The organism is Roseateles sp. (genome assembly GCF_036404855.1).
In the GTDB taxonomy this organism is placed as follows: Bacteria; Pseudomonadota; Gammaproteobacteria; order Burkholderiales; family Burkholderiaceae_C; genus Pelomonas.
Genome location: NZ_DASWYS010000261.1, coordinates 1 through 41,195 on the forward strand (window position 1 = coordinate 1; position 41,195 = coordinate 41,195).

At 67.4% G+C, this 41,195-nt stretch carries 36 protein-coding genes; 18 read left to right on the forward strand and 18 right to left on the reverse strand.

From position 1 onward, the window contains the following. The first annotated feature begins 20 nt into the window (after nt 1–20). The 8 genes from VGF12_RS17010 to VGF12_RS17045 are packed head-to-tail and all read left to right on the forward strand — an operon-like array spanning nt 21 to nt 9,214. Complete coding sequence (locus tag VGF12_RS17010) at nt 21–908, forward strand: sugar ABC transporter permease (protein WP_331177234.1); 888 nt, start codon at nt 21–23, stop codon at nt 906–908. Then, entirely contained in the window at nt 905–1,741 is an 837-nt protein-coding gene (locus VGF12_RS17015) for a carbohydrate ABC transporter permease (protein WP_331177235.1), read from the forward strand. The genes VGF12_RS17010 and VGF12_RS17015 overlap by 4 nt, the downstream gene beginning before the upstream one ends. Then, on the forward strand, nt 1,738–3,069 hold the full coding sequence (locus tag VGF12_RS17020; protein ID WP_331177236.1) for an extracellular solute-binding protein: 1,332 nt from the start codon (nt 1,738–1,740) through the stop codon (nt 3,067–3,069). Before VGF12_RS17015 ends, VGF12_RS17020 begins: the two co-directional genes overlap by 4 nt. Further along, a complete protein-coding gene (locus VGF12_RS17025; RefSeq protein ID WP_331177237.1) occupies nt 3,066–4,592 on the forward strand; it encodes an alpha-N-arabinofuranosidase in 1,527 nt (508 codons plus the stop codon). Before VGF12_RS17020 ends, VGF12_RS17025 begins: the two co-directional genes overlap by 4 nt. Further along, nucleotides 4,589–5,530 carry a family 43 glycosylhydrolase gene (locus tag VGF12_RS17030; protein WP_331177238.1) on the forward strand — a complete coding sequence of 314 codons (942 nt, stop codon included), beginning with the start codon at nt 4,589–4,591 and terminating at the stop codon, nt 5,528–5,530. Before VGF12_RS17025 ends, VGF12_RS17030 begins: the two co-directional genes overlap by 4 nt. Nucleotides 5,531–5,537: 7 nt before the next feature. Then, nucleotides 5,538–7,433 (forward strand): glycoside hydrolase family 97 protein, encoded by a 1,896-nt coding sequence (locus VGF12_RS17035; RefSeq protein ID WP_331177239.1) that lies wholly within the window; start codon nt 5,538–5,540, stop codon nt 7,431–7,433. A gap of 29 nt (nt 7,434–7,462) precedes the next feature. After that, nucleotides 7,463–8,215, forward strand: a complete 753-nt coding sequence (locus VGF12_RS17040; protein ID WP_331177240.1) for a FadR/GntR family transcriptional regulator — start codon at nt 7,463–7,465, stop codon at nt 8,213–8,215. 12 nt (nt 8,216–8,227) lie between these two features. After that, nucleotides 8,228–9,214 carry a LysR family transcriptional regulator gene (locus VGF12_RS17045; RefSeq protein WP_331177241.1) on the forward strand — a complete coding sequence of 329 codons (987 nt, stop codon included), beginning with the start codon at nt 8,228–8,230 and terminating at the stop codon, nt 9,212–9,214. Nucleotides 9,215–9,220: 6 nt separating this feature from the next. On the opposite strand, the gene VGF12_RS17050 is transcribed toward VGF12_RS17045, so the two are convergent. Then, nucleotides 9,221–9,385, reverse strand: a complete 165-nt coding sequence (locus tag VGF12_RS17050; protein WP_331177242.1) for a hypothetical protein — start codon at nt 9,383–9,385, stop codon at nt 9,221–9,223. Nucleotides 9,386–9,673: 288 nt separating this feature from the next. On the opposite strand from VGF12_RS17050, the gene VGF12_RS17055 reads away from it, so the two are divergent. Further along, nucleotides 9,674–10,060, forward strand: coding sequence for a c-type cytochrome (locus tag VGF12_RS17055; protein WP_331177243.1), 387 nt, complete (start codon nt 9,674–9,676; stop codon nt 10,058–10,060). Between the two features lie 99 nt (nt 10,061–10,159). Here VGF12_RS17055 and VGF12_RS17060 read toward each other — a convergent pair whose 3' ends face one another. Further along, a complete protein-coding gene (locus VGF12_RS17060; protein ID WP_331177244.1) occupies nt 10,160–10,462 on the reverse strand; it encodes a hypothetical protein in 303 nt (100 codons plus the stop codon). Nucleotides 10,463–10,611: 149 nt separating this feature from the next. Here VGF12_RS17060 and VGF12_RS17065 point away from each other — a divergent pair, with 149 nt between their 5' ends. After that, nucleotides 10,612–10,920, forward strand: a complete 309-nt coding sequence (locus VGF12_RS17065; RefSeq protein WP_331177245.1) for a winged helix-turn-helix domain-containing protein — start codon at nt 10,612–10,614, stop codon at nt 10,918–10,920. 102 nt (nt 10,921–11,022) lie between these two features. On the opposite strand, the gene VGF12_RS17070 is transcribed toward VGF12_RS17065, so the two are convergent. The 12 genes from VGF12_RS17070 to VGF12_RS17125 all read right to left on the reverse strand — a co-directional run bounded on the left by VGF12_RS17070 (nt 11,023) and on the right by VGF12_RS17125 (nt 29,450). After that, nucleotides 11,023–11,982: a glycoside hydrolase family 43 protein gene (locus VGF12_RS17070; RefSeq protein WP_331177246.1), complete on the reverse strand. Its 960-nt coding sequence runs from the start codon at nt 11,980–11,982 to the stop codon at nt 11,023–11,025. Beyond that, nucleotides 11,982–12,968, reverse strand: coding sequence for a galactofuranose ABC transporter, permease protein YjfF (yjfF, locus tag VGF12_RS17075; protein WP_331177247.1), 987 nt, complete (start codon nt 12,966–12,968; stop codon nt 11,982–11,984). The genes VGF12_RS17070 and yjfF overlap by 1 nt, the downstream gene beginning before the upstream one ends. After that, complete coding sequence (locus VGF12_RS17080; protein ID WP_331177268.1) at nt 12,965–13,960, reverse strand: ABC transporter permease; 996 nt, start codon at nt 13,958–13,960, stop codon at nt 12,965–12,967. Before VGF12_RS17080 ends, yjfF begins: the two co-directional genes overlap by 4 nt. 17 nt (nt 13,961–13,977) lie before the next feature. Next, nucleotides 13,978–15,519 (reverse strand): sugar ABC transporter ATP-binding protein, encoded by a 1,542-nt coding sequence (locus VGF12_RS17085; RefSeq protein ID WP_331177248.1) that lies wholly within the window; start codon nt 15,517–15,519, stop codon nt 13,978–13,980. A gap of 87 nt (nt 15,520–15,606) precedes the next feature. Then, nucleotides 15,607–16,563 (reverse strand): ABC transporter substrate-binding protein, encoded by a 957-nt coding sequence (locus VGF12_RS17090; protein WP_331177249.1) that lies wholly within the window; start codon nt 16,561–16,563, stop codon nt 15,607–15,609. A gap of 39 nt (nt 16,564–16,602) precedes the next feature. Further along, a complete protein-coding gene (locus tag VGF12_RS17095) occupies nt 16,603–18,960 on the reverse strand; it encodes a glycoside hydrolase family 127 protein (RefSeq protein WP_331177250.1) in 2,358 nt (785 codons plus the stop codon). 5 nt (nt 18,961–18,965) lie between these two features. Then, nucleotides 18,966–20,483 carry a glycoside hydrolase family 43 protein gene (locus tag VGF12_RS17100; RefSeq protein ID WP_331177251.1) on the reverse strand — a complete coding sequence of 506 codons (1,518 nt, stop codon included), beginning with the start codon at nt 20,481–20,483 and terminating at the stop codon, nt 18,966–18,968. Nucleotides 20,484–20,486: 3 nt separating this feature from the next. Further along, nucleotides 20,487–22,031, reverse strand: coding sequence for an alpha-N-arabinofuranosidase (locus VGF12_RS17105; RefSeq protein ID WP_331177252.1), 1,545 nt, complete (start codon nt 22,029–22,031; stop codon nt 20,487–20,489). Nucleotides 22,032–22,075: 44 nt separating this feature from the next. Further along, a complete protein-coding gene (locus VGF12_RS17110) occupies nt 22,076–23,662 on the reverse strand; it encodes an aldehyde dehydrogenase (NADP(+)) (RefSeq protein ID WP_331177253.1) in 1,587 nt (528 codons plus the stop codon). Nucleotides 23,663–23,669: 7 nt separating this feature from the next. After that, entirely contained in the window at nt 23,670–25,424 is a 1,755-nt protein-coding gene (locus tag VGF12_RS17115) for an IlvD/Edd family dehydratase (RefSeq protein ID WP_331177254.1), read from the reverse strand. Between the two features lie 116 nt (nt 25,425–25,540). Next, nucleotides 25,541–26,494, reverse strand: a complete 954-nt coding sequence (locus VGF12_RS17120) for a glycoside hydrolase family 43 protein (RefSeq protein WP_331177255.1) — start codon at nt 26,492–26,494, stop codon at nt 25,541–25,543. An 82-nt stretch (nt 26,495–26,576) separates the two neighbouring features. Beyond that, a complete protein-coding gene (locus VGF12_RS17125; RefSeq protein ID WP_331177256.1) occupies nt 26,577–29,450 on the reverse strand; it encodes a TonB-dependent receptor in 2,874 nt (957 codons plus the stop codon). A 253-nt stretch (nt 29,451–29,703) separates the two neighbouring features. Here VGF12_RS17125 and VGF12_RS17130 point away from each other — a divergent pair, with 253 nt between their 5' ends. Beyond that, nucleotides 29,704–30,966: a peptide MFS transporter gene (locus tag VGF12_RS17130; RefSeq protein WP_331177257.1), complete on the forward strand. Its 1,263-nt coding sequence runs from the start codon at nt 29,704–29,706 to the stop codon at nt 30,964–30,966. Here the strand turns inward: VGF12_RS17130 and VGF12_RS17135 are convergent. Both VGF12_RS17135 and VGF12_RS17140 read right to left on the reverse strand, forming a co-directional pair. Continuing rightward, on the reverse strand, nt 30,948–32,195 hold the full coding sequence (locus tag VGF12_RS17135; RefSeq protein ID WP_331177258.1) for an AGE family epimerase/isomerase: 1,248 nt from the start codon (nt 32,193–32,195) through the stop codon (nt 30,948–30,950). The two genes, VGF12_RS17130 and VGF12_RS17135, sit on opposite strands and share 19 nt — an antisense overlap. Then, nucleotides 32,185–32,418 carry a DUF2805 domain-containing protein gene (locus VGF12_RS17140; protein WP_293501419.1) on the reverse strand — a complete coding sequence of 78 codons (234 nt, stop codon included), beginning with the start codon at nt 32,416–32,418 and terminating at the stop codon, nt 32,185–32,187. The genes VGF12_RS17135 and VGF12_RS17140 overlap by 11 nt, the downstream gene beginning before the upstream one ends. 128 nt (nt 32,419–32,546) lie before the next feature. Between VGF12_RS17140 and VGF12_RS17145 the strand changes: the two genes are divergently transcribed. Next, nucleotides 32,547–33,326 (forward strand): esterase/lipase family protein, encoded by a 780-nt coding sequence (locus VGF12_RS17145; protein WP_331177259.1) that lies wholly within the window; start codon nt 32,547–32,549, stop codon nt 33,324–33,326. On the opposite strand, the gene VGF12_RS17150 is transcribed toward VGF12_RS17145, so the two are convergent. Continuing rightward, the gene (locus VGF12_RS17150; protein ID WP_331177260.1) at nt 33,310–34,572 is read right to left on the reverse strand and encodes an acyl-CoA dehydrogenase family protein; all 1,263 of its coding nucleotides are present in this window, start codon (nt 34,570–34,572) and stop codon (nt 33,310–33,312) included. The two genes, VGF12_RS17145 and VGF12_RS17150, sit on opposite strands and share 17 nt — an antisense overlap. A gap of 70 nt (nt 34,573–34,642) precedes the next feature. Beyond that, nucleotides 34,643–36,634 (reverse strand): monovalent cation:proton antiporter-2 (CPA2) family protein, encoded by a 1,992-nt coding sequence (locus tag VGF12_RS17155; protein WP_331177261.1) that lies wholly within the window; start codon nt 36,632–36,634, stop codon nt 34,643–34,645. Nucleotides 36,635–36,817: 183 nt separating this feature from the next. On the opposite strand from VGF12_RS17155, the gene VGF12_RS17160 reads away from it, so the two are divergent. The 6 genes from VGF12_RS17160 to VGF12_RS17185 all read left to right on the forward strand — a co-directional run. Next, entirely contained in the window at nt 36,818–38,089 is a 1,272-nt protein-coding gene (locus tag VGF12_RS17160) for a Glu/Leu/Phe/Val dehydrogenase (protein WP_331177262.1), read from the forward strand. Between the two features lie 105 nt (nt 38,090–38,194). Beyond that, complete coding sequence (locus VGF12_RS17165; RefSeq protein ID WP_331177263.1) at nt 38,195–39,235, forward strand: ABC transporter substrate-binding protein; 1,041 nt, start codon at nt 38,195–38,197, stop codon at nt 39,233–39,235. Next, nucleotides 39,232–39,816 carry an SCO family protein gene (locus VGF12_RS17170; RefSeq protein WP_331177264.1) on the forward strand — a complete coding sequence of 195 codons (585 nt, stop codon included), beginning with the start codon at nt 39,232–39,234 and terminating at the stop codon, nt 39,814–39,816. The genes VGF12_RS17165 and VGF12_RS17170 overlap by 4 nt, the downstream gene beginning before the upstream one ends. An 8-nt stretch (nt 39,817–39,824) precedes the next feature. Then, nucleotides 39,825–40,244 carry a hypothetical protein gene (locus VGF12_RS17175; RefSeq protein ID WP_331177265.1) on the forward strand — a complete coding sequence of 140 codons (420 nt, stop codon included), beginning with the start codon at nt 39,825–39,827 and terminating at the stop codon, nt 40,242–40,244. After that, nucleotides 40,241–41,008 carry an ABC transporter permease gene (locus VGF12_RS17180; protein ID WP_331177266.1) on the forward strand — a complete coding sequence of 256 codons (768 nt, stop codon included), beginning with the start codon at nt 40,241–40,243 and terminating at the stop codon, nt 41,006–41,008. Before VGF12_RS17175 ends, VGF12_RS17180 begins: the two co-directional genes overlap by 4 nt. Further along, nucleotides 40,998–41,195: ATP-binding cassette domain-containing protein (locus VGF12_RS17185; protein ID WP_331177267.1), on the forward strand; the 198-nt coding region annotated here is incomplete at its 3' end. The genes VGF12_RS17180 and VGF12_RS17185, both read left to right, overlap by 11 nt.

Sequence of the window (41,195 nt, forward strand, 5' to 3'; positions counted from 1 at the left end):
CATGCACAGGAGTCGCTGGCATGAGCGCCGCCGTCGGGCTGCGCGCCTCGCGCCCGGCCTATGCCCTGTTCGTGCTGCCCTTCGTGGCGCTCTACCTGCTGCTGTTGCTGTTGCCGTTGGCCAAGGGCGTGTGGATCAGCTTCCACGACCATGACCTGTTGTCCGACGACAGCCTGTGGGTCGGCCTCGCCAACTACCAGGAGCTGTGGGGCGACGAGGTCTTTCACCAGGTCGTCTGGAACACCATCCGTTTCGTACTGATCAGCACGCCGATCTTCGTGGTCCTGTCGCTGACGCTGGCCCTGGCGCTCAATCGCCCGGGCAAGCTCGCCACCTTTCTGCGCGCGACTTTCTTCTGCGCCTCCGTCTTCTCGGTGACGTTGATCACCCTCGTCTGGAAGCTCGCGCTGATGCCTGAACGCGGCCTCATCGCCCAGGCGTTCAACGCGATGGGCCTGCCCGAGCTGCCGCTGCTGACCAGCGACAACCTCGCGCTGCTGACCGTGGCGCTGGTGACCGTGTGGTGGATCATCGGGCTGCCGATGATCATGTTCCTGTCGGCGCTGCAGCAGATCCCGTCGGACATCTACGAGGCAGCCGCGCTGGACAACACGCCCCGCTGGCGCGTGCTGACCCACATCACGCTGCCGAGCCTCAAGCGCGCCGTCATCCTCGTCGCGCTGATCGAGGTGATCCGCCAGTTCCAGGTCTTCCCGCAGATCATGCTGATGACCAATGGCGGACCCAACAACACGACACGCTCAGTCGTGCAGTTCATCTACGAGCAGGCCTTCATGCAGCTCTCGCTCGGCTATGCCACCGCCGCTTCGCAAGTGCTGCTGGCCATCATGCTGGTCGGCGTCTCCACCCAGCTCTGGCTTGAGCGCGACAAGGGAGGCAAGCGATGAATCCACTGCTCCGCCGCGGTTGGTTCGACCGCTTCGTCATGGTGGCGCTGACGCTGCTCGCGCTCGTCTGGATGGCACCGCTGCTATGGGTGCTGGCACTGTCGTTCAAGCCCAACGAGTTCCTGCTGACCCGCACCGACGTGTTCCTCGCGCCGCCCTACACGCTGGCCAACTACCTGGACATCCTGCAGACCTCGCAGGTGTTCCGCTGGCTGGGCAACAGCGCCCTCGTTGCGCTGCTGCAAACGGTGGGCGTACTTGTGCTGTCGTCGCTGGCCGGTTATGGCTTCGCGCGCTGCGAGTTTCCGGGTCGAAAGTGGCTGTTTGCCCTCGTCATGTTCGGCCTCGCCGTGCCGGCCCAGTCCGTCTTCATCCCGCTGCACCGGCTCTTCTCGGAGTGGAACCTGCAGAACACGATCGCGGGCCTCGCGCTGCCGGGCCTTGCTGCACCGTTCGGCGTCTACCTGATGACGCAGTACTTCAAGGCCATCCCCGCGGAGCTGGAAGAGGCCGCGCTGCTGGACAACGCGTCGCGCTTCAAGACCTTCGTTCGCGTCATCCTGCCGCTGAGCCTGCCCGCTCAGGCAACCCTCGGCATCTTCACCTTCCTCGCCTGCTGGAACGACTACCTCTGGCCACTGGTCATCGCGACGCAGCCGGACATGTACACGCTGACGCGCGGCCTCGCGTCCACGCAGACCAACTTCGCCCAGTCCGAGGGCCTGGGCTTCCTGATGGCGCAGGCCGTGTTCGCCGGCATGCCCGCGTTGATGCTGTACCTCTTCTTCCAACGCCACCTCGTCACCGCGGTCGCCGGGACGGGCAAGTCATGAAACGCCTGATCCCTGTCCTCAGCGCCATCCTGCTCGCTGCCTGCGGTGCCGGCGGCAACAATGCGGGCAAGACCGAGATCACGCTGATGCGCTTCTTCGGCAGTTGCGAGGCACAGTACGGCCAGGTCGTGAAGACATCCGATGGCGTCGGCGAGTGCGGCATCGTCACCGCACTGGTCAACGAGTTCAACGCGACGAACGGCGACGGCATCGTCGTGAAGACGCAGATCGGCGAGTGGGGGCCGTACTACGACCAGCTCACCGCACGGCTCGTCGCCAAGGACATCCCCACCATCGCCGTCATGCATGAGTCGGCCCTGGGCGACTACGTGCGCCGCAAGCTCGTACTGCCACTGGATGCGGACTTCAAGCGCGTCGGCGTGCCGGTGGACGACTTCACCGAACACGCACATCGAGGCGTCACCTTCAACGGCCAGACCTACGCGCTGCCCTTCGACACCTGGGCCTGGCTCTGGCACATCAATACCGGGCTGATGAAGAAGGCCGGCCTCACCGGCGCTGACGGCCAGCCGACGCTGCCGCGCTCGCCCGAGGAGTTGCTGACACAGGCGCGGCAGTTCAAGCAGCGCACCGGCAAGCCCTACTTCGCCTGGGCCGTGGCCAACGAGACGGCCGCGAACGACCGCACCTTCCTGACCCTGGTCGCGCAGCAGAACGCCCAGCTGTTCTCGGCCGACGGCAAGAGCATCCACATGCACCAGCCCGCCGTCTTCAACGCATTGACGCTGATGCAGACGCTCTACCGCGAGGGCCATGTGCGGCCCAACCTCGACTACGCCGCCGCCAATCAGGCCTTCTTGAACGGCGAGGCGGGCGTCGTGGTCGTCGGCACCTGGACCATCGACCAGTTCCTGCGCGAGTCGCAGAAGCCCGAGTCCCGGCTGGGGGCGGCGTACACGGTGAGGCCCTTTCCCCAGCTCTACGAGAAGGCCGCCGTGTTCGCCGACGGCCACTCCTGGGCGCTGTTCAAGGGGGGCGCCAAGGACGAAAGGGCGCATGAAGCCAGCCTCAAGTTCTTGAAGTTCGTCTGGGAACGCACTGCCGAGTGGTCGCGCACGGGTCACCTCCCCGTCAGCAAGACGGTGGCCGAGAGCGCCGCCTTCCGCGCCCTGCCGATGCGCCAGGCGCTGACCGAGATCACGCAGACCGGCGTCGGCATGCCCGGCAATGTGCCAACGCAGCGTGCCATCGAGTTGCTGATCGGCGAGGACGTGGCCAACGTGATGATTTCCGGCAAGCCGGTGGAAGACGTTCAACAGAGCGTCGAGAAGCGCGTCAACAAAGCCTTGAAGAAAGCCCGCCGATGACGTTCCAAGCTCAGCTCACGGTCGACCGAGATTTCGAACTCGCGCCGCTGGACCGTCGCCTGTTCGGCGTGTTCGTCGAACACCTGGGTCGCTGTGTCTACAACGGCATCCACGAGCCGGGCCACCCGACCGCCGACGAACACGGCTTTCGCGGGGACGTGGCCGAGTTGACGAAGGAACTGGGCGCCACCATCGTGCGCTACCCGGGCGGCAACTTCATGTCGGGCTACAACTGGGAAGACGGCGTCGGCCCGCCAGCGCAGCGCCCGCGGCGGCTGGACCTGGCCTGGTTCTCGACCGAGACCAACCAGGTCGGCACGCACGAGTTCATGCACTGGTGCCGCAAGGTCGGCATTGAGCCGATGTTCGGCGTCAACCTCGGCACGCGCGGCCCGGACGAGGCCCGCCGCTACCTCGAGTACTGCAACCACCCGGGCGGCACCGCGCTGTCGGATTTGCGCCGCAGCCACGGCGCCGAGGCATCGCTGGGCATCAAGTTCTGGTGCCTGGGCAACGAGATGGATGGTCCCTGGCAGATCTGCCAGAAGACGCCCGACGAGTACGGCCGGATTGCCAAGGAGACGGCCAAGCTGATGCGCTGGGTGGACCCGACCATCGAGCTGGCAGCGTGCGGCTCGTCGGCCTACGACATGCCGACCTACGGCGTCTGGGAAGACCGGGTGCTGGAGCATTGCTTCGAGTTCGTCGACTACCTGTCGCTGCACAGCTATTTCGTGAAGCCGCCGGGGGACACCAGCACCGAGAGCTTCTTCGCGCAGATCGAGACGAATGCGCGCTACATCGAGGACACGGTGGCCATCGCGGATGCAGTCGCGACGCGAAAGCGGTCCACCAAGCGGCTCAAGCTGTCCTTCGACGAGTGGAACGTCTGGTACCGCGCCCGCCACGGCGAGCACCTGAAGCAGGCCGGCTGGCCGGAAGCCCCGGGGCTGCTGGAAGAGGTCTACACGGTCGAGGACGCGCTGCTCATCGGCGGCATGCTGACGATGATGATGAACCACGCCGACCGCCTGAAGGTGGCCTGCATGGCGCAGCTCTGCAATGTCATCGCGCCCATCATGACGCAGCCCGGTGGTGCGGCCTGGCGGCAGACCATCTTCCATCCGTTCGCGCAGGCTGCCCGCTGGGCGCATGGCGATGTGCTGCGTGCCGTCGTGAAGTCGCCCGGTTTTGCCAATGCCCGCCACGGCGAGCTGCCCTACCTGTGCGCCAGCGTCGTCGATGACGCGACTACGGGCCATACCGCCGTATTCCTGCTGAACCGCAGCCTCGCCGACGACATGGACCTTTCCATCACGTTGCGCGGCCTGGGTGTCGAGCGCGCACTCGTGTGCGCCGAACAGCTGCATTCGGACGACCTCCTCGCGACCAACACGGCCGATGTGCCCGACCGCGTCGCGCCGCAGCCGCTGGACGGCATCGCCATCGACGGCGAACGGCTGCGCGTGAAGCTCAAGCCCGCATCCTGGAACGTCATCGTCACGAAAGCCATCCGCGCATGAACGCCTGGCAGAACCCCCTCATCGAACGGCGCGCCGACCCGCAGCTGAGCCTGGTCGACGGCCGATACTGGTTCACCGCCTCGTTGCCGAGCTTCGACGCCATCGAGATCCGCAGCGCCGGCAGCATCGCCGGCCTGTCCGCCGCGGCGACCCGGATCATCTGGCGCGCGCACGAGAGCGGCCCGATGAGCTTCCACGTCTGGGCGCCGGAGCTTCACCGCATCGACGGCCGCTGGTATGTGTACTTCGCGGCCAGTGAGCGCGGCGACATCTGGAAGCTGCGCATGTACGTGCTCGAGTGCGAGGGCGACGATCCGCTGCGCGATGCATGGGTGGAGCGCGGGCAGATCGTGACGCCTGAGGAAGGTTTCTCCCTCGACGCAACACCCTTCGAGCATGGCGGGAAGCGCTACCTCTGCTGGGCGCAGAAGAGCCCGCCGACGCAGAGCAACCTCTACATCGCAGCGATGTCCGACCCGTGGACGCTGGCCACCGCGCCCGTGGTCATCACGCGGCCGGAGCTGCCCTGGGAGCGCGTCGGCTTCCACGTCAACGAAGGCCCCGCGGTGCTGAAGCGCAACGGTCGCATCTTCATCGCCTACTCGGCCGCCGCGACCGACGCCAACTATTGCATGGGCCTGTTGTGGGCCGACGAGAATGCCGACTTGCTGGCCGGCATCAGCTGGAACAAGTCACCCACGCCGGTGTTCATGACTGACGAGTCCGTCAGCCAGTTCGGGCCTGGCCACAACAGCTTCACGACGACGCCCGACGGCAGGACCGACCTGCTGGTCTACCACGCGCGCAACTACCGCGACATCGTCGGCGACCCGCTCAACGATCCCAACCGCCATGCGCGCGTGCAGGCCTTCGGCTGGCGCAGCAATGGCTTCCCCGACTTCGGCACACCTGTGGCCGACGGCCCCTACTCGATCTGAGCCCGCAATGAAATTCATCGTCACGATCCTGCTCGCCATCCCCGCCCTTGCTCAGGCGCTGGGCAGCCCTGACGGCCAGCTCCAGGTGGACGTGTCGGTGAACGACGATCAGCAACTCACCTTCGCGGTCCAGCGTGCCGGCCAGCCCGTGTTGCGGGCGTCGCGCCTGGGCCTGGTGCTGGAAGAGGCCGACTTCGCCAACGGCCTGAAGATCGTCGCCACGTCGCCCGTGAAGCTGCACCGCGAACAGTACACGCTGGCCGCCGGCAAGAAGAGCCACGTGGATGTCCGCGCCCAAGAGCAGCGCTTCACCGTCGCCAACGCCAAGGGCGACAAGCTCGTGCTGACGCTGCGCGCGTCCAACGACGGCGTGGCCCTTCGCTACACGGTCGAAGGCGCCGGCCGCAAGCAGTTCAAGGAAGAGCTGACCAGCTTCGCGTTCGCGCCTGAAGCGCGCGCCTGGCTGCAGCCCATGTCCGTCGCCAAGACGGGCTGGAAGCGCACCAACCCGTCGTACGAAGAGCACTACCAGGCCGACATCGCCGTCGGCACTGCCGCACCGTCGCATGCGGGCTGGGTCTTCCCTGCGCTGTTCCGCGCGGGCGCCAACTGGGTCGCGCTGACGGAAGCCGGCATGGACGGCAGCTTCCATGCCTCCCGTCTGGCCAGCGACTCCACCGGTGGCACCTATCGCATCGGCGTGCCGGAAGCCAGCGAAGTCAACACCCATGGCCACCTGCTGGCCCGCACCGACGGCCCGATGACGACGCCCTGGCGCGTGCTCGCCATCGGCTCGCTGAAGACGGTCATGGAGTCCACGCTGGGGACCGACCTTGCCGCCCCGGCGGTCGCCTTCGACAGGGCCAGGCTGCAGCCCGGCCATGCGTCGTGGAGCTGGGCCCTCATGAAGGATGGCGGCACGGTCTATGAGGTGCAGAAGCGCTTCATCAGCTACGCGGCTGACATGGGCTGGAACTACACGCTGGTGGACGCCGACTGGGACCGCAAGATCGGCGACGCCAAGATGAAGGCCCTGGCCGACTACGCAAAGACGAAGAACGTCAGCCTGTTCGCCTGGTACAACTCCTCGGGCGCCTGGAACGACACCGAGTACAGCCCCAAGGACGCGCTGCTGACGAAGGCCGCACGCGCGCAACAGTTCGCGCGGCTCAAGGCCATTGGCGTGAAGGGCCTGAAGGTGGACTTCTTCGGCGGTGACGGCGCCTCCGTGCAGGCCTACTACGTGGACCTCATGAAAGAGGCCGCCGCTGCCGGTTTCCTTTTGAACTTCCATGGCGCCACGCTGCCGCGTGGCTGGAGCCGCACCTATCCCAACCTGATGACGGTGGAAGCGGTGAAAGGCTTCGAATTCGCGACCTTCACGCAAGAGGATCAGGACAAAGTCGTGCGACACGCGGCCATGCTGCCGTTCACGCGCAACCTGTTCGACCCCATGGACTTCACGCCCATGGTGTTCCATGACATTCCCAACATCAAGCGCGCAACGCGCAACGGCTTCGAGCTGGCCGAGAGCGTGCTGTTCTTGTCCGGGATCCAGCACTACGCCGAGACACCCGAAGGCATGGCCACCGCACCGGCCTACGTGAGGGCCTTTCTGCGCGAGCTGCCGCGCCGCTGGGATGAAGTGCGCTTCCTGGATGGCGAACCGGGCAAGTACGTCGTGCTGGCCCGCCGCGCTGGCAAGCAGTGGTACGTTGCCGGCCTGAACGCCGACGACACGCCGCGCGAAATCAAGCTCGACCTCGCCTGGCTCGGGCAGCGCCAGGGCCAGCTCATCACCGACGGCACCGGTGACCGCGAGTTCGCCGAAAGCCCGCTCGCGGCTCCCGCGGCCACCGTCACGCTGGTCCCCCGCGGCGGCTTCGTCGCACGATTTCGATAATGAAGGCTTTTGTGACTAGCCTGCCGCTGATGAGAACCCGCGCGGACCATTCCACCTACAGCGCCCAGACGGAGGGCAAGAGCCAGCACGGCCGCATCGTCAGCGAACTCGGCCTGTCCATCGTCGGCGGCGAGTTGCAGCCGGGCGACAAGCTGCCGCCGGAAGCGCAACTGCTGGAGCGCTACGAGATCAGCCGTCCCGTGCTGCGGGAGGCGGTGCGCGTGCTCGTTGCCAAGGGTCTGGTCGTGTCGCGCCAGCGCGCGGGCGCCATCGTGCGGCCGCGCAACGAGTGGCATCTGCTCGACCCGGACGTGCTGTACTGGCTCATCCAGGCCCAGCCCCAGCGGGACTTCGTACAGACGCTGCTGGAAGTGCGCCAGATCTTCGAACCCGCGGCCGCCGCACTCGCCGCGCGTGCGGCCACCGACGAACAGCTTGCCGGCATCGCCACCGCCTACGAAGGCATGGCTGCCGCCAAGACCACGGCCGAGCTGCTGGAGCCTGACCTGCTGTTCCACCGTCGCATTGCCGAGGCCACGGGCAACGACCTGCTGGCCTACATCGGCAACATGCTGTCGCTGGCGCTGCGCGAATCCATCATCCTGTCCAGCCAGCTGCCCAACACCCACGAACTCTCGCTGCCGCGCCACAAGGCCATCCTCACCGCGCTGCAGGCCCGAGACCCACTGGGTGCCCGCCAGGCCACGCTGGTGCAGCTGGACGAAACCGGGGACGACCTCAGCAACGTGCTGGCCGCGGACGGCCGCGTGAACCTCGCCTGAAGAAGAACACCCATGGCCCGCGACAACGATGACGATGATGACCGCGGCGCGCTGACCGACGCCAGCCCCAACCCCAACTGGTTCCTGCGCGCGCGCCTGAAGACGCGCCAGTTGCTGCTGCTCATCGCCCTCGACGACGAACGCAACATCCACCGCGCAGCCGAAGTGCTTTGCATGACGCAGCCGGCTGCGTCCAAGCAGCTCAAGGACCTCGAGGACATGCTGGACGTGAAGCTCTTCGAGCGCCACCCGCGCGGCATGGAGCCCACGCTCTATGGCGAGACCATGATCCGTCACGCCCGGATGGCGCTGACGAGCCTGTCCGCCGCGCACGACGACATCGTGGCGCTCAAGCATGGCCTCAGCGGGCAGGTCGAGGTGGGCGTGATCATGACGCCGGCCATGGGCCTGCTGCCGCGCGCCATCTCGCGCATCAAGCTCCAGGCACCCAAGCTGCGCATTGGCGTGCACATGGAGAGCAGCAAGGTCCTGCTGGACATGCTGCAGCGAGGCAAGCTGGACTTCATGATCGGCCGCATCGTTGAGGAAGAAGGTGCCACCGGCCTGCACTACGAGGAACTGACCGTCGAGCCCGCCTGTGCTGTCGCCCGCGTGGGCCACCCGCTGCTGAAGGCCGACAACCTCAAGCTCGCCGACCTGGCCGACCAGCCCTGGATCCTGCCACCGCCGGGCAGCGTGCTGCGCCACCGGTGGGAAGTCATGTTCCGCCGCGCCGCCCTGGAGCCGCCGGGCAATGCGGTGGACACGACGGCCCTGCTGCTCATCACTGCGCTGCTGCAGCAGACGGATTCACTGCACGTGATGCCCGTGGAAGTGGCGCGCTATTACGCATCGCTGAACGTGCTGGCCATCCTGCCCATCGAGCTGCCCTGCCACATGGATGCGTTCGGCATCATCACGCGGGAAGGGCATCTGATGTCGCCGGGAGCGAGGCAGCTCCTGCACGAGGTGCGGCTGGCAGCCCGCGATCTGTACTGAAGCCGGCTACAGCCGCCTCGCCATGAGCCGGCCGCGTTCGCGCGACAGGTAGGGCAGATCGACGACGGGCGTGAAGCGCACCGACAGCGGCACGCCGGACCAGCAGGGCCGCCGTGGATGGCGAACGGGTCCGTCACCGTCACGGACGACCAGGGCCCTGGTTGCGTCCATCACCGTCGGATGGATCCGATGGCACCGGGAACTGGCGGTCCGGTGCGGACACACCTCGGCATCGCGGCCAGCGGTCTCACTCTCGCCCCGAGGCTCACGAGCGCTGTCCCGAACCGGGACAACACGGGCCGCCCGCACTGCTCCACACCGGAACGATCGCGTCGCGGCTACGACGCGCGTCTGCTCCACCCTGGCAATTCCGTCGATGAGCTTGACGCTCGTCAAACTCGGATCGGATGGCCTTCCATAGCCTGCGGTCGAACCCGGCTTCGTCCAAGGAGGGACGCCATGACACCACGCACCATCTCACTGATCGCCATCACGGTCGCCACCCTGCCGGCCTGGGGGGCGCCGGCCGCCGATGACACGGCCATGCTCAGGCTGGCCAACGGCAGCGGCTGCATGACCTGCCACCACATCGAGCCCGGCGCCAAGGGACCTGATGGTCTCGCGCCGATCGGACCGGCATGGCGCGACGTGGCCACCCGGTATCGCGGCTCGCCTGGGGCGGCGGACCAGCTGACGCGCACCGTGATGACGGGCTCCAATCCGTACAGCAGCCACTGGAAAGGCAAGGTCAGTGGCCTGGCGATGCCGCCCAACGAAGTGGCCATCAAGGAGGCCGACGCCCACCAACTGGTCGAGTGGATCCTGAAACTCGAAGCGGCAAAGTGAGGCAGGGGCGCCCGCCTCATACGGCCGGCGCCCGAGGCTTATCGCCTCACCGAAGGGCTGGCTCGGCTGCGAAGCAGCCAGCCCGTTCTGGCACAGGCTTCAGTCTTCGTCGTGCTCGCCAAACTTCGCTTGAAACGCCTCGGCAAACTCGGCCGATGCGCTGAACGTCAGCGTCACCGTCACCCAGTCCCCTGCCTCGCGCTGCACCAGCAGTTCGTCATCCCACGCGTTCCCCTCCTCCACCGCCCCGTGCCGCCCGCCGAACTCGGCCTGCGCCCAGGCCAGCACCTGCGCCACCTCCGTCATCACTGCCGCGTGCTCTGCCTCGCGCGTTGAGGCCATGGCTTCCAGTGTGAGGATGCCGTCGGAGCTGTCGGTGAAATCAAAGGTGAGGTAACCCATGGCCGGATTGTCCGGCTGAGAGCCCCTCGGGCAGATTCAACCGGTCGACTCGACATGCCTCGTGCCTGCGCCGCAGGGCTGCGGGACGGCAGGGCAGCGCCCGCTTCTTTTCATCTTCTTGATACCTGGGTTTCCAGTATCTGGCGCGCGTGCGGATACAACTGCGCCGCCGCGCCGGGGAAGGCAATGACGGCGAGCCGGTGCTGAGCTTCGGTGACATCGTGGTCGACCGGACGCTTCGGCAGGTCAGCAGGGAGGGGCGGCGGCTGCGCCTCACCTCCATCGAATACCGGCTGCTTCAGGAGCTGTGCGGGGCGCCCGGACGCGTGTTGACCTATCAGCGCCTGCCAAAGGCGGTCCGGGGACCGGACCACGTGGAAGACCTGCACTATGTCCGGGTCCGCTGGCCAGCTTGCGCAAGAAGATCGAGGCGGATCCGAATCGGCCGCGTTGGTTGATCACAGAAGCGGGCGTGGGCTATCGACTCAACGCCAAGGCATGACACGCCCCAGGCGGCCGCTCGACGGGATGCACGTCGCCACGCCGGCCAGAACCAGGCGTCAGTGCTTGCACCCTGCCGACGGATTCGCCTTCGGCCCGGCCTTCGACTGATGGATGAATGGAATCGTCCCGTCCGCCCGGTAAGAGAACTCCTCGATCGCCACCGAGCGCCGGTGCTCGCCACCGCCCGGCAGCTCGGCGTTGTGATACGCCACGTAGCTCCTGCCGTTGAACTCGAAGAAGGCCTGGTGGATGGTCTTGGTCTTCAGGTTGCGTTCCATGATGACGCCCTGGGGCGTCCACGGGCCGGTGGGTGACGGGCCGGTCATGTAGGCCGTCTCTTCTGGCCAGTGCTGGGAGTAACTGAGGTAGTACGTACCCTTGCGCTTGTGCAGGTAAGGCGCCTCAACAAAGTTGGCCACGGGCAGGACCTGGATCGGACCGTCTAGCTCCGTCATGCTGGCCTTGAGCTTCGCATACTTCAGCACCGTGTTGCCCCAGTACAGCCAGGCTTGCCCGTCGTCGTCGACGAACACGGCGGGATCGATATCGTCCCAGGCGATATCGGTCTGCTTGGTCATGTCGTTGGTGACGAGCGGGGAGCCACGCGCATCGGTGAAGGGACCGGTCGGCGAGTCCGACACGGCCACTCCGACCGCGAAGCCGGGCACGGTGGCATGCTCCACCGTCGCATAGAACCAGTACTTGCCGTGGCGCTTGACGATGTCCGACGCCCAGGCGCGGCCATTGGCCCAGGCGAAGTCCTTGGCTTTGACGGGCACGCCCTCGTCCTTCCAGTTCACCATGTCGCACGTGGAGAACACGCGCCATTCGTGCATGACGTAGTCCTTGCCATCGGGCAGGGCCTCGTCACGCCCGGTAAAGAGGTAGGCGCGGCCGCCGTCCACGAGCACCGCCGGGTCGGCGGTGTAGAACGGCGCGAACAGCGGGTTGGTGGCGGCCTCCGCGACGCCCAGGCTCAGCAGCAGGGCGGTTGCCGCGACGGTTTTCTTCAACATCAGGCTTGGACCTTCTTCAGTGAGAGCAGGCGTTGCACGGCGCAGAACACGAACAGCAGCGCGCCGATGACGATCTTGGTCCACCAGGAGCTGAGCGTGCCGTCAAAGGCGATCAGCGTCTGGATCAGGCCCAGCACCAGCACGCCCGACAGCGCGCCGGCCACGTAGCCATAGCCGCCCGTCAGCACGGTGCCGCCGATGACGACCGCAGCGATGGCGTCCAGCTCCACGCCCTGGGCATGCTGGCCATAGCCGCTGAGCATGTAGAACGCAAACAGCAGTCCGCCAAGCGCTGCGCAGAAGCCGCTCAGGCCGTACACGGCAACCTTGGTGCGTCCGACTGCCAGGCCCATCATCAGCGCGGATGCTTCGTTGCCCCCCAGCGCGTAGACGGTGCGGCCGAAGGCCGTGCAGTGCGCGACCCACAGGCCCGCCGCCAGAGCGGCGAGTGCGATGACCGCGCCGGGTGACAGGAAGGCACCGTCAAACGGACCTGGCAAAGGAATCTGCGTCTGCGACAGCGTGACGAACAGCGGCGCATCGATGGTGATGCTGTCCACGCTGATGAGGAAGCACAGCCCACGCGCCAGGAACATGCCGGCCAGCGTGACGATGAAGGCCTGCAGCTTGAAGACGTGGATGATCAGCCCCTGCAGCGCCCCGAAAGCGCCGCCGCCCAGCAGCACCGTGACGATGACGAGTCCGGCTGGCCAGTGCGCGACCTGCAACAGCCAGGCGGCCACCATGGTGGTCAGCGCCAGCACCGAGCCCACCGACAGGTCGATGCCGCCGGACAGGATGACGAAGCTCATGCCGACCGCGATGACGAGCAAGAAGGCGTTGTCGATGAGCAGGTTCAGCACCACCTGCGTGGAGCCGAAACCGGTGTAGCTGCTGGCACCTACGACAAAGAGGAGCACCATCAGCACAACGCTGACCCAGGTCGTGAACGAGGGGGCGGCCATGGCCGAGCGCAAGGCGTTCATGCGGACCTCCGCGTCGACCAGAACGACGACTGCGAGATGCAGACGGCGAACACGACGACGGCCTTGACGACCATCGTGACCTGCGGCGGTACGCCGAGCGCGTAGATGGCGGACGTCAGGGTCTGGATGATCAGCGCACCGATGAGACTGCCCGCGAGGCTGAACTTGCCTCCGCTGAGCTGCCCACCGCCGAGCGTCACGGCGAGGATGGCGTCCAGCTCCAGCAGCAGGCCGGCGTTGTTCGCGTCGGCGCTCTTGATGTTGGACGAGATCATCAGCCCTGCCAGGCCCGCGCCCAGGCTGCAGTAGACGTAGACGAAGAACACGATGGCGGCCGTGCGCACGCCGGCCAGGCGCGCGGCGACGGGGTTGATGCCCACCGTCTGGATGAACAGGCCCAGCGCCGTGCGCTTCATCAGCAGCGCGGTCAGGCCGCCCACGATCGCGACGACGAACAGCGACACCGGCAGTCCCAGCAGGTAGCCGCCCCCCAGCCAGAAGAAGCTGGCGGGTTCATAGACGGTGAGGATCTGGCCGTCGGTCAGCAACTGCGCGAGGCCTCGGCCGGCGACCATCAGGATCAGCGTCGCGATGATGGGCTGCAGGCCCAGGGCCGACACGAGCAGGCCGTTCCACAGGCCGCACAGCAGTGCCGCGCCGAGCGCTGCCGCGAAGGCGATGGCCACGCCGTGCGAGCCGACGAGCGCGCAGGCGACGGTGCCGGCAATGGCGACGATGGCTCCCACCGACACGTCGATGCCGCGCGTGGCGATGACGAGGGTCATGCCCAGCGCCGCCAGCATCAGGGGCGCAGCGCGGTGCAGGATGTCGACCAGGCTGCCGTAGAGGTGGCCGTCCTTGATTTCCAGGTGCAGGAATCCCGGCACGAAGATCGCTGCGACGGCCAGCAGCAGCGCAAGCGCGGCGAGGGGGCGTGCGAGGGGGTGTTTCCAGGCCCGCGAGACCGCAGACGAGGCGTTGGGCGTTGACATGGCGAGATGCGGGGAATTCATGCGCCGACAGGCTCCGCGGCGATCACTTCGAGCACGCTGCGCTCATCCAGTTCGCCGCGGCGGTAGGCGCCAGCGGCGCGGCGGTCGCGCAGCACGAGGACACGGTCGCTGCAGTGCAGGACCTCGGGCAACTCGGATGAGATGAAGAGGATGGACATGCCCGAGCCGTCCTCCTTGTGCGCCAGCGCGCGCACGGCGTCCATCAGGTCCTCCTTGGCCCGCACGTCGATGCCGCGCGTGGGCTCGTCGAGGATGAGCACGGCGGGCTCGGTGGCCAGCCATCGGGCCAGCAAGGCCTTTTGCTGGTTGCCGCCGGAGAGCTGGCCAATGGGCGTGTCGGCGCTCGCGGTCTTGATGCCCAGGCGCTGGATGTAGTCGTCGGCCAGGGCCTGCTGCTGCTCGCGGCTCATGACCAGCCTCAAGCCGTGGCGGGCCTGCAGTGCGAGCAGGATGTTGTCGCGCACGGACAGGTCCAGGATGGCGCCCTCGTGCTTGCGGTCCTCGGAGCAGAAAGCCACGCCAGCGGCGATGGCCTCGCGCGGCGAATGCCAGCGGCCCCTGCGACCTTCGGTCGCGACGTGGCCGCCATCGGCCGCGTCGGCACCGAACAGCAGCCGCGCGGCCTCGGTGCGGCCGGAGCCCAGCAGGCCGGCCAGGCCCAGCACCTCGCCACGACGGAGTTCGAGGTCCAGCGGATGCAACGCGCCGCGGCGCGTCAGCGCCTCGGCCTTCAGCACCGTAGCGCCCGCGTTGGGGGCGCTGCTTTCCAGGCGGGTGGGCTGCTGGTCGGGTGGCGCACCCACCATCTTGTTGACGAGGGCGAGGCGGGTCAGATCGCTTGCCAGGTACTCGCCCTCGGTCTCGCCGTTGCGCATGACCGTGATGCGGTCGGCCAGCGCGTAGGTCTGGTCCAGGAAGTGGGTGACAAAGAGGATGGCCAGGCCCTGGTCACGCAGGCGGCGCAGCACGGTGAAAAGGCGCTGCACGGCCGCGTCATCGAGGCTGGACGTGGGTTCGTCGAGGATGAGGACCCGCGCCGAGATGCGCAGCGCGCGGGCGATGGCCACCATCTGCTGGATGGACAGCGAGTAGCGCGACAGCGGCGCGGTGACGTCGATGTCGAGGTCCATCTGCGCAAGCACGCGTTTGGCCTCCGCATTCACGGCCGACCAGTCGATGCGCCCCCCACCCAGCAAGGATTTGCGTGGGAAGCGGCCAGCGCAGATGTTCTCCGCGACGCTGAGGTTGGTGCAGAGGTTGACCTCTTGGTAGACGGTACGGATGCCCAGCTCCTGGGCGTCCTCGGTGCGCTTGGGCGCGATGGGCCGGCCGTCGAGCGTGATGGTGCCCGCATCGGGCTGGTACAGACCCGTCAGCACCTTGATCAACGTGGACTTGCCGGCGCCGTTCTGGCCCATCAGCGCGTGGACCTCGCCCGGGAACAGGCGCAAGCGGACATCGCTCAGCGCCTTCACGCCAGGGAAGCCCTTGTGGATGCCGGACAGCGCCAGCACGGGCGCGGATGGATCGACGTTCATAGCTCTCGACTCATGACTCGGCGCCTGCAGGCGCCGAGTGCTTCACCAGGCGTCGGACGGAGCACGGGCCCCGTCCTCGGTCCCGGTTCAGTACTTCCGGTTGGGCAATTCCTTGGCCGCCACTTCGGCCGGGAACACACCCTCGTTGACGGTGATGCGCTTCTCCACCGGCCTCTTGGCGACGACGTCCTTGGCCAGCTGCATCAGTTGCGGGCCCAGCAGCGGATTGCATTCGACGGTGACGTTGAGCTTGCCCGCCTTCATCGCTTCAAAGGCGCCGCGCACACCGTCGATGGAGATGATGACGATGTCCTGGCCCGGCTTCAGGCCGGCTTCCTCGATCGCCTGGATGGCGCCGATGGCCATGTCGTCGTTGTGCGCGTAAAGCACGTCGATCTTCTTGTCCCGCTGCTTCAGGAAGGACTCCATGACCTCCTTGCCCTTGGCTCGCGTGAACTCGCCGGACTGCGAACGGATGATCTGCAGCTTGGGGTTGGACTTGATGACTTCCTCGAAGCCCTTCTTGCGGTCGATGGCCGGCGCCGAGCCCACGGTGCCCTGCAGCTCGACGATGTTGAGCGCGGCGTTGGGAGTCTTGGCGGCGCGCTCCATCAGCCAGCGCGCGGCCTTGCGGCCTTCCTCCACGAAGTCGGAGCCGATGAAAGTGACATAGAGCGAGGGGTCGCTCACCTTGACGGCACGGTCGGTCAGGATGACCGGGATGCCGGCCTTCTGGGCCTCCTTCAGCACCGTGTCCCAGCCGCTTTCCACGACAGGCGAGAAGGCGATGACGTCGACCTTCTGCGCGATGTAGCTGCGGATAGCCTTCACCTGGTTCTCCTGCTTCTGCTGCGCGTCGGCGAACTTCAGCGTGATGCCGGCCTCCTTGGCCGCGGCCTTGATGGACGCGGAGTTGGCGGTACGCCACTCGCTCTCGGCACCGACCTGGGAGAAGCCCATGGTCAGCGGTGCGGCCAGCGCGCCGACGGCGGGCAGGGCCAGGGCTGCGGCGAGCAGCGTGCGGCGGGCGATGAGCTTGATCATGCGGGTGTCTCCGTGGGTGGGTCTGATGGGGTGAGCGGTCTAGCGCAGCAGTCGCAGGCCGTAAAGCCCGCCCGCGATGCTGCCCGGCCTGGCAACAAACTTCAGATTGAGCCTGCCGCCGGCAGTGCGCACCAGTTCCGCCGGCAGCGGGAACTCGCGCGTGTAGATCTCCTCTGGCGTGTCGGGCTGGCCCAGCTCGATGTCCGCGATGCGCTGGCCGTTGACGACAAGGTCAAAGCGTCGGCCGGCGTCGCCCTTGGCGAAGCTGAGAAGCAGCGTGCGGGCCTCGGACTTGGGGTCGCTCAGGTCATAGCTGAACCACTGCTTGGCATGGCGCCAGCGGCCGGCCGGCGCAATGCCGTTCTCCGCGCCCTCCCCCTTGAAGCCGTGGTCGGACTCGGGCTGCTGCTCGCCGGGGGCGACCTGGTCGATGGTCTGGGCATCCAGCGCCAGGCGGGCCTCCTCGGCCTTGGCCAGCTCCACGCGCAGCAGGCTTTGCTGGGCCGGCGTGCTGCGCGCCCAATAGATCATGTAGCGCGAATCGTGCAGGCGGAAGAATGGGATCAGCAGCAGGCGGTCCGCGCCCTTGGGCCCGTGGATGAGGCCGGGCGCGGTGAAGGTCAGCGGCCGGCCGGGCACGGGCTTGAAGCGGCGGACGAAGTCCGCCTGGTCGCTGACGAACACCGGCGCGGCATCCTGCGGACAGACGGCGCCATGCGCGATGTGGCCCATGCGCGAGCCGTCGGCCGTGAAACTCAGCGCCTCGCCGGCCTGCGGCGTTTTGGCGGCCAGCACGATGGGGCCGTGCAGCACGGCGACATAGTTCTTCAGGCCCGGCATGGGCTCCAGCGTCGTGCGCATGGGCAGCTCGACATCGACCCGATCGCCCGCCGTCCAGGCCCGGCGCAGTTCGACATGGCCCCCGGGCCTGGCCGTCACCCTGACCAGCTTGCCGTTGAGCCTGACCTTCAGTGCGCCGGGCGCCACCCAGCCGGGGTAGCGGATCTTCAGCGCGAACTCGCCCGCGTCATGCACGGTGAGCCGCGTTCGCGACTCGTCGGGAAAGCGGGTGCTCTGCGTGAGGTGGATGCCACGCTCGCGCCAGTCCAGTTCGGAGGCGATGAAGAGATTGACGTAGAGGGCGTCACCGTCGCGCGCGTAGATGAACTCGCCATGGCGGGCGTGGCTCTCGATGCCTGAGCCCACGCAGCACCACATGCCCTCGTCAACCTTGGAGTAGACACGGTAATGCTGTGGCCGCATCGGCGTGAAGTAGACGAAGCCGCCTTCACCCGGGTGTTGCGATGCAAGGATGTGGTTGTAGAGGGTGCGCTCGTAGAAGTCCGTGTACGCGCCCTGCTCCGGCTGGGCCTGCGCCAGCAGCGCGGTCAGCTTGAGCATGTTGTAGCTGTTGCAGGTCTCGGGGCCTTCCACCTCGTTGAGCATGGACCGGAAGTCATCGGCCGGGTGGAAGTGCTCCTTGACGCTGTTGCCGCCGATGGCGACCGTGCGCTTGCCCACCACGGTGCGCCAGAAGAACTCGGCGGCGCGGCGGCCCTCGTCCTCTCCACCGAGTTGCGCGATCCGCGCAAAGCCGATGACCTTGGGGATCTGCGTGTTGGCATGCAGGCCGGTGAGCCGGTCCTCCCCGGCCGCCAGTGGCTTCAGGACGGCCTGGTGCGAGAAGCGGCGGGCCAAGGCCAGGTAGCGCAGGTCGCCCGTCATCTCGGACACGTCCGCCAGCACCTCGTTCATGCCGCCGTGCTCGGCGCGCAGCATGTCCTGCATTTGCGCGTCGGTCAGCGGCGTGGTCAGCCGCAGCGCCCAGTCGCTCATGCGGACCAGCATGGCCTTGGCGTCGGCGTTGCCGGCGTAGACCCAGGCGTCGCGCAGGCCGGCAAACATCTTGTGGACGTTGTACCAGGGCACCCAGCGGCCGTTGACGGAGAAGCTGTCGACCTTGAGCTCGCCTTTCGCGACCTGGCTCCAGGCCTTGGCACCGTCGGGGATGCCACCGATGTAGCCGGTGCCCAGAGCGTCCTGGCATCGCTTGAGCTCGGCAATGACGTGGTCCAGCCGCTGCCTGACCTCGGGATCACCCGTGGAGGCCCACATCAGCGCGAGCGCGGAGACGTAGTGACCGCCCATGTGCCCGTCCAGTCCACTGGACTCCCAGTTGCCATAACTGGGCGTGGGCACTGCCAGGCCGGCCTCTCGGCGGAAAGGGGCCAGCAGGCGCTCGGGGTCCAGCGCCAGCAGGTAGCGCAGGTCGGTGGTCTGGGCTTCCAGGAAGGGCCCGTCGAGCAGCCGTACGCGATCCAGCGCAAAGGCCTGCATCGCCGCATCCGCGCCGTGGGCGCACAGCGCGAAGGCGACGGCGGCGAACAGGCGCTTCATCAGCGTCAACCCGTCCTGATGGCCCACAGCGACACACCGCCAGACGACAGCGCGCTGAAGCTCACGACGAAGGCGTTGGCGTTCGTATTCCACTGCCGCGACAGTACGCCGACAAAGCTGGAACCGCCGCTCACCACGGTGAGTTTGTTGCCGCCCTTGTGCGTCCACGTGCCGGTCATGCCGCCACCGATCGTGCCGTCGGCATTCAGGGTCACGGCGATGGAGGGCTTGCTCGTGGCCGTGATGTCCTTGCCATGGTTGACCAGCTTGTAGCTGCCAGCAGCCTGGGCCGCGCTGATGTCGGCCGTCTGCCCCGGCGTGGCCAGGCTCAGCGGCGCATAACGCAGCGGCGCGATGACCAGCCAGCCGTCCTCGTTGAGGTGCATCTCGTGCACGCGCACCTCGTGCGCCTCGCCGGTGTTGGGGAATCGCGTGTGGAAGACGATGAAGTACTGGCCCGTCGCCGGGTCGTGATAGGCCGAGTTGTGCCCGGGTGAGACATAACCCAGGGCCGTGCCGGTCTCGCCGGTGGCAAGCGCAAACTGATGGCCGCCCATCAACTTCATCCCGTGGGGCGTGATGCTGGCATCGTCGAACAACGTGCCGGCGGTACCCTTGACGCTGGCCATGTCGGTGCCGGCGCCGTCCACAAAGGGACCGTCGGGGTTGCGGGAGCGCGCGATGCGCACGTTGTAGCCGCCGGCCGCGTCCAGACCGCCGAAGGAGACAAAGAGGTAGTAGTACTGGCTTTGCGGGCTGTAGAGGATGTAGGCGCCCTCGATCCGGGCATGGTTCCCGCCCATCAGGTGCTTGCCGTAACCCTGCCCCGCAATGGGCATGCCTGCCGCGTCGAGCTGCAGGATGAAGATGCCCCCCGAGTACGAGCCGTAGACCATCCACAGCTGCCCTGTCGCGTCGGCGAAGACTGCAGGGTCGACGACGTTGGGATGCTTGGTGGCGTCGTAGACGGTGCCGTCCTCGCTGGGCAGGCCCCACTGGCCGGACTTCAGGAGCAGCTTCTTGTTGACGTAGGGCCCGTCGACCTTGTCGGCCACGGCAATGCCCAGCGCGGAGCGCGGCGAGTCCCCCTTGCAGGCGCAGTAGTACATGTAGAACTTGCCGTCGGCGAGCTTGGCGACGTCGGGGGCCCACAGCGTGCTGGATTCGGCCCAGGCCAGCGTCTCGGCCAGCTCTGCGGTGACCTTGTTGCCGAACAGCGGGTTGCCGTTGTTGACACCGTCGGCCAGCTTGGTCCAGTTCATCAGGTCTGGCGTCCTGGCCGCGGCCAGGTGGGAGCCGAAGACGTAGAACTGGCCGTCGGCGCGAATGACCGAGGGGTCGTGCACCGAGACATTGGTGAAGCCCACCGGGGGCTGTGAAGGCGCCGGCGCGGGTGCAGGCGCGGGTGCCGGTGCCGGTGCGGGTGCCGGCGTCGGGACCGTGCTGCCGCCGCCGCCGCCGCAGGCGGTCAGGGCAAGCGCGGCTCCGCCCGCGATGAACTCGCGTCGATTGGCGGTGCCCATGGATCAGCCCTCGATGGCGACAACGACGATGGACTTCGCCGGCAGCTTCAGCGTGAGCTTGCCATCGGCGGCCTGGGCCTCGTAGGCCCGGGGCACGACCTGGGCCGGCTTGCCGAGCTCGTTCTGCGCGTCCATCGCGTCCGCGGTCAGCAGCCTGCCCTTGGCGGCCTTGGGTGCGTTGGCGCCAACCTGCAGCGTCAGCTCGGCGGCCTGCGTGGCGTTGGAATTCACCAGGCCGACGTAGAGCTTGCCGTCCTTGCCCCGCGCCGCGGTGGCGCTCAGGCTGGGCATCTCCGTCGCGCCAACCTTGTAGACCGGGTTGTTCTCTAGGGTGGTGGGCAGCGAGGTCGCGTCCTGAAAGGGCGTGTACAGCGCGAAGGCGTGGTAGGTCGGCGTCAGCACCAGCTTGTCCTTGCTGGTCTGGATCATGGCCTGCAGCACGTTGACCATCTGCGCGATGTTGCTCATCTTCACGCGGTCCGCATGGCTGTGGAACACATTGAAGTGCAGGGCCGCCAGCAGCGCGTCACGCAACGTGTTGCGCTGGACGAGGAAGCCGGGATTGCTGCCGGGCTCGGGGTCGTACCAGCTGCCCCACTCGTCGAAGTAGATGGCCAGCTTCTTCTTCGGGTCGTTCTTGTCCAGGATGACGGTGCTCTTGGCCAGCGTGCTGTCGATCTTGCTGACCTGGGACAACATGGAGATCCACTCGGCTTCGGGGAAGCCCACGGCCGGTCCCTTGCCTTCCCACTTGCCGCTGGGGAAGGTGTAGGCGTGGTGGGCAATCGCGTCGAAGTTGTGGCGAATGTTCTTGCTGAGCACCTCGGTCCAGGTGGTGTCCTGGTCGTTGCCGCCACTGGCGATGAACTTGGGCCGGTTGTTCTCGGGCGTCTTCAGGAAGGTCGCCACCTGGCGGTACTGGTCGGCGTAGTACTCAGGGCGCATGTTGCCGCCACAGCCCCAGGTCTCGTTGCCGACGGCGAAATAGTGCACGCGGAACGGCTTGTCACGGCCGTTCTTGCGGCGCATGTCGGTCAGCGTGGACTTGCCCTCGCCGGTCATGTACTCCAGCCACTCGGCCATTTCCTGAGCGCTGCCGGTGCCGAGGTTGCCGTTGACATAGGCCTCGGCGCCCAGCTGCTCGACGAGATCGAAGAACTCGTGCGTGCCGACGGCGTTGTTCTCGGGCACGCCACCCCAGTGGGTGTTGATCTTGACGGGGCGCTTGGCGCGCGGGCCGATGCCGTCACGCCAGTGGTATTCGTCGGCGAAGCAGCCGCCGGGCCAGCGCACCAGCGGCACCTTGAGCTCCTTCAGCGCCGCGACGACGTCCTTGCGCCAGCCGCGCACGTTGGGGATCTTGCTCTGCGGGCCAACCCACATGCCCTCGTAGATGCCAGTGCCCAGGTGCTCGGCGAACTGGCCGTAGATGTTGCGGTGGATGACGGGGCCGGGCTGGTCGGCGTTGACGACCAGCTTGACGTCGGCGGCTTGTGCGCCGAAGGCCCAGACCAGGCTTGCCGCGAGGGCGGCCAGTTGCTTCTTCATGTCTCTTTGTCTCCTTGGTTGTTTTCTTTGGAGGCCGACGCGTCTTAGTTGCGCGTGAGGGCTCCATCGCGGCGGCGCCAGACGCCGCGCTCATTGGGCTCGCGCAGCACCGCCGGCAGCAGCGCGCGCGGCAGGTTCTGGTAGCAGACCGGCCGGAGGAAGCGCTGGATGGCCGCGGTGCCGACCGAGCTGCTGCGGCCATCGCTGGTCGCCGGGAAGGGGCCGCCATGGACCATGGCCGTCGAAACCTCGACGCCGGTGGGGTAGCCGTTGGCCAGGATGCGGCCGACCTTGCGCTCCAGCGCCGGCAACAGGGTGCGGGCGGCGGCGAGGTCGGACTCGTCGTCGTCCTGCAGCTGCAACGTGGCAGTCAACTGGCCCTCCAGGCCCTCGATGACGAGCAGCAGCTCGGCCAGGTCCTTGCAGGCCACCAGCAGCGAGGCCGGGCCGAAGATCTCGGCCGACATCGCATGGTTGGCCAGGAAGGCCGCGCCCGTGGTCTTGAACAGGCTGGGTGCGCCCTGGCAGCCGGCCGAGGGAGCGCGCAGCAACGTGTCGACCTGGGCCTGGGCCGCAAGCTGGTCTTCGCCGCGCTGGTAGGCGCCGGCGATGCCGGGGGTCAGCATGGTGCCGGCGGGCACGGGCTTCAATGCCTCGGCCGCGGCGGTGGCGAAGCTGTCGAAGTCGGCGCCGGCCAGGCCCAGCACCAAGCCGGGATTGGTGCAGAACTGGCCGACACCCAGCGTCAGCGAGGCGGCGAAGCCGGTCGCGATGTCGGCACCGCGCCGGCTGAGCGCACCGGGCAGCAGGACGACGGGGTTGATGCTGCTCATTTCCGCGTAGACGGGAATGGGCTGCGGCCGGGCCGCGGCGGTGGCCATCAGTGCCGTCCCGCCGCTGCGCGAGCCGGTGAAGCCCACTGCCTGGATGGCCGGGTGGCGCACCAGCGTGTCGCCGATGCCGTGGCCGCTGCCGGTCAGCAGCGCAAAGACGCCGGCGGGCAGCTTGGACAACGTGACGGCCTCGACGACGGCCCGACCGACCAGCTCGGATGTGCCGGGATGGGCCGAATGCGCCTTGACGACGACCGGGCAGCCGGCGGCCAGCGCCGCGGCGGTGTCGCCCCCGGCGACCGAGAAGGCCAGCGGGAAGTTGCTGGCGCCGAACACGGCCACAGGTCCGACGCCCACGAAGCGCAGGCGCAGGTCCGGCCGGGGCGGCGTGCGCTGGGGCAGGGCGGTGTCGATGCGCGCGTCCTGCCAGCTGCCCTCGCGAAGCAGCTCGGCGAACATCTTCAGCTGGTTCATCGTGCGGCCGCGCTCGCCTTCGAGGCGCGCGCGCGGCAGGCCGGTCTCGGCCATGGCGCGCACGATGAGCTCGTCGCCCAGCGCGAGGATCCGAGCGGCGATCTGCTCCAGGAAGTCGGCGCGTTCGTGGTCGCTCGTCGCGCGGAAGGTGTCGAAGGCAGCGCCGGCCAGGGTGCACGCCTCGGCCACCTGGCCGATATCCACGGCGTTGAAGTCGGGGCCGATGGATTCGTTCCTGCCCGGGTCGAAAGCCTGGAAGGCCTTGCCGTGGCCGCGGACGGGCTGGCCGCCGATCAGGGCCACGCCCTGGATGGTGTTGCTCATGGGGATCTCAATGTGAATGGCGCGGCACGGCAGAGCCGCGCTTGCCGCGCAGGAAGTCAAAGTCGCAGCCCTCGTCAGCCTGCAGCACGTGCTGGACGTAGAGCTGGCGGTAGCCGCTGGCGTCATGGGGATCCACGGTCTGCGCGGCTGCCCAGGCGGCCAGGCGCTGCTGCAGCTCGGCCTCGGGCACGTCCAGGTGCAGGCGGCCGGCAGCACAGTCCAGCTCGATGAAGTCGCCTTCCTGCACGACGGCCAGAGGGCCTCCGGCACGCGCCTCGGGCGCCACATGCAGCACGACGGTGCCGTAGGCGGTGCCGCTCATGCGCGCGTCGGAGATGCGCACCATGTCCTTGACGCCCGCGGCAAGCAGCTTGGGCGGCAGGCCCATGTTGCCGACCTCGGCCATGCCCGGGTAGCCCTTGGGGCCACAGTTCTTCATGACGAGGATGCAGCTGGCGTCGACGTCCAGATCGGGGTCATTGATGCGCGCCTTGTAGTCTTCGAAGTTCTCGAACACGACGGCGCGGCCGCGGTGCTTCATCAGCTCGGGCGTGGCGGCGGAAGGCTTGAGCACGGCGCCGCGCGGTGCGAGGTTGCCGCGCAGGATGCAGATGCCTCCGTCCTCGATCAGCGGGTTGTCGAGTTGGCGGATGACTTCGTCGTCGTAGATGGGCGCGTCGACGCAGTTGGCCCACAGGCTCTTGCCGTTGACGGTCAGCGCCTCGGGGTTGGGCAGCTTGCCGGCCTCGCCGAGGCGACGGATGACGGCGGGCAGGCCGCCGGCGTAATAGAACTCCTCCATCAGGAAGCGGCCCGAGGGCAGCAGGTCCACCACGGTAGGCGTGCCGCGACCGATGCGGGTCCAGTCCTCCAGTTCCAGATCCACGCCGATGCGGCCGGCGATGGCTTTCAGGTGGATGACGGCGTTCGTGGAGCCGCCGATGGCTGCATTGACGCGGATGGCGTTCTCGAACGCCTGCTTCGTCAGCACCTTGGACAGCGTCAGCTGTTCCCAGACCATCTCGACGATGCGCATGCCGGACAGGTGGGCCAGCACGTAACGACGCGCATCGACGGCAGGGATGGCGGCGTTGTGCGGCAGCGAGGTGCCGAGCGCCTCGGCCATGCAGGCCATGGTGGAGGCCGTGCCCATGGTGTTGCAGGTGCCGGCCGAGCGCGAGTGGCCGGCCTCGGCGGCCATGAAGTCGTGCATGCTGATCTCGCCGGCCTTGACCTGCTCGTGCAGCTGCCACACGGCCGTGCCCGAACCGATGTTCTTGCCATTGAGCTTGCCGTTGAGCATGGGCCCGCCGGTGACGACGATGGCCGGCACATCGACGCTGGCCGCGCCCATCAGCAGCGCAGGCGTGGTCTTGTCGCAGCCCACCAGCAACACGACGGCGTCCATCGGATTGCCGCGGATGCTCTCCTCGACGTCCATGCTGGCGAGGTTGCGCGTCAGCATGGCGGTGGGGCGCAGATTGCTCTCACCGTTAGAAAACACCGGGAACTCCACCGGCCAGCCGCCCGCCTCGATGATGCCGCGCTTGACGTGCTCGGCAAGCTTGCGGAAATGGGCGTTGCAAGGGGTCAGTTCGCTCCAGGTGTTGCAGATGCCGATGATGGGCTTGCCCTGGAACTCGTGATCGGGAATGCCCTGGTTCTTCATCCAGGAGCGGTACATGAAGCCGTTCTTGTCCTGGGTGCCGAACCACTCTGCGGAGCGCAGCTTGACCTTGCTCTTCTTGTCGTCAGTCGTCATGTCTTGTCTCGGGGTCGTTCCGGCGGCACGCGGGTCTGCCGTCTGAAAACGATGCTATGGGCCGGGAGATACGCAATCCAATCAATTTCCTCGACGTACTGATATCGAAACTCGTATCAGTCGCGCCGGGAAGGCTGGCCGAAGACCGGCATGCCGTCGACGCTCCAGCGCAGCGGCTTGACGAAGGTATGGCGGTCGGGGTTCCACAGCGGATCGCCGACGATCTCCGTGTAGGTGCGGGCGTGATAGACCAGCAGCACCTCGTCTGCCGTCTCGCCCACCGTGAAGCTGTTGTGCCCGGGTCCGAAGACGCTGTCCTCGGCGCAGCTGCGCATCACCGGCTGGGCGGACTTGTGCCAGGCGGCCGGGTCCAGCAGGTCGGCGTTCTCGTCGGCCCACAGCAGGCCCATCGCATAGTTCTCATCGGTCGCGCTGGCCGAGTAGCTGATGAAGACGCGGCCGTTGCGGATCAGCACGGACGGCCCCTCGTTGACGAGAAAGCCGCGGCATTCCCAGTCGTACTCCGGGCGGCTGAGCAGCACCGGCGTACCGGCGAGCTGCCAGGGCGTCTCCATGGCCGCGACGTAGAGGTTGGAGTTTCCCGGGATGGCCGGGTCCTTCTGCGCCCAGAGGTAGTAGAGCCGGCCTCGGTGGCTGAAGGTGGTCGCATCCAGGCAGAAGCTGTCGATGCCGGAATCCACTTGGCCGAGGAACTCCCAGACCCCCGTGAACGGATCGGCCGCGAGGTTGCGGATCGCGAACATGCGGTGCTGGAACATGCCCAGCCCGTCCAGAGCGCGGGTGGGGGCCGCGGCGAAGTAGACGTACCAGGCGCCATCGTTGAAATGCAGCTCGGGCGCCCAGATCAGCTCGGAATATGCGCCGGTGTCTGGCTTGCGCCAGGCGACGAAGGACGCCGCGTTGACCAGGCCCTGGATGCTCGCCGCGCGGCGGATCTCGATGCGGTCGTACTGCGGCACCGAGGCGGTGAAGTAGTAGTGCCCATCGGCATGGCGGGAGATGTGGGGGTCGGCGCGCTGGCGAATCAGCGGCTGGAGCAGGTGGGACATCGGTACGCTGAAATAAAAACGGGGCGTTGCCCGGGAGAGCCCGTACAACGCCCTAAACAAGCAAGAGGTTCAGCGCCTCAGGTCACATCTTCCAGCGGAATCCGACCGAGAGCGAACGCCCGGTCTGGACCGTGCCGAAGTTGGTCAGCTCGGGGCTGCCCGCATCGCCGAAGTGGTAGTACTGCTGCTGCATCTCGTTCGTCAGATTGACGCCGCTGATGTCGAACGCCATGCGATCGTTGACGTTGTAGGTCAGCTGAAAGTCCACGCTCTTCTCCGGACGGCGCCAGATGCCGATGGGGTTGGCGAACAGCGCGGCCTCGTTGGCGGCCAGGAAGGCGGCGCGACGAACGTAGGACAGGCGTGCGCCGATCGGGCCCTTCTCGTAGGCCAGGGTGGCGTTCCACGACAGTTTGGACACACCGAAGAACGGCGCCTCGAGCTGGGAGACGATCTCGCCGGCGTTGTTGGCGGTCGGCACGTTCTGCGACGAGGTCAGGCGCGTCACGCTGCCCTGGAAGCCCAGGCCATCCAGCAAGCCCGGCAAGCCCTTGGGGAAGTAGATGGCGCCCAGTTCGATGCCGCTGATCTTGCCGTTGGAGGCATTGACCGGCGAGCTGATGACGTAGTCGTAGCCGTTGGTGTGGTCGCCGCCCGAGGTCGAGTTGCGGAACGGGTCGTTGGCCGGATCGACGTGAACGCGACGACGCAGGGGCACGACCAGGCCGTCGATCTTGCGCTGGAACAGCGTGCCATAGAGCGCGCTGTCCTTCTGGAAGTACCACTCGCCCGTCAGGTCCAGATTCTTGGAGCGCGTCGGCTCCAAGCCAGGGTTGCCGCCGCTGCCGCCGCCGTAACCGACCCGCGAGACGTCGTCGCTGAGTTGCAGGACCGGGTTCAGATCACCGAAGCCCGGTCGGCGCAGCGTTTCGCCGTAGTTAAAGCGCAGCAGAACGTCGTTGACGGGCTCATAGCGCAGCGTCAAGCTGGGCAGGAACTTCTTGGCCGTCTTCTCGCCGTTCGTCGGCGTCACCACCTTGGTGGTGGCGTTGACGCTGTAGGCGGTCATGCTGGTATCGACCTGCACGTAACGCACGCCGAAATTGGCGCGCAGGGGACGGCCGAGCAACTGGTTCTCGGCGTCGGCCATTAGGAATAGATTGGTGGTGTCTTCCTTGACCTGGAACGTCTTCTGCAAACTCAGCTTGTCGGTGGTCAGGAAATTCGCGTCGACCGAGTTATAGAGTTTGCGCCATGCATCGATGTTGTCGCGAATGTAGTAGGCATTCGGCTCCATCCAGGCGCGCGGAACGTCCGCAATGTCCGCGCCGAAATTTGAATTGACGTGGTAGTAATTCGCCCCCAGCGAGGCCAGGCTGCGGCCCAGGAAGGCGGATTGCGTCCGGTTGGCCTCCGAGGCCTTGCGGCTGTCGAAGCGCGCGCCGAAATGCAGCGTCTTCAGCGGCCCCCAATCGGCGTCGTACACGCCTGACAGGCTGGCGGTTGCCGCGCTGCCCTCGTTGCGATTGGCGTTGTCGTAGAACTGCGCCACGGTCCACTTGGCGGGGTCCACCAGATCGGCGTTGTTGTTGAACTTGAAGGCCATGTTGCCGCCGCCCGAATTGAAATCGACGGCGATGGACGGCGCCACGCGTTCGATGCGGGTGGCGGTGAATTCCGAGTGGTATTTGCTGGTCTGGTACGACACATCGCCGTCCAGCCTCAGGCGGTCACCGAGATTCCACTTGCCGTTCAAGGCATAGATGTAGGAATCGGTTGCCGAGGTCGTGTAGTCGCCGCTGTTGAATCCATACACGTCATTCACGGTCCGCGTCTTGATGACGTTCGTTCCGGGGAACGTGGTGATCGTCCCGGCGGGGTTGCTGCCGAGGCTCCCCCACCAGTCAACGAAGCTGAAGAGCAGCTTGTTGAACACCTTGTCGCAATAGCCGTTGTACATCGCCTCGAACGTGTAGACGGCATCGTCATTGGGCTGCCATTGCAGCGCGACGTTGGCGGCGGGGCGCTCGCGCTGGCCTTCCACGTCGCTTTGGAACACGGCGTCGCGCGCCAGGTAATAGGGACGCGCGGTGCCGTTGAAGTTCAACGTCGAACCCGCCTTCTGCGGCAAGCCGGTATAGGTGCCGGGCGTCCAGATGGCGTTGTCGAAGATGCGCTGCAGCGGGATGTAGCCTGCCGGGACTTCTGCGGCATTGGGGCTGGTGAAGGGCACCATCGCCCCCGGCGTCACGCTTTCATTGCGATAGTCGGTCTTGACCATCGACAGGTTGACCAGCGCACCGAGTTCACCGGCGTCGGTCTTCCAGCGGTTGCTGGCCATTGCGCTCAGCTGCGGGTTCCACTTCTTCGCGGGGTCGAGATAGGTTTCCCGCGCCAGCAGCGACACCTTCGCACCCTTGAAATCGAATGGGCGCAGGGACTTGACGTCGATCTGGCCGGCGATGCCGTTTTCCAGTTGGCTGGCGTCACGTGTCTTGTAGACGTCGATCTGGCGGACCAGCGTCGACGGGATGTCCTGAAGCGCCACCTGCGTGCCGGACGCGGTGAAGATGTTGCGGCCGTTCCAGGTGGTGGCAATGTCGGGCAGGCCGCGAATGGACAAGGTGCCCACTTCGCCGCCTGCGCGGTTGGTGACCTGGATGCCCGTGACGCGTTGCAGCGCTTCGACGACGTTGTTGTCGGGCAGCTTGCCGATGTCCTCGGCAACGACCGATTCCACCACCTGTTCGCTGGTGCGCTTGATCGCCAGACTCTTGGTCAGCGATGCCTTGACGCCGGTGACGGTCACCGTTTCCAGCTGCGCATCGGCCTTGACGGCTTCCTGGCCCACCGCGGCGGCGGACAGGGCGGCCAGCGCGGCAGCGGCGGTCAGCTTCAGGGCGAAGCGCTGGGTGTCGGTGCCTGCACGCAGCAGCACCTGGGCTGGTTTCTTCATCTTGTCTCCGGGAATCGTTATGGGGAGCGGCCAACCTCGGCAGCCGTTCAAGACCTCTGCTTGGGCCGTGGGGCTCGGGTCTGAAAGTCATGCTAGGGGGCCAACCGATTCGCGACTAATCACATTTTTGGCCTTGCCGATGCTGTTTTTCGCATCGTTACCGCGGGTATCCCCTGGGGTCCGCACCCCGGCGCCGGAAGCCCGTCGCTGTCGCACCCGTATCATCAAAAAACCATTTCCAGCGCCTGAAACCATGTCCGCCGAGGCGATATCCCTGCCCGCCCCAAAACCCCGCCAGCCAGCCGGCCTGTTCGTTCTGGCTGGTTCTGAAATGTGGGAGAGATTCAGTTTCTACGGCGTGCGTTCACTGCTGGTGCTGTATTTGGTGGAGGCCCTGCAATATTCGCGGGCCGACGCGCTTTCGGTATATGGCATGTATACCGGCTCGGCGTTTTTCTGCGCCATCGTCGGCGGCTGGCTGGCCGACCGCTTCCTGGGCCAGCGCCGGGCCGTCGTGCTGGGCATGCTGCTGATGATGGCGGGCCATGTGGCGCTTGGTCTGGACCAGCCGGTCGGCCTCGCGCTGGGTTTGCTGGCCGTGGGCACCGGCCTGTTCAAACCCACCACGACGGCCATGGTCGGCGCGCTGTATGCGCCGGACGACGCGCGGCGCCAGGGCGGATACACGGTCTTCTATATGGGCATCAATATCGGTGCCGCGCTGTCAGCGCTGATCGGCGGATACCTCGCCCAGCATCATGGGTGGGGTTATGGCTTTATGGCGGCCGCGGTGGGCATGGCCATCGGCGTGGTCGTCTTCATGGCCGGCTGGCGCTGGCTGCCACCCGTCGCCGCGCCCGCCCCCGAACCGGCACGCGCCGCCTGGTCCGATGCGCAATCGCGACGCCGCATCCAGGTCATCCTGCTGATGTCGCTGGTGGCCATCTGCTTCTACCTGGGCTACGAGCAGGCAGCAGGCGTCATGACGCTGTTCGTCCGCGACCATGTGTCGCCGCAGTTTCTCGGCTTCGAGCTGACGGCCGCACAGTTCCTGGCCGTGAATCCCATCCTCGTGATCCTGCTGGCGCCGCTGTCGGCACGCCTGTTGTCGCGGGTGGACTGGCCGGAGTTCCGCGTGCAGGGCCTGGGCATGCTCGTGCTGGGCGCCAGCTTCGTGCTGCTGCACGTGCTGCAGGGGCGTGCAGCGCAGGGTGAGGTCATCCCGGCCTGGATGATGGTGGGTGTCATCGGCGTACAGACCGCCGCCGAGCTGCTGGTCATCCCCATCGGCCTGGCCGTGGTGTCGCGCTACGCCCCGGCCGGCTGGGCCGCCACGCTGATGGGCGCCTGGATGCTGGCCAAGGCCGCGGCGGGCTTCCTGGCCGGCCAGCTCTACGGCTGGCTGCTGCCGACCGGGCTGTCGCTCTACGTCGTGCTGACCGCCGTCTGCCTGGCCGGCGGCCTGCTGCTGATCTCGCTGTCCGGCACGCTGCGACGCTATGCCGGCATGCCCTGAGCGACCTTCATCGCCGCCTGGTGCAGGCGCACCATGTGATAGGGGTCGGGCTGTTCGTCCTTGCAACCACCGCTCTTGCAGGGCAGGGCCTCCGCCGCACGCCAGCCGCCCTGCTCCATGTCGACGAGCTGCGCCTTGATGAAGCCCTGGGTCTGTTCGTAGCGGCGCCACAGGTCGTTGCGGCCGGTCGCCTGGCCGGCCACGAGCAGGGCGTGCAGGCATTCGGCCTGCTGCCACCAGCCCTTGCGCAAGTCGGGCTTGCTGCCGTCGGTGAAGGCGCGCTGGCCGCAGCCGCCATCGATCTCGTCGTAGCCGGCCGCGAGGGCATAGGCCAGCACGCGCTCGGCCACTTGCGCATAGACGGGCGACACGGCCGCGCCCATGGTCAGGAGATGGCTCCATTCGAACTGATGGCCCAAATCGACGTAGCCTCCCGCGGCCTGGGTGGGAAGCGGCTGCCAGGCCTCGTCGTACCACTCAGGGATGAGCGCGCCGCCGTCCGCCTGCCCTTGAAGGAGCTTGTAGGCCACGAAGTCGCCCAGGCGCCGCGCGATGGACTCGGTCATCGAGTCGCCGGTGGCGCTGCGCAAGGCCAGCAGGGCCTCGAACATGTGCATGACGGGGTTCTGCGTGCGCCCGCCGGACATGGGCTTGAAGTCGCGCCCGCATTCGTTGTACAGGCCGCCGACCGGGTCGGTGAAGCCCCGTTCGATCTCCCCGGAGAGCTGCATCGCCGCCTCGCGGTAGCGCACGCCACCACCCACGCGGTAGACCTCGGCCAGTGCCAGCAGTGCAAACGCGTGGCCATAGGCGCGCTTGATCGTGGCCCCCGGCCGGCCGTCGGCTCCCACGGTGTGAAAGAAGCCGCCATGCGTCGGGTCGCGGAAGCGGTCCAGCATGAAGTCGGCGCCACGCCGGGCGATCGCGAGATAACCCGCGTCCGGCATGAACTCATGGGTCGCCGCAAAAGAATAGACCAGGCGGGCATGGCCGGTCAGGCTCGTCTCCGGCTGGGGGCGGGGCTGCCAGGCCCGATCGAAGTACTGCTGGAAGCTGCCGTCCGGCCGCGGCGCATGGCTTTGCCAGCGCAGCATCAGCGCATCGAGATCATCCCGGTGCCAGCCCGTGTCGATGCGGTTGCGGATGCGCGCATCCGGATCGGTGCACGCGGCCAGGCCGGCCAGCAGCGCCAGGACGGGGCGACGCGCGAGCCGCACGTCAGCGCCCATGCGGCCAGGTGGCCTTCTTGGTGGGGCCCTTGCTCGTCTTGGCACGCGCCGCCCAGAGCTTGTAGGCCGCCGGCGTCAGTTCGCGCTTGAGCAGGGCCACCAGCTCGCCATGGCCGATGCCATGCATCAGCAGCACCTTGTTGTAGGGCGGCACGTCCTCGAAGGCCGTGGCGATGACGCTCTGGGTTTGCTGGGGGCTGAGTCGGGGTGCGGGCTTGGCCATGAGACGCATTGTCATTCGCGTCCACCGCCTTGTCCTACACCGCCACAGCCGCCACGCTGGCATGCAGCGGTTTCGCCACGCGCCAGCATCGGGCCACGGATCGACCACCGGCGCAGCCGCCCACCGCCATGACTTCAACCTCGCTGCCATTGCTTCCCGTCGCCGGTGCTGCCGGCGCCGCCATCGTCGCGCCCCGCCGTCGGCCGGCCCTGTCGCTGCTGGCCTCGGAGCCCCTGCGAGCGACGCTGGAGGCCGTCCAGGCGCTGGGGCACTGGCGCACCCCGCCGGAACCTGCGGGCCAGGGTCACACGGTGATGCTCTTCCCCGGCCTGGGTACCGACGGCCTGACCCTGTGGCCGCTGCGCCGCCACCTGGAGCGCGCGGGCTACCGGACGCTGGACTGGGGTCAGGGCCGCAACACCGGGCCCCGCGGCGATGTTGACGCCTGGCTGGACCAGCTGGCCGAGGCCTTGCATCCGCGCATCGCGCCGGCGCGCGAGCTCAGCCTCGTTGGCTGGAGCCTGGGCGGCTTCTACGCCCGCGAGCTGGCCAAGCGCTGGCACGACCGCGTGCACCACGTCATTACCCTGGGCACGCCCTTCAACGGCAGCGCGGACGACACCAATGTCGGCTGGCTGTTCCGCCTGCTCAACGGCCGCCGTCCGCCCGACGAAGCCGCACTGCGCGCCCGGCTCGCGGAGCCGCCGCCGGTGCCGACGATCTCGCTCTACAGCCGCCGCGACGGCGTCGTCTCTTGGGAGGCCTGCACGCATGCGCGCCGCTGGCCACTGGCGCGTGACATCGAGGTGCAGGCCAGCCACCTCGGGATGAGCTGGGCGCCCGAGGTGCTCGCGCGCGTGTCGGGCCTGCTGGCCTGCCGCCCCGGCGCGGTCAGGCTCCGCGCGTGATCGGCATGGCCATCCGGTCGGTCGGCAGCTTCATGTGCCGGGCCAGCTCCAGCTTGGCCAGCGAGTTGCGGTGCACCTCGTCCGGACCATCGGCCAGCCGCAGCGTGCGCTGGTGCGCCCACATGGTGGCCAGCGGCGTGTCCTGCGAGACGCCCGCGCCTCCGAACACCTGGATGGCCCAGTCGATGACCTGCAGGGCCATGTTGGGCGCGACGATCTTGATCATCGCGATCTCGGCCTTGGCGACCTTGTTGCCCACCGTGTCCATCATGTAGGCCGCCTTCAGTGTCAGGAGACGGGCCTGCTCGATCATGCAGCGCGCCTCGGCGATGCGCTCCTGCGTAACGGTCTGCTGGGCCAGCGTCTTGCCGAAGGCCGTACGCGCGACGGCGCGTTCGCACATGAGCTCCAGCGCGCGCTCGGCGGCGCCGATGCTGCGCATGCAGTGGTGGATCCGGCCCGGGCCCAGGCGCCCCTGCGCGATCTCGAAGCCGCGACCTTCGCCCAGCAGGATGTTGGCGGCCGGCACGCGCACGTTCTTCAGCTCAACCTCCATGTGGCCGTGCGGCGCATCGTCGTAGCCGAACACGGACAGCGGGCGCACGACGGTGATACCCGGCGCGTCGGCCGGCACGACGATCATGGATTGCTGCTCGTGCTTGCCGGCCTCGGGGTTGGTCTTGCCCATGACGATGTAGACGGCACAGCGCGGGTCGCCGGCGCCGGAACTCCACCACTTGCGACCGTTGATGACGTAGTCGTCGCCGTCGCGCTCGATGCGGCATTCGATGTTGGTCGCGTCCGACGAGGCCACGGCCGGCTCCGTCATCAGGAAGGCCGAGCGGATCTCGCCACGCAGCAGCGGCTCCAGCCAGCGGTCCTTCAACGCCTCGGAGGCGTAGCGCTCCAGCGTCTCCATGTTGCCGGTGTCCGGCGCCGAGCAGTTGAAGACCTCAGGCGCCCAGAATACGCGGCCCATGATCTCGCACATTGGCGCGTACTCGAGGTTGCTCAGCCCCTCGGGTGCACGACTGGACTGGGGCAGGAACAGGTTCCACAGCCCGGCCGCACGGGCTTTGGGCTTGAGCTCCTCGATGACCTTGGTCGCCTGCCAGGGGTTGCCGGCGCGGCGGTTCGCTTCGACTTCCTCGAGATAGCGGCGCTCGTTGGGAGTGATGTGCTCGTCGAAGAAGGCAAGCAGGCGTTCGCGCATCTGCGCGACCTTGGGGCTGTAATCGAAGTTCATGACGCGGCTCCTCTGGCGGATGGCGCCAGTGTGGCTCAGCGGGCCGCGCGCGCTTGTCACGCAGGCGGCATCAGGCGAGCAGCTTGGCCTCGGCGAGTGCGAGGGCTGCGGGCATGCCGCTGATCACCAGCGTGTCGCCCCCGGCCAGGGCTGCGTGCCCGTCGACGAGGACGGCCTTGCCGTTGGCGCGGCGCAGTGACACCACGGCGACACCCAAGGTCTGCAGCGCCAGATCGTCCAGCGCACGGCCCGCGTGGACGCTGGCGGTGGGCAGCGTGACGGAGGCCAGGCGGGCCTGGTCGATCTCGTCCGCGGTGTCGTCATCGGCGCCGTGGAAATAACCGCGCAGCAGGCCGTAGCGCCGGTCGCGCGCGTCGCGCGTGATGCGGATGACGCGGCGCATCGGCACGCCTACGAGTGCCAGGGCGTGCGAGGCCAGCATCAGCGAGCCCTCGATGGCCTCGGGCACGACCTCTGTGGCGCCGGCGGCCTTGAGCTTCTCCAGGTCGCTGTCGTCGATGGTGCGCACCACCACCGGCACGCGCGGCGCATGCGTCTGCACCAGGTGCAGGATGCGCAATGCCGACGGCGTGTCGTGGTAGCTCACCACGACTGCGCTGGCGCGCGCAAGGCCCGCGGCCATCAGGCTCTGCACCTTGGCCGCGTCGCCAAAGACGACGCTCTGCCCGGCCGCGGCGGCCTGGCGCACGCGATCGGGGTCCAGGTCCAGCGCCATGTAGGGGATGTGTTCGCCCTCCAGCAAGCGTGCCAGGTTCTGGCCCGAGCGGCCGTAGCCGCAGATGATGACGTGGGCCTCCGTCTTGATGCTCTTCTTGGCGATGGTCGTCAGCTGCACGGACTGCATCAGCCAGTCGCTGGCCGACAGCTTCATGACGATGCGGTTGCTGTTCATGATGAGGATGGGCGTGATCAGCATGGACAGCACCATGCTCGCCAGCACCGGACTCACCCACTGCGGCGCCACCAGCCCCTGCTGGGCGCCCAGCGTCAGCAGCACGAAGCCGAACTCCCCGGCCTGGGCCAGATAGAGGCCCGTGCGCAGGGCCACGCCCGGCGGCGACTTGAACAGCCGCGCCAGGCCGGCGATGAGGGCAAACTTGGCGACGACCGGCAGGGTCGTCAGCATGATGACCAGCCACCAGCTCTCCACCAGCGGGTGCCAGTCCAGCTTCATGCCGATGGTGATGAAGAACAGACCCAGCAGCACGTCGTGGAAGGGCCGGATGTCGGTCTCCACCTGATGTTTGTATTCGGTCTCGGCGATCAGCATGCCGGCGACGAAGGCCCCCAGCGCCAGGCTCAGGCCGGCGTGCTCGGTCATCCAGGCCAGACCCAGCGTGACCAGAAGCAGGTTGAGCATGAAAAGCTCGTCGCTCTTGCGCCGCGCCACCAGCGTCAGCCACCAGCGCATCAGCCGCTGGCCGCCGTACAGCAGCAGGGTGAGCAGCACGACCGCCTTCAGACCGGCCCAGGCCAGGGCTTCGGCCATCTGGCCGCCGCTGCTGTTCAGCGCCGGAATCAGCACCAGCAGCGGCACGACGGCCAGGTCCTGAAAAAGCAGCACGCCCATCACCAGGCGGCCGTGCGGGTTCTCCAGCTCCAGCCGCTCGGCCATCAGCTTCACGACGATGGCTGTCGAACTCATGGCCATGGCCGCGCCCAGCACCAGTGCGCCTTCCCACGGCAGCTCCCAGGCCCGGCCCAGCAGCGCAAAGCCCGTGGCCAGCAGTGCATTCCCCGCCAGGGCGCCGCCAATGGTCAGCAGCACCTGGCACATGCCGAGGCCGAAGACGGCCGTGCGCAGCGCGCGCAGCTTGGGCAGGTTGAACTCCAGCCCGATGGCGAACATCAGGAAGACCACACCAAACTCGGCCAGATACTGGATATTGGCCGAATCATGGGCAAAGGCCAGCGCGTTCGGTCCGATCACCACGCCCACGGCCAGGTAGCCCAGCATGGGTGGCAGCTTCAGCGAGCGGCAAATGACGACGCCCAGCACGGCAGCGACGAGATAGAGCAGGGCGAGGTCGAGGGAGGTCACCAGGCGATGGTATTCGGGCGCCTGGGGCTTCCCCGCCACACCCGGCCGGGTGTGAAATCCGCCACTGAACACCGAGGCCATGCGTTGCGTGCATGACGGCATGAGCACTTGGCTAGACAAGTCCTGGCAGCGCAGGGAGGCTTCGCGATACCGTTCGCCCCACTAAAAGTTACGGAGCATTTCATGCCCAACCTGTCGTTCGTTTCGCCCACGCGCAACAGCCCGTGGGGAACCTATCTGTCCCAGATCGACGCCGTGGAACCCTACCTGGGTCACCTGCGCCGCTGGGTCGAGACGCTGCGCCGCCCCAAGCGCGCCCTCATCGTCGACATTCCCATCGAGCTCGACAACGGCACCATCGCCCACTACGAGGGCTTTCGCGTGCAGCACAGCCTGACGCGTGGCCCCGGCAAGGGCGGCGTGCGCTACCACCCCGACGTCACGCTGGAAGAAGTGATGGCCCTGTCGGCGTGGATGACGGTGAAGAACGCCGCCGTCAACCTGCCCTATGGCGGCGCCAAGGGGGGCATCCGCCTCGACCCCTCGCAGCTCTCCATGAAGGAGCTGGAGAAGGTGACGCGTCGCTATACCAGCGAGATCGGCATCATCATCGGCCCCAACCAGGACATCCCGGCGCCGGACGTGAACACGAACGGCAAGATCATGGCCTGGATGATGGACACCTACTCGATGAACACCGGCGCCACGGCGACCGGCGTCGTCACGGGCAAACCCATTCCGCTGGGCGGTTCGCTGGGCCGCGTGGCCGCCACCGGCCGCGGCGTCTTCGTCGTCGGGCGTGAGGCGATGCGCCGCCTGAACATGGAGATGGACGGCGCCCGCATTGCCGTCCAGGGCTTCGGTAACGTCGGCTCCATCGCCGCCAAGCTGTTCGCCGCCAACGGTGCCAAGATCGTCGCCGTGCAGGACCACACCGGCACCATCGTCAACCAGAACGGCTTCGACATGCAGAGCCTGCTGGATCACGTGGCAGCGACCCGCGGCGTGGCCGGCTTCAAGGGCGGCGACATGATCGCCAGCGAGGACTTCTGGGACGTCAGGAGCGACGTGCTGATCCCGGCCGCGCTGGAAGGCCAGATCACCGCCGAGCGCGCCCAGCGCATCCAGACCCGCGTGGTGCTGGAAGGCGCCAACGGCCCGACCACGCCGGATGGCGAGGCCGTGCTGGCCGACCGCGGTATCACCGTCGTACCCGATGTGATCGCCAACGCCGGCGGCGTGACCGTGTCCTACTTCGAGTGGGTGCAGGATTTCTCCTCCTTCTTCTGGACCGAGGACGAGATCAACGTGCGCCTGGACAAGATCATGATCGGCGCCTTCAAGCACATCTGGGAGACCGGCGAGCAGCACAAGATCCCGCTGCGCACCGCCGCCTTCACGGTGGCTTGCACACGGGTGCTGCAGGCGCGCGAGGAGCGCGGCCTCTACCCATAAGCGACGTCGCCGCCCGCCGGCGGCACAACGTAGGTACATAGGCACACCCCGGTCGCCCCGGATGGACAGGCCGCGCGAACTTGGCACAGTCGCGCGGCCTGTCCCATGACGCCCGTACCGCCCGAAATCCCTCCCGCCAGCCCCGGCCGCCGGCATTGGCTGCGCGGCGCGCTGGCATCGGCGCTGCCGACATGGGGGCTGCCGGGCGCAGCAGCCCCGGGGCCGCTGGTGGTCGGCGGACTGCCCGTCACCTGCAACCTGACGCTGCCCGTCGCCTGTGCGGCGCGCGCCGCGGCCAACAAGGCGTCTGGCAGCACCGCGCTGCAGTTCGAGTACAGCAAGTACAACGGCTGGCCGGAGATCAAGGAATCGTTGATGACGGGCCGCATCCAGGCGGCCTACATGCTGGCCCCGTTGGTCATGGACCTGGCGGACAAGAGGATCCCGGTCAAGATCGTCTCGCTGGGCCACCGCTCGGGCGCCGTCATCATGGTGCGCACCGATTCGACCTTCAGGAAGTTCCGAGATCTGGCGGGCAAGCGCATTGCCATCCCCAGCCGCTTCGCGGTGGACTTCCTGTTCCTGCGCAAGATGCTGGCGCAGGAAGGCATGGGCCCGAAGGACGTCCAGATCGTCGAGATGCCGCCGCCAGACATGCCGGCCGCGCTGTACGCCAAGGCAGTCGACGGCTACTGCACCGGCGAGCCCTTCGGCGCCGCGGCCCAGCGCGCCGGCTATGCCAGGCCGCTGCGCATGACCCGCGACGAATGGCGCAACTACATCTGCTGCGTGCTGACCGTCCGCGAGGAACTCATCAAGGACAACCGGCCGCTGGTACAGAACCTCGTCGACCACGTGCAAGGCGCCGGCAACTGGCTGGACTCGCAGCCCGCCCACCGCGAGAAGGCCATCCAGATCGCCGCCGGCCGCAAGTTCTTCAACCAGGACCCGGCCATCCTGCGTTTCGTGATGGAGAACCCGACGGACCGGGTGACGTATGGCGATCTGCGCATGATCCGCGCCGAGTTCGACGAGCTGATGCAGCTGTCCCTCGAGGCCGGCACGCTCAAGAGCCCGGTCGCCTACGAGAAGTACGTGGACGAGAGCTTCGTCAAGGCGGCCAAGGCGGCGGCCATACAGCTATGAAGCGCCAGCTGTTTCTCAGGACGCTGCTGCTGGCCACGTGGCCCGTCGCGGCGCCGGCCGCGCCGCTGCTGAAGGCCGGCGTCTTCGATCCCGCCCAGCAGGCACCCGAGTTCGCACTGCAGGGCAGCGACGGCGCCGACTTGACGCTGGCACGCTTCAAGGGCCGGCTGGTGCTGCTGGTGTTCGGATTCACGCACTGCCCCGAGGTCTGCCCGACGACGCTGGCCACGCTGGCCCAGGCACGCAAGGCACTCGGCCCCCAGGCGGCCGAAGTGCAGGTGGTCTACGTCACCGTGGACCCGGAGCGCGACGATCTGGCGCGCATCCGCCAGTACCTCGCCGCCTTCGACCCCAGCTTCATCGGCGGCACCGGCACGCCGGAGCGGCTGGCCGCCATGCGCAAGCGCTACGGCGTGGTCGCCGAGAAGATCGCGCAGCCACAGGCCAGCGCCTACGGCATGAACCACTCCACGTCGGTCTGGCTGATCGACCGCACCGGCAGGCTGCGGGCCATGATGCCCTACGGTCACGCAGCCCAGGACTTCGTGCACGACCTCCGGCTTCTGCTGGCCGGCCGGTGAAGCGCGCCTTGCTATTCCTGCTGCCGGCGGCCCTGCTGCTGCCACTGGCCTGGGCAGCCTTCGCGCCCATCGAGCCGGACACTCGCGACGAGCTGTTCGAGATCCCGCCCGGCACATTCGCCCGCCGCATGGCCGGCGACAAGGTCGAGATCCTGCCCGACCGCATCGAGCTGACGCTGGGCCTGAACGACCGGCTGCTGCTGCGCAACCGCGACGACGTGCCGCAGCAGTTCGGCCCCGTGCTCATCATGCCGGGGCAGAGCTTCCGCCTGCCCTTCGAGGTGGCATCGACCTACAGCTTCGCCTGCAGCGCCCACGCCAGCGGGCAGATGAGCGTGGTCGTCGCGCCGACGCCGGCGCCCGGCTGGCCTCGGCTGCAGTGGCGCTGGCGGCACCGCCAACGAGACTTCACGGAGACCAAGGCTTGAACTGGAACTCGCGCCCGGCGCGCCTGCTGCCGCCGCTGGCGGTCATCGCCCTCCTCATTGCCGTCTGGTGGGCGGTCGTGGTCTACACGGAAAGCCCCATCTTCCCAACGCCCTGGGCCGTCGTCACGGGGACGCTGGAGCTGGCCCAGGACGGCACGCTGTGGGAGCACATCACCGCCTCGCTGATGCGCGTGGGCATCGGCTTCGGCCTGGCCCTGCTGGTGGGCATCCCGCTGGGTCTGTGGATGGGCTGGGTGGCGGGCGCCTACCGAACCTTCAATCCCATCTTCCAGATGCTGAGGCCCATCTCGCCGATCGCCTGGATCCCGCTGGCCATCCTGTGGTTCGGCGTCGGCGACGTGTCGCCCATCTTCCTGATCTTCATCTCGTCGGTGTTCCCGCTGATCGTGCAGACGACCTCGGGCGTCCACACCATCGACCGGCGCTACCTGCGCGCGGCGGCCAATTTCGGCGTCACGCGCGCCGTGATGTTCCGCCGCGTCGTCATCCCGGCCGTGCTGCCGGAGATCATCGTGGGCATGCGCATCGGCATCGGCGTGGCTTGGCTCGTCGTCGTGGCTGCCGAGATGATCGCGCTGCGCTCGGGACTGGGTTACCTCATCATGGACTCGCGCAACGCCGGCAACCGCTACGACCTCGTCATCGCCAGCATGATCCTCATCGGCATCATCGGATTGCTGCTGGACGGCGCGACCCGTCTGCTCGAAAAACTCAAGACCGTGCGGTGGCGCTATGTCCGTTGACAGACCTCCCAAGATCGCCGTCCGTGGCCTGCGCAAGGGGTTCACCAGCGCCAAGGGCAAGGCGCTGCCGGTCATCGCCGGTATGGACTTCGAAGTGGCCGAGGGCGAGTTCGTCGCCATCGTGGGTCCGTCGGGCTGCGGCAAGTCCACGCTGATGAGCATCCTGGCCGGCTTCGAAAGGCCCGAC

Excerpts from the sequence above, each read along its gene's own strand:
- VGF12_RS17165 (WP_331177263.1), top strand. The coding sequence starts at position 38,195 with ATGACGCCCGTACCGCCCGAAATCCCTCCCGCCAGCCCCGGCCGCCGG.
- VGF12_RS17130 (WP_331177257.1), top strand. The coding sequence starts at position 29,704 with ATGTCCGCCGAGGCGATATCCCTGCCCGCCCCAAAACCCCGCCAGCCA.
- VGF12_RS17140 (WP_293501419.1), bottom strand. The coding sequence starts at position 32,418 with ATGGCCAAGCCCGCACCCCGACTCAGCCCCCAGCAAACCCAGAGCGTC.
- VGF12_RS17095 (WP_331177250.1), bottom strand. The coding sequence starts at position 18,960 with ATGAAGCGCCTGTTCGCCGCCGTCGCCTTCGCGCTGTGCGCCCACGGC.
- VGF12_RS17170 (WP_331177264.1), top strand. The coding sequence starts at position 39,232 with ATGAAGCGCCAGCTGTTTCTCAGGACGCTGCTGCTGGCCACGTGGCCC.
- VGF12_RS17085 (WP_331177248.1), bottom strand. The coding sequence starts at position 15,519 with ATGAACGTCGATCCATCCGCGCCCGTGCTGGCGCTGTCCGGCATCCAC.
- VGF12_RS17150 (WP_331177260.1), bottom strand. The coding sequence starts at position 34,572 with ATGAACTTCGATTACAGCCCCAAGGTCGCGCAGATGCGCGAACGCCTG.
- VGF12_RS17125 (WP_331177256.1), bottom strand. The coding sequence starts at position 29,450 with ATGAAGAAACCAGCCCAGGTGCTGCTGCGTGCAGGCACCGACACCCAG.
- VGF12_RS17015 (WP_331177235.1), top strand. The coding sequence starts at position 905 with ATGAATCCACTGCTCCGCCGCGGTTGGTTCGACCGCTTCGTCATGGTG.
- VGF12_RS17080 (WP_331177268.1), bottom strand. The coding sequence starts at position 13,960 with ATGTCAACGCCCAACGCCTCGTCTGCGGTCTCGCGGGCCTGGAAACAC.
- VGF12_RS17145 (WP_331177259.1), top strand. The coding sequence starts at position 32,547 with ATGACTTCAACCTCGCTGCCATTGCTTCCCGTCGCCGGTGCTGCCGGC.
- VGF12_RS17100 (WP_331177251.1), bottom strand. The coding sequence starts at position 20,483 with ATGGGCACCGCCAATCGACGCGAGTTCATCGCGGGCGGAGCCGCGCTT.
- VGF12_RS17045 (WP_331177241.1), top strand. The coding sequence starts at position 8,228 with ATGGCCCGCGACAACGATGACGATGATGACCGCGGCGCGCTGACCGAC.
- VGF12_RS17020 (WP_331177236.1), top strand. The coding sequence starts at position 1,738 with ATGAAACGCCTGATCCCTGTCCTCAGCGCCATCCTGCTCGCTGCCTGC.
- VGF12_RS17115 (WP_331177254.1), bottom strand. The coding sequence starts at position 25,424 with ATGACGACTGACGACAAGAAGAGCAAGGTCAAGCTGCGCTCCGCAGAG.
- VGF12_RS17090 (WP_331177249.1), bottom strand. The coding sequence starts at position 16,563 with ATGATCAAGCTCATCGCCCGCCGCACGCTGCTCGCCGCAGCCCTGGCC.
- VGF12_RS17135 (WP_331177258.1), bottom strand. The coding sequence starts at position 32,195 with ATGGGCGCTGACGTGCGGCTCGCGCGTCGCCCCGTCCTGGCGCTGCTG.
- VGF12_RS17010 (WP_331177234.1), top strand. The coding sequence starts at position 21 with ATGAGCGCCGCCGTCGGGCTGCGCGCCTCGCGCCCGGCCTATGCCCTG.
- VGF12_RS17160 (WP_331177262.1), top strand. The coding sequence starts at position 36,818 with ATGCCCAACCTGTCGTTCGTTTCGCCCACGCGCAACAGCCCGTGGGGA.
- VGF12_RS17030 (WP_331177238.1), top strand. The coding sequence starts at position 4,589 with ATGAACGCCTGGCAGAACCCCCTCATCGAACGGCGCGCCGACCCGCAG.
- VGF12_RS17040 (WP_331177240.1), top strand. The coding sequence starts at position 7,463 with ATGAGAACCCGCGCGGACCATTCCACCTACAGCGCCCAGACGGAGGGC.
- VGF12_RS17025 (WP_331177237.1), top strand. The coding sequence starts at position 3,066 with ATGACGTTCCAAGCTCAGCTCACGGTCGACCGAGATTTCGAACTCGCG.
- VGF12_RS17035 (WP_331177239.1), top strand. The coding sequence starts at position 5,538 with ATGAAATTCATCGTCACGATCCTGCTCGCCATCCCCGCCCTTGCTCAG.
- VGF12_RS17070 (WP_331177246.1), bottom strand. The coding sequence starts at position 11,982 with ATGTTGAAGAAAACCGTCGCGGCAACCGCCCTGCTGCTGAGCCTGGGC.
- VGF12_RS17060 (WP_331177244.1), bottom strand. The coding sequence starts at position 10,462 with ATGGGTTACCTCACCTTTGATTTCACCGACAGCTCCGACGGCATCCTC.
- VGF12_RS17120 (WP_331177255.1), bottom strand. The coding sequence starts at position 26,494 with ATGTCCCACCTGCTCCAGCCGCTGATTCGCCAGCGCGCCGACCCCCAC.
- yjfF (WP_331177247.1), bottom strand. The coding sequence starts at position 12,968 with ATGAACGCCTTGCGCTCGGCCATGGCCGCCCCCTCGTTCACGACCTGG.
- VGF12_RS17105 (WP_331177252.1), bottom strand. The coding sequence starts at position 22,031 with ATGAAGAAGCAACTGGCCGCCCTCGCGGCAAGCCTGGTCTGGGCCTTC.
- VGF12_RS17050 (WP_331177242.1), bottom strand. The coding sequence starts at position 9,385 with ATGGACGCAACCAGGGCCCTGGTCGTCCGTGACGGTGACGGACCCGTT.
- VGF12_RS17055 (WP_331177243.1), top strand. The coding sequence starts at position 9,674 with ATGACACCACGCACCATCTCACTGATCGCCATCACGGTCGCCACCCTG.
- VGF12_RS17110 (WP_331177253.1), bottom strand. The coding sequence starts at position 23,662 with ATGAGCAACACCATCCAGGGCGTGGCCCTGATCGGCGGCCAGCCCGTC.